Origin of the sequence: Turicimonas muris (assembly GCF_002221595.1) — a bacterium.
GTDB lineage: Bacteria > Pseudomonadota > Gammaproteobacteria > Burkholderiales > Burkholderiaceae_F > Turicimonas > Turicimonas muris.
In genome coordinates this window covers 1-57,671 of the sequence record NZ_NHMP01000006.1, presented here as the reverse complement: position 1 = coordinate 57,671, position 57,671 = coordinate 1, and the positions used below count along the sequence as shown (strand labels likewise).

Genomic DNA, 57,671 nt, shown 5'->3' with positions numbered 1-57,671 from the left:
CAAATTCTTAGGCGAATGCGAAAAGCCTCTTAAACCCGCAGATGCAAAATACCTCCAGCAAGTTGCTTGGAATGTTCTCAAAGAATTCTACGGTTGGAAAGATTAACCTCCCGTCCTCAAAACCGAAGGCACCGATTTTGCGGTGCCGTTTTCATATATTGCAGAAAATTACTGATTCAGTTCGGACGGAGAAAGTCCGTAGCGTTTGAAAGTTTCAATCAAGAAATTCTGAACGACAGCAGAGGAAACCGCAAAATTAATATTTTGCGAGCGCGCCTCAGCCCATACCATTGTATTGACGCCTAATACCTTTCCTGTCTTCAAAGAAATTAATGGACCGCCGCTGTTTCCTGGACTAATCGATGCATCCGTTTGTACCACTTTAATACCGTCAAGATTTCGCAGTCCGCTGACTATGCCCCGAGAAATCGTCCATTCAAATCCTTGCGGAGCACCCACGGTAAAGACTTCTCCTCCAATGGTCGGCTGCACATCAAAGTCGAGGAAGGATTTAGATTGATAAGGAACTTGAATCAAGGCCAAATCATTCTGAGAATCGAGAGATACCACGTTCCCCGTAAACACCTTCCCGTTTCTAAGTTTGACTTGAACTCTGGAACTGTTTCCAACCACGTGGTAGTTGGAAACTACCAGTGTCGGATGAATAAAGAAGCCTGAACCGAAGCCTCTTCCTGAGCGGATAACGACCGTAGCATTTAAATAATTCTGAAAATTAACGCCTTTTTCTGCCTTAGGCTGATCTGACGAAGCTGCTTCTGCACTCGGCTGAGCAACCGATGTGACTTGTGGAGAGAAGTAGTCGGCAATCACTTGGTTTTGACGAATCCGTCCTTCTCCTTCTTTCAGCATCTTTGTCGTTGAGTTTTGGATGGCCGCTAAAACTTCTTTTCCATCCTGCTCTTGGGACAGAAAACCGGAGAAGATGCCGGAAGACGAGCCTACTTCTCCTTCATCATTTACTTTTATGGTTGTGAGATATTGCCTATCCTTATTTAAGAATTCCAAGTCCATGCCGGAAGTCATTCTTGCTTTTTTAGCCTGACCTTCTCTCACGGTGAAACCTGCCTGATAGAGAACAAATCCTTGGCATTCCGGACACTGACTGTAGCTGTCAATCAATTTAGCTTTCTTAAAAACCGTATCTAGCGAGGCTGTCACCGCGTAACCGATGTTCTCCAGATCGATATCAATCTTGCCGCCGTTGTAGTTAACGCTTTGCGGAGGGTTAATAGGATTAGGCATCACGCCGATTACAGCATTAAAGGCCGGTTTGTCAGATGCCGGGGCATAAAAATTCTTATCCATCGCGCCATGCCAAGCACATCCTGTCATGGCGAGCACAGAGAACAAAAGAAAAAAACGAAAGAACATCTTCATGAAGATAGGAAAAAGTTTTTAGCAAGCTCAAGAATGCTAACACCGCCTCCGGAAGCTTTCCTTAAGAGGCGGTGTGCAGATAAATTCTTTTTACTTTAAAAACAATTTATAACCAATTGATTTTCAGTGGTTATGCGAAAACTTTCTCCACCTCCGGTCTGAGCTTTTCAGTAACTGCAGCACTCATTTGGCCGATTCTCAGACGTCTGAAAAGAACGTCATCCGCACAGGAGGCAAATTCATGCTCTAAGCAATATTGAGCATATTCGACTACTTGAGCTGTAACATCTTTTCCGTCTGCCAGTCCTTTATCCAGAGCTTCCGGATCGAAGTGATGGTTTCTGGCGATTGACATAAACATTGTGGAGCACGGTTTTTTATAGACAAGCCCGGCGTCAATGGCTGCCGTCATAGCTTTCTCTGCTCTTTGGCGGTAGTTCTTCCAGCCGCCTCCTACAACCGTCACCATATTTTCGAACTCGGTCAGGATCAGACTGTTGCTTCCTTCCTGTCCTCGGCCGAAATCCTTCTTCGGAGTCACAACGGTATGGGAAAAAGAAGCCGTGACATTGTTCCTGTCAATGGAAAATTCTAAAAAAGGCTTAATTTTTTCTATAAGACGAGTAACGGCGGCTCCGCTGTCCTCGCCTTCTTTCTCTTCAACAATTCCGACCTCTGCCATCCGGTTCCATGGGACACAGAAAAGACGCTGCTCGCCTTTAGCCTTTGGAGTGAGCATGCCGTACTCGCCTTCAAAATGTCTGGCTGCCATGACCATGCAGGTAAATTTCTTCACTTCAGTTAATGGAGAAGCCTCGGCATAAGCCATTTGACGAACACCATCAGCACCTTCGCCGGCAGCATTAAAAATCATTTTGCACTTTGCTTGGAAAGACTGGCCGGTAAGCTGGTCTTCCAATGAAATAGATTGAATTCTTCCACCCGCATCTCTTTCAAGCTCTTTTGCAGAAACATAATTCAGACAAACTGCACCCTGTTTCGCTGCTGTCTTGATCAAAGCAATATTCAATCTTGCGTCATCAAATTGAACAACCTTGAATTGAACGCCTCCGACTAGTCCTTTTGCTTTGACATCCGGCAATTTTCTGATGACTTCTTCAGGTCTCAGATAAAGAGGACGCCCCATTCCGTACCCGCCATAACCTGCGGCTAGGCCGGCAAGCAAAGTGAAATAATAAAAAGCCAGTGTAGAACCTTTATAGCAGGGGATAACGAAATTCTTTTCTTTAACCAGATGCGGAGCATTCGCCAAAAGATACTTTCTTTCTTCCAAATCTTCTCTGAGCTGTTTCCACTCCTTGAGTCCTTTTAAGCAGGACGGTCCGGCCATGATGAGTTTTATGGAAGAGCCGGAACTTCCGGAAGCGAAATCTCCCGAATTCACCAGCAACGTCTTAAATCCTCGTGATACAGAATCCAAAGCAATTGCAGAACCGGTTGAACCGCCGCCGATAATCACGACATCCCACACCGTTTCTTGGTTTAGCTGCTCTAAATTACGGTTTCTAATCAAACCCGATTTAAATACTTTTTCCATTCCCACTCCGGACAAAATTTGGAAATTATTGAGTTCTCAAAACGACTCTCTATTTTAGGAGGAAATTCAGAATCAAGTAGTGAAGAAGAATGCGGAATCTTGATTTTTTCTGCGGAGTAAAAAATTCAAGAAAAAACAAGTTGAGAATTCTTCTTAGAAGATAGTTCTGCTGCGGCTGGCAGTTCTCGATTTGGCTTGTAAGTGAACATACACAGAGATCTATTTTCCTGCTTAACTGCAAAAATCGCAAGGCCTAACAATTTTTCGTAATTTGTGAAACAATAGAGTCACATACAACAACAAAAAAAGGAGCATGTATGAAACTTCCGGTACAAATCAGTTTTCATGGTATCGACCGCTCGGAAGCTCTCGAAGCATTAATTTCTAAAGAAGTGGAAGGACTTCACAAATTTGATGCCGACCTCATCAGCTGCCGCGTTGCAGTAGAAAGCGAAGGCAAACATCAAAACCAAGGCCGTGAGTGCAGCGTTCGCGTTTGCCTCAACGCCCCGGGACATGAATTCATTATGAACACAAAGAATGAAGACGCACACGCCGCTGTTCGTCAAGCATTCGATTCTTTGACCCGCCAAGTTAAAGATAATGCTGCTAAGAGAAGAGGCAACTAATTAGCCGCTTCTTACGACCGCCGAAAGGCGGTTTTTTTACGCCTTATGCCAACGAAAGAATAACCTCTTGATTTTCATTTCCTTTCAAAATCAAACAGTTTCTAACAGTACTGATCCTCTCCAATACGGTTTTGTTATATATTAACGTGGCCAAATTTTCCATCTTCATTTTTGAGGTCCGGAAATAACTATATGGAACACAAAATTAATTTCGATATGCAGACACAACCAAAAACAAACGGAATTAGCGTCATCGGTGCAAAACAAAATACTTTAACAAACATCGATGTTAATTTCGAGTACAACAAATTCACCGTTGTCACAGGAGTTTCCGGCTCAGGAAAATCCTCTTTGGTGTTCGATACGCTTTATGCGGAAGGCCAAAGAAGATATGTCGAAACTTTCAGCCCTTATGTCCGCCAATTTATGGACAGAATGGATCGCCCTCAAGTCGATAAGATTGAGGGTGTCCCTCCGGCGATTGCCATTGATCAAACAAATCCGGTCAGAACCTCCCGCTCTACTGTCGGAACAATGACCGAGATCAATGATCATTTGAAAATGCTCTTTGCCCAAGCCGCCGTGCTCTACTGCGAAAAATGCGGCAAAGAAGTCAAAGAAGACACACCCGAACACATCTACGCTTCTTTAATCGAAAACTGTGCCTCCTTGCCGGAAAACACTCGTCTTTATGTTTGCTTTACGGTTGATGTCCCGAAAGATTATCCGGTTGAAGATGTTCTCGCCGGCTTAAGCGCCCAGGGTTACACTCGCGCCGCTCCTTTAAAAAATGTGACTAAAGGGCCCGCTGTTGTAGAAGTCGTCGCCGGCCGCTTCAAGATCACTTCCGACAAGTCCCGCATCATGGAGGCCATTGAAAATGCTCTGCAAACCGGCAAAGGCCACATGCATGTTCGTGCGGAAACACCTGAAGGCGAAAAACTGGCACAGTGGAAATTTTCCAGCCAATTCTCCTGCGCTGAATGCGGTATTACTTACTCTAAACCTCATGCATCCACTTTCAGCTTCAATTCCCCGTTAGGCGCCTGCGAAACCTGTAAAGGCTTCGGCCGTGTCATCGGTGTTGATTTCAACCTCGTTGTGCCCGACACTACGAAAAGTCTGAAAGAAGGAGCTATCAAGCCCTGGACAACGGCTTCTTTCGAAGATTGCCAAAAAGAATTGCTCGAATATGCAAAACTCGAAGGCATCGATATCAACAAGCCCTTCAGAGAGCTTTCTCAAAAAGAGCATAAGTTCGTCCTAGAGGGCGATCCGAAGTGGACTTCTTTCCGCTGCAAGAAATGGTACGGCGTAAAGAACTTCTTTGACTGGCTTGAAACTAAAGCCTACAAGATGCACGTGCGCGTGCTTCTGTCGCGCTACAGAGGATATTCCGAATGCCCGACATGTCGCGGCTCCCGTCTGAAATCCGCCTCTCAGCTTTGGAGAATCGGCTCTAAAGAACTTGCCGATAAGGTGTTGGGAGGGTCGGGTCAAACCTACCAGAGATTCCGTCCCGTCGGCTCTTCCTTCAGCGAAGAAATTCTTCAGAGCCTTCCGGGCCTCAACCTGCAGGACATCATGCTCTTGCCGATTGAAAGACTTAAAGTCTTCTTTGATGAATTGCGCCTGTCGCCTGAACTGGAAAAAACCTGCGACCAACTTCTTAAAGAAATCCGTACCCGCTTCTCTTATTTAGTAGAAGTCGGCTTAGGCTACTTAACTTTGGATCGACAAAGCCGTACTTTGTCCGGAGGTGAAGTCCAAAGAATCAATTTGACTACAGCGCTCGGTACTTCTTTGGTCAATACCTTGTTTGTGCTCGATGAGCCGTCCATCGGTCTTCATCCCCAAGACATGGACCGCGTCAATTCGGTCATGCGCAAGCTCAGAAAAGCCGGCAATACCTTGGTTGTTGTCGAACACGATCCTCAAGTCATGCTCGCTGCCGACAGAATCATCGACATGGGTCCCGGACCTGGGGCTGACGGCGGAAGAATCGTTTTTGACGGTACTCCTCAGGAAATTAAGAAGGCTAAAACCTTAACCGGCAAATATTTAAGCGGTGCTTTGCGCATCAATAAGAGAAAGCGCAAAAAAGTTAACGTTGTCGGCGACGCTTTGGTTCTCTTAGGAGCCAAAGAGCACAACCTGAAAAATATCGATATCCGTATTCCTTTAGGCCATCTGGTTTGCGTTGCCGGGGTCTCAGGATCAGGCAAATCCACCTTAGTGCAAGACATTTTGGTTCCTGCACTTCGTCAAGAAAAAGGCCAAACTACCGAAGCTCCGGGGAAATTTGAATCTTTGCTAGGCGTCGATAAAATCGACGATGTCATCTTTGTCGATCAGACTCCTATCGGCAAAACGACACGAAGCAATCCTGCGCTATTCGTCGGAGCATTTGACTACATCCGTGCCCTATTTGCAGCCGCTCCGTTATCTCAGAAGAGAAACTATACAGCAGGTACCTTCAGCTTTAACTCCGGCCACGGCCGCTGTCCGACCTGCGAAGGAAGCGGTTTCCAACATGAAGAAATGCAGTTCTTGTCTGACGTATACATCAAGTGCCCGGACTGCGACGGTAAGCGCTACCGCCCTTCCACGCTTGATGTGCACATCACCCGTATGGGCAAAAGCTTGAATATTGCTGACGTTCTTGACCTTACGGTTCAGGAAGCGCTGTACTACTTCTCGGAAAACAAAAATATCGTCAATGCCTTAACTCCTTTAGTTAAGGTAGGTCTCAACTATTTGAAACTCGGCCAACCCGTGCCGACCTTGTCCGGCGGTGAAGCGCAGCGTTTGAAGCTGGCAAAGTATCTTATTGAAGCAGCTAATGAAGCCGGTTCCAAGAAGCACAAGATGTTTGTCTTTGATGAGCCTACAACGGGTCTTCACTTTGACGATACCGCCAAGCTCATGAGTTCTCTTCGCGAGTTGGTTGACAACGGTCACTCCGTTCTTGTCGTCGAGCACAACCTTGACGTTATCGACGGTTCCGACTGGATTATTGAACTTGGACCGGAAGGCGGAGAAAAAGGCGGCGAAGAATTATTTGCCGGTACTCCGGATCATTTCGTTATTAAAGAAACACCGACCGGAAAGGCTCTGGCTTCCTACCGTCAGGCCCTTATCGAGAAAGATCCGACCGCGTACTTTGTGAATGCACCGACCGAAGAAACAGAGATTGCAGAACAGTATCCGAAAGATGCGATTTCTATCGTTAATGCTCGCGAGCACAATTTGAAGAATCTTTCTCTAACGATTCCGAGAAATAAATTCACGGTGGTTACCGGTGTTTCCGGCTCCGGCAAATCTACCCTTGCCTTTGATTTGGTTTTCAATGAAGGCCAAAGAAGATATTTGGACTCTTTAAACGCATTTGCGCGTTCGATGGTTGCACCTGCCAGCCGGCCCGATGTGGATGCGATTTACGGTATTCCTCCGACCGTTGCCATTGAACAGAGAACATCCCGCGGCGGCCAAAAATCCACCGTCGCTACTTTGACCGAGATTTACCATTTTCTCCGCTTGATTTACCTCAAGCTCGGAACCCAATACTGTCCGACCTGTCATGTTCCGGTTCGCCCGCAAACCAAAGATTCCATTATTGAAAAGGTCATTTCCGGTTTCTCCGGCAAGTCCGTGATGATTACCGCTCCTCTGATTAAGAACCGTAAAGGTTCGTACAGAGAAGTCTTTGAAAAAGCCCATAACAAAGGTTTCGAACGTCTTGTTGTCGATGAACAAATCGTAGGAACTTATCCGTTCCGTACGTTAGACAGATTCAAAGAGCACAACATTGATCTCGTTGTTTCCGAAACTGTCATCAGCAAGGACAGGGAGAGAGAACTGGATCATGTCATTCAATCCGCCTTGGAATTAGGTAAGGGCGTCCTTCAGGTCAGATGTGGAGGAAAAGTTGAAACATTCTCAGCTATTCGCGCGTGCCCGGTATGCGAGACCAGCTTCCCTCAGCTTGATCCTCGTCTGTTCTCTTATAACTCTGCGATTGGCTGGTGTCCGTCCTGCCAAGGTTACGGCTTGGGCGTCTTCCAAGATGCTCTTGCCAGAGAAAACATTGATGAAGAAGATACGGAAACTTTAAAACTTTCCAATAACTGTACGGAATGCTCCGGTACAAGATTAAATGAAGTTGCAAGAAATGTTCTGTTCTACGAAAAGAGCATTGCGGACATCTCCAACATGACGGTTGAAGAAGCTGAAGACTACTTCACTATGTTGGCGGATGCCGTCAAGGAAGATGAAAGGGAAAATGCGATTGCAAAAGATGCCATTGCTGAAATCTTATCTCGTCTTGCCTTCTTGAAAGAGGTCGGCTTGTCCTATCTCTCGCTCAATCGTTCTGCACCGACTTTGTCCGGCGGCGAAGCTCAGCGTATTCGTTTAGCCTCCCAACTCGGCACCAACCTTCAGGGCGTCTGCTACGTTTTGGATGAACCGACCATTGGTCTTCATCCGAGGGACAATAAGATTCTCTTATCTGCCTTAGAAAAACTCGCAGATAAGGGCAACTCTCTGTTAGTAGTGGAGCATGACGAAGATACCATCCGCAAAGCCGATCATGTCATCGACATCGGCCCGGGAGCAGGGGCACGCGGCGGCCAGCTTATCGTCAACGGGACGATTGATGATCTTATTGCCAATGCCGATAAATCCTTAACCGGCCAGTATTTGAAGAATCCTCTTCAACATAAAGGCAAAGCTTTACTGAAAACGAAATCTACTGATCCTTTTGTTGAAGTCAAAGGCGCTTTCAGAAACAACTTGAAAGTTGATTCCGTCAAGTTCCCGCTTAATAGACTGACGGTTGTGACAGGCGTTTCCGGCTCCGGAAAATCTACTTTATCTCGTGAAGTTCTTCTTCATAACTTGAGGGCTGCCGTGCAGGCTAAAGGAGAAAAAGTTAAATTTGTCGGCTGCCGAGATCTGCTTGGCTATGAAGCTGTAGACAGAGTTCTGGAAGTTGACCAAACACCAATTGGTAAGACGCCGCGTTCTTGTCCGGCAACGTACGTCGGTTTCTGGGATCAGATTCGAAAGCTTTTTGCTGCTTCGTCTGAAGCCAAGATGCGAGGCTATGGCCCAAACCGTTTTTCCTTTAATGTTGCTGTCGGCAGATGCCCTGACTGTGCGGGACAAGGCTCAAAGACGGTGGAAATGAACTTCCTTCCGGATGTTCAGGTTCCGTGCGAAACCTGCGGTTCGATGCGATTCAATGAGGAAACTCTGGCCGTAACTTGGAAAGGCAAAAATATCGGTGAAGTTCTGAAAATGGATGTAGATGAAGCTGTCGAATTTTTTGCCAGCCAAACCTCCATTGCCCATCCTCTGAAGCTGATGAAAGATGTCGGTCTAGGATATTTAACCCTAGGTCAGCCTTCTCCAACCCTTTCCGGCGGTGAAGCTCAGAGAATCAAACTGGTTTCCGAACTTACCAAAGTGAAGGATGACATCACCTTGAGAGGTAGAAAGGCTCCCCACACCTTCTACGTTCTTGATGAACCGACGGTCGGACTTCACATGGCAGACGTCGATAAGCTCATTAAAGTTCTGCAGCGTTTAGTCAAAGCCGGAAACACCGTTGTAGTTATCGAACATAACTTGGATGTGATGGCCGAAGCTGATTGGATAGTCGATTTGGGCCCGGAAGGTGGCTCTGAAGGCGGCAAAGTGGTCTTCGCAGGTCCTCCTGAAAAACTTATGAAGAAAGATACTCATACCGCCAAAGCGCTTCAAGAGTTCTTAAATCGATAGCGGCAAATCCCAAGGAGAGGTTTGCAACCTCTCCTTCATTTTCATCGAGTTAGTCACATTTTGAGTTGAAAAAAGGGAAAGAGTGGAAGCTCGCTTATATCTGTTGTAAGAAATGTAAATACTCTTCTTATTCCGACTTTTTCTATCTAGCTCGAAGATAAAAACTTCAAAATGCAAATAAAACTAATTAGTGTCCTATAGCTATCTCTCTTAATTATCCATCTGAAAACCGTACAAGGCTTGAAGACAGATTTAAACTCTTTATCAGTCAATGAGACTACCAATCCTCAGAAAAAGCCTATCAACTTAGCACACCAAGAAAAGGAAATATGCAAGAGAGCCTCAAAGAGAAAAAAGCAAAAAAGATCTTAGAAAATTTGCTCTTTGTTAGAAAATTGACGAAGAGGAAAGTCCATACTTCCATAATAGGAGAGTGGGAGATTGACCTGAACAACCCTCGTTATTTTTACCAAAAAGATAAACAAGGATATGTAGGGCCCGGATATACAGAGGAGATTAAATCATCCTGCTTCTTACAACTATTAGGAGTTTTAGCGGTTAAGTACACTGTCAGGATAAGATGCCCCTCAAGAAAGGATCTTCCACCGCCAACTCTTGGGATAGACTCCAGAACTATAAACAAAATTCTCATAAATCGAGAAGAAGTTGACCTTCAACAACTTTTTTCTTGCTGGAAGAAAGACACCTCCTTACCACTCAGTGAGGAGGAACTGATTAACATTGGCGAAAAGGCTTTAGAAATAATTGAAAAGAAGACTGCTCTTTCTTTTTTTGAAGAACTACAAAATCCACAACAAACGGACGACGAGAGTGATGAAGATGGCGAAACAACAAATCCAAAGGAGCCCCACAAAAAATTAACAAGACAGTACGAAAGGGATCCTAAGCTTCGGGCAAAAGCAATCGAAGAATACGGACTAGGTTGTGTTGTGTGTGGAACAAATTTCACTGAAATTTACGGAGAGCTCGGTGAAAATTTTATTGAGGTTCATCATTTAATTCCAATTTCTAAAACTCAAACAGAAACAAGCTATAGAAACTTACGTCCTGTTTGTTCCAACTGTCACAGGATGCTTCATCGCCTCTACCGAAGAAATGAGAAATCCATTGGCCCTCATGCCATTGAAGAATTAAGACGGCTCATGAAGAAATAAAATTTCTTGGAGCTTTCGCAGAGGACTCTAAGACTCTCTTCTGATCATTTTCTTTGTTTGATACTTTCCTAGATTAACTTTTTCTTCAAATATCAAAATATAGAAATCTTTTATGATTGGGTATCTTTTTGAGCTTAGCTCAACTTCGTTGAACTCCTTAACATTTTTCTGAAAGACGGACTTTTCTTCTTCGACAATAGAGCTTGTTGTTCGTTATGGGTTTATCCCTAGTTCACCTCTCCCCGTCTTAGGTCATAAATTTACGTGGTTCTTTGGAGGCTCCCTATAATCAGTGATGAATGAAGGGACAAGCGGTGTCTTCTTTTACGGACACCCGTGTGGAGAAAGCTGTGAATGAACATTATGAAAAAGGAACCTTAAGACTGCTACGGTACATCTATAACCAGATGGAGAGATGCAGGAATCTCGATTTTAGCCAGCTTGACATCACTTCTTCTCAAGCTAGTGTGATGCTGTTCCTCTTAAAAAATCGCAGTCGTCCTGTGACCCAGCAAAGCGTTCAATCAGCTTTAATGCTGTCTCACCCGACAATTACAGGATTAATGCAGAGATTAGAGTTCAAGGGATTTATTACTAGAGTCGCAAGTAAGGATGATAACCGCTGTAAGTTTGTTGCTCTGACTGACAAAGGACTTGAAATCGAAAAAGCTCTCAAATCCAATTCAAAAAGCATGGAGCATAAAGCTCTTAAAGGTTTGACAACCAACGAGCTCGTCATTTTGGATCATTGCCTTCGTACGATTGCGGACAATCTTAAAGATGACAATCAGCAGTTTATGGAAGACATTGCCAAGAAGGCGGTTCATGAAATGATGGCCGCAGAACACTAATTAAACTAATTAAGTTTCTCGATATAATCCGAACACCCGGCCTCCTAGGTGATAAACCTAGGAGGTTTGTGTATTCCTATAGCCTTTTTTCGTATTCTTAAAAATTTATCTTCCATAATAATCGAGTTCAATCCTCAATCTTCCTTCCAAGGAGAACTTCATGACAAGCCGTCGACAATTCCTTTCCGGCTGTGTTCTAGCTGCCGTCCCAACACTTCCTGTCTTTGCAAACTCTGGTTACGCCGGTGATTTCGACATGACTCAATACCTCAAAGAACTTAAAGAATTGATGGATATTGATTCCAAGTCTGGCCATATAGAAGGTGCAAACCAGATAGCAGATATTCTTGAAAAACGCTTCAAATCAATTGGCTGGACGGTCACCAAACGAGACTGTGAAGGCCGTGGGAGGGCTCTCGTCGCAACAAACACGCCCGATCAAACACACTATGACGTTGTTTTATCCGTTCATTCGGACACGGTCCAGGCAGTTGGAAACGCCTCCAAATATCCTTTAACGATTAAAGATAACATTGCTCACGGTGCTGGCGTGGCCGACGATAAAAGCTCATTGAATGCTGTCTGGTGGATTTGCAAGAAGATTCCGAAAAAAGCCCAAGAAAAACTCAAGATTGCAGTTATTGTGAATCCCGGTGAAGAGTCCGGATCTCCGGCCTCACGTGCCTTCATGGACGAACAAGCGAAGAAAACTGACGTAGCTCTCGTCTATGAACCGGGACGCCCCGGCAATGGCTTCGTCCGCTCAAGAAAAGGTTCAATGTTCCTCACCGTCAACTTCCACGGAAGACCGGCTCACGCCGGCAATAATCCGCAAGACGGTAGAAATGCTGTTGAAGCTATGGCCATAGCTATTCCGGAAATTAAAGCCATTGCATCTAAGTACAAAGACGTCACGTTGAATGCCGATGTAGTCAAAGGTGGCACTACTCCGAACACAATTGCAGAAGACGCAACCGTAGTCTTTGATTTCCGATTCTTCAATGATCAAACTCGAGATGCCGTTCTTGAAGATATCGAGAATCTTTGTAAACGAGGATTCGCTCCTGACGTAACATCTGAACTTAAATATGTGGCAAAAAGTTCCGCCCTGGCTCACACGGAAAAATCTCAAAAGGTCATCGAAGTTATTGATACAGCCGCCAAAGAGTTGGGTCAGCCTGCCCCGAAATGGATGGATGTAGGTGGGGCTTCTGACGGCAATCGATTCTCAGGTGCAGGAGCCGCAGTAGCATGTGCCATGGGTGTAGTCGGCGGAGACCTTCATCATCCGGAAAAAGAATGGTCCGATATGACATCCGTTAAGCCGCGAATTGAGCTTGGAAGAAAAGTCCTCGAACTTCTAGCAGAACAAAAGTAAAGAGTCAAAATCTTAGTTGTTCCTAGAGACGGAGATCAAGAAAGCTCGGAAGTTTCGAGCTTTCTTACTTACGGCTCACGAAGAACCACGATTCACTGATTAGAGAATTTCAATCAGTTCATATTGCGGATTGCCCATTTTCTTTTCCGCCATTGCGGTGAGCTGTCTTAAACCGTGTCTGGTTTGCATTCTCTCAACGAGATCATGGTTATCGGAGGTATGCGAGAAAACCAAGTCAACGCAAGCCTGATCAATAGCAAGGATATCGGTAGAAGCAAGAATGCCGATATCTGCGATTGTAGGTTTAGCAGCTGCCGTTCCCGCGCAGTCACAGTCTACCGACATATTGCGCATAACATTGATGTAGGTAATGCGTTTGCCGAAGTGGTCGATTGTCGCTTTAGCTGAATCAGCCATCAGTTCCATCAAACGTTCTTTAGCGGGCCAGTCATTCCAGTCAGCCGGCAATTCCCCCATCACATCGTGAACCTGGCGTTTTCCCACTTTGCCGGAAGCACAGCCAATGGCAATGTTCTTCATGGAGCCGCCGAAGCCGCCCATCGCGTGCCCTTTAAAGTGTGTTAACACAAGCATCGAATCGTAGTTGAGGATGTTTTTACCCATGGCGACTTCTTTCAAATGGAAGCCGTCTTTAACCGGAAGATTTGCGTCGCCGTCCTCATCCATGATATCCACCGGACAAAATGTCCACCCATTAATCTTCAGTGTCTCACGATGCTTCCCAGTAGTGACGCGATCACCCTCGTAAAGCGTATTGGTCTCCACAATACTGCTTTCCGGAATGGTAGATTGAAGCGCTTGAACCATTTCTCTGGGAATGATATTAGGACCATGTCGTTCACCGGTGTGAAGTTTAATGGCCACCTTGCCGTAGATCTCATTGTTGACAAGGTTATAAAGCTTGATTAAGTGCTCAGCATCAATTTTGCGTGTGAAATAAACCTTTGCTGCTGAACCTCTGTACTTTCCAGGTTCGACACGCTTAGAGCCGATAACGGGCGTAAGAACCGGGCTATCTACGATTGAATCTTCGCATCCGCAGCAGCAATTCCCTTTGGTTGTCATGAGCAATTTCTCCTAGAGTTTTGAGTTAGTTCTGATTTTAGTTCGGCAACACAAAATTTTCTTGCTTAATAGTGAGCATAAGTGTCCCAAAAATGTGGAGCTTTACCGGAACTAAATCCTCTCTCAGCGTTCTCAAAAATGCATTAATGTGGAAAGAAGGTCAAGACCTTCGTTCAACCCACCACATCGCAATGGAGGCAAGTATCAACATCATCAGCGACGGCATGAGCGCGGAAATAAAAGACGGCACGCTTTGCAATACGCTCATGAAGGCAAAAATATTGTTTAAGGCGTAGTACAGAATGCCTATCATGATGCCGCAGAAAATCTTGATGGCCATACCGCCGGCTCGTGCGCTTTGATAAGCAAACGGCATCGCTAGGACTAACATCACGAGAATGGCCAAGGGGTAGAACATCTTCGACCAAAATGCTGTATCAAAAATCTTATAGGTCTGGCCATTGCTCTTCAAATACTCAACATAGTGGTAGAGTTCCTGCAGAGACATGTACTCCGGTTTGACCATCAGCAATCCGAAAATATTCCCATCCAGATGTTTGCCCCAAACAAGTCTAGGTGTATGAATAACTTCCACCTTCTCGTCTGTGACTTCTCTGGATTGCTTCGGAATAATCGGCAGTTTTTCTTCTTTTGCATCCGTCAAAACCCAACCTTCGCTTTCGGAATAGCTCCCTTCTTTGGCTGTCACGATAGAAGTCATGTCGCCTTCTGGGTTAAAGACGTAAATCTTCCAGTCGTAGGCGGCTTCATTAGGACGAAGACTGGAAACATTCACAAAGCGGATGCTGGTCGGTTTGCCGTCTCCGTCTCTAACCACGTCGCGGACCCAAATACCGGAATCCAAATCCTTACCGCTGAAAGAGTCTCCTGTGATGTCAAGTTTGGCAACCTTCGAGTAGCGGTGCGCGGGAGGAGCCACATACTCCCCGAGTACGTAGGCAAATAAAACCATAACTAAGCCCGGAACCATCAGCATGGAAGCAAACTTCCATGGACTAACGCCCGAGACTCTCATCACCGTAAACTGGCTGGTAGCAGCCAATCTTGAAAGCGTAAAGATCGCTCCCAGCATAACGGCAATAGGAAGAACCTGATAACAACGCATCGGCAGCACTAAGGCTGTAAGCATAAAGGCCTGACCAATGGTGTAAGTCGTTCCGATCTTGCTTGACTGACCGATTAAATCAAAGAATGCAAAAAGAGCAACCAATGCTAAGAGCACAAATAAACTGCTCTTAATCACCTGGCTAAAAATTAATTTCCCCAAAACTTTCATGCCTACTCCTTCTTATTGCTCTTCAATTTTCTGAAAGGAGCTAAGACCCAATTGACGACAATCGTATCAATGTGGCGCGTATTCATTGTCATTAATCGGTAGAACAAGAAGATAGCCAGCACGATAAATGGCAGATTCATCACAATCGTTGCCGACCAAATATCAAAAACGCCCTTGATAATCCAAGTCTTGAAGATAGATAAACAGTTCAAATAAAGAATAAAGAACAAAACGGCGGCTGTCTGGCCGTAATATTTCAAAGCTCTCGGATTTGTATAAGAAAGAGGAATTCCTAAAAGAGCCAGAATAACTGCAACGATTGGCCAGTTAATTCTCCAGAATAATTCTGCCGCAGCTTGTTTGTTCGTAGGAACCAAAGCCAATAAAGCAGGGAGCTGCATGGAGTCAACCTTCAAATTCGCTTTCACATTACTTGGAGATGTATCCAGCCTGAGTTCGTAGGTTCCGAAATCCGTTATCTGAGCATCTTGTCCGTTTGCAGGTACTTCATAACGTTTTCCGTCGTTGAGCACAACATAACGGTCTCCGTTAGGATGCTCCTCAATTCTTCCTTTCTTAGAAGAGACAACAGTCTGTGCACCGCTTTGGCTGGGCTCAGCCATAAATACTCTTTCTACGGTTTTATTATCTTGGTCAACGGCCTCTAAAAAGAAAATCTGTTTGCCGCTCTTAGCTTCAATAAACTGGCCGGAAGAAAGTCTTGTAACATCGTCTCTTTGCGCAAATCTTTCTTTATAAGCAGCAAGTTCTGCTCTGGACCACGGAGAAATAACTAAAGAGCACAGGCCTACCAGAATCACAATAGGAATAGAAAACCTTAAAACAGGTCGGATCCAAGTTGCCAAACTACAGCCGCCGGCAGAAAACCATACAAACATTTCGCTGTCGCGCCAAGAGCGGTTCAGCGTCATAAAAACGGCTAGAAACAAGGCCAATGTGATTAAGGGAGGCAAATTCACCAAAGAGGAATAAGCAACAATCTCTAAAATAGAGTTGCTGTCGTATCTTCCCCCGGCGGTCTGATTCAGAATTTGTACGAGCCCGATAGTTACCACAATGGAGAAGAGAACGGTAAACGCCCCTCCAGCAGTATTTTGTAATTCTGATATTAAAGCACGGCGGTAAATCATCGTTTATGGTTCGACTCAACAAAGAGCAGTTAGCCCTGATGCAAACAAACTGTTAGTTTACCTCGTGAGTTCCTTCTTGAGTAGTTTAAGCTTGAAGTGAATCTCATTAAATTCACAAAGCATTACTCATTTGCGCCAGTTGCCGACCGCATGACAAGCAACTTCAACAATCGAGCCCATATTTTCTACCTTTCTCATCTCAGGCTTGACCTTTCTGCAGATGTCTTTCGCATAAGAACATCTCGGATGGAATGTGCATCCTGCAGGCGGCTCAAGAGGATTGGGCACCTCTCCTTGGATTTTCTTTCTAGGCTTGCCGACGCTTCTAATATCCGGAATCGCATCCAATAAAAGTTGGGTATACGGATGCAGAGGATAGTTAAACAAAATCTTTTTATCGGCCAGTTCTACCAAACGCCCTAAATACATCACCCCGACACGGTCGCTGATGTGATGCACCACTGAAAGATTGTGAGAGATAAATAGATAGGTCAGACCGATTTCCTTCTGAAGATTCTGCATCAAGTTCAACACTTGAGCTTGCACGGAAACGTCCAGAGCAGAAGTAGGTTCGTCACAAACAATGAACTCAGGGTGAATGGCGATTGAACGGGCAATCGAAATTCTTTGTCTTTGCCCTCCGGAGAACTGGTGCGGATATCTGGACTTGTCTTCCGGCGACATATTCACTAGCCAAAGGACGGAATCAATACGATCTTGAATTTCTTTTTTATCAGTAAGGACTTTCTGCGCGATGATAGGTTCAGCAATAATTCTTCCGACACTCCAACGGGGATTTAAGCTCGCATATGGATCTTGGAAGATCATCTGAATCTTGTTATGCAGTTCCTTGGCATCCTTTCCTTTTACGGTCGCCATATCCAAACCATTAATTTCTACACGGCCGAAAGTTGGTTTGTGCAAACCGACCAGCATTCTCGCTGTCGTGGATTTACCGCATCCACTTTCACCTACCAAGGATAAAGTCTCTCCTCTTCGGATTTCGAAGGACACTCCGTCAACCGCCTTCAGAATAGTTTTTGGTTTTCTTTCAATGAGCCTGTTTAGTAAAGGAGCGGAGACATCAAAATACTTTCCGATGTTCTGGACTTTAACTAGAACGCTCTGTTGGGTCTTAGCTTCTGCCTGCATCGGCTAGTTCCTTTCTGATGAAGTAAGGCTGAGTTCTGTATTTTGCAATTTCTTCGCTGCGAGACTTCCAGCAAGCAACCATCACATTATTTACGGATTCCATCTGGGGTCTCTCACCGATACACTTTTCATCTGCCAAAGGGCAACGCGGATGGAATGCACAGCCTTTGGGAACTTCATTAAGCCACGGCATATGTCCCGGGATCTGAGTTAAAAACTCGGTATCTTCTCCGATTTTTGGAATTGCACCCATCAAACCGGAAGTATACGGGTGTAAAGGAGAATGAATGATTGCTTTGGTTTCTCCAATCTCAACTAATCTTCCCGCGTACATAATAGCTACTCTATCTGATGCTTCTGCAATGACTCCTAAATCATGAGAAACAAGCATCACTGCAGTGCCTTTTTCTTTGCAGAGAGTTTTCAGCAAATCAATAATCTGCGCTTGAATTGAAACATCCAGTGCCGTTGTCGGCTCATCTGCAATCACTAGCTTAGGTTCTCCGGCCAAAGCCAGGGCAATGACAACACGTTGTCTCATGCCCCCTGAGAATTGATGAGGATAGTCGTCGATTCTTTTTTCCGCCGCCGGAATCCCCATCTTCTTTAAAAGCTCTATTGCTTCCTCGCGAGCTTCTTTTTCTGAAAGACTTCTATGCGTAACGATAGTTTCAACGAGCTGCTCTCCTACGGTAAACAGCGGGTTCAAACTTGTTAACGGATCTTGGAAAATTGCACCGACTATTTTTCCTCTCATCTCTGAGCGCTGTTTTTCGGACACGTTGTCCACTCGTTTACCGTCGAGCCATATTTCTCCCGCGCTGACATGAGCCGGATGATCTAACAAACCAATAATGGCATTGCCGGTCATGGATTTTCCCGCTCCGGATTCACCGACTACGCCGAGAATTTCTCCGGGATATATCTCCAGATTCACATTATCCAGAGCAATAAGAAGTTCTTTTCTTGTGGGAATCTCAACTCTGAGATTTTTCACTTCCACCAATGGATTCTTTTCTGTCATGACTGTCCTTGAAGCTTTGGATTTAAAGCATCTCTCAGCCAATCGCCGAGAAGATTAATCGTTAAAACAAACACGATCAGAGTTAAACCCGGGAAGATGGTGATCCACCATTCGCCGGAGAATAAGAACTCATTACCGATGCGGATGAGCGTTCCTAAAGACGGCGTTGTAGGAGGTACTCCAACCCCCAGGAAGGACAAGGTAGCCTCAGTAATAATTGCGGTAGCAATCTGGACCGTCACCAATACGAGAATCGGGCCTAAAACGTTAGGAAGGATATGAGTAAACATGATTCTCAAAGAACTCACACCAAAAACTTGCGCAGCCTGCACATATTCTCTCTTTTTTTCCGCCAGAGTCGAACCTCTGACAGTTCTGGCATACTTAACCCAGCCCGACAAAGAAATAGCAAAAATTAGTACGGCATAAGATGCCTCGTCATGAGTTCCTTCTGGCAAAACTACTCGAATCACTCCGTCAATCAATAAAGCTAGAAGAATTGCCGGGAAGCTGAGCATAACGTCACAGAAACGCATGATTATTGCATCAGTCACTCCTCCGACGTAGCCTGAAAGAAGGCCCAAGGAGATGCCCAGGACGACCGAAATAAACACGGAGGAAAGACCGATTTCAAGAGATACTCTCAATCCGTAAAGGATTGCTGAAAGCATATCCCTTCCCTGATCATCCGTTCCCAAAAGGAACTCTCGGGAGCCGCCCTCCTCCCAAGCAGGAGGAAGGAAAGCATTTGCCAGATCAAATGACGCCAAATCGAACGGATTGTAGGGTGCAATCCAACTTGCAAATACGGCTGACAGAATCATTCCTGCCGCGATAACAAAACTCAGGATGATGACAGGAGCATGTCTGAATCGCCAGCATAAATCGGAATCCCAAAATCTAAGGAATTTCAATTTAAGTCCGGTTAAAAGGCTGTCTGTCTGAGTATTAGGCATTCTTATCCTGCTAAGTCTTTAAATCTTTTTTCTAATGTTTTTACTAACAAGCTAGCGGCCAGCGGAATAATTTCATCGTTGAAATCGAAGTACCCGTTGTGCGCCGGAGCCCCGCCCTGTCCTACTCGAATATAGGCACCGGGAACCGCTCCTGCCATAAAGGCGAAATCTTCGCCGCCGGTTGCTCTCGGGTAATTTCTTTTCACATTTTCTTCCCCTACCAGTTCCGCTCCGACGTCGGCTATTGGCTTTGCCTGTTCCTCACTATTAATAAGCGGAGGGTACTTTCTGTCGTAGTCAAGGACAGCTGTGCAGCCAAAAGCAGCTGCCGTACTCTCAGCAACTTCTTTTAAACGTTTTTCAATCAAGTCTCTGGTTTCCGGCTTAAAGGTCCTAGTAGTTCCGACAATCTGGCAAGAATTAGGAATAACACTTTGTGCCAAAGGATCTCCCGAATGAATAGAGCCGCATGAAACTACTGCAGAATCCAAAGGACTTACGTTTCTGGAAACTAAAGTCTGAAGAGCGGTAATAATGTAAGCTGCAGCCACAATCGGATCGTTGCAGTTTTCCGGACGAGACCCATGGCCGCCTTTTCCGGTAATGGTAAGAGTAAATGCATCGGCAGCTGCCTGCATTGCTCCGTAATTCAAAGCCAATTCTCCCGGCCGAAGAGCAGATGCTGTGTGATAGGCATAAATTTCTTGCACCGGAAATCTTTCAAAAAGGCCGTCATCCATCATGACTTTTGCACCCGACCATCCTTCTTCTCCTGGCTGGAAAATCAAAACCGCTTTGCCGGCAAAGTTTCTGGTCTGAGCAAAATATTTGGCAACGGCTAAGAGAGTCGTTCCATGGCCATCATGACCGCATCCGTGCATTCTGTTTCCTAAGCAGGAAACATGATCATGGTCGCTCATTTCTTTCATCGGAAGAGCGTCAATATCTGCACGCACTCCTAATGACGGACCCTCTTTGGAAGAGCCGTACACTACGCCAACGACACCGCAGCCTCCGATATTTTCATGTACTTCATCCACACCGTAGGAACGAAGAAAACCTGCGATCTTTCCAGAAGTTCTTGGAGTGTCCAAACCAATTTCAGGATTCCGGTGAAAATCCTGTCTTATCTCTCTAAATTCATCTTTCCATGATTCGATTAGAGGGATCGAAGCTTTTTTCAGATCTACTACGGGTTCTTGAGAAACAAACATCTTAATCCTTACGCTTGTGATTTACCGTCAATCTTGAGACGTGGGTCCACGGCTACATAGAGCAGATCCACAATAAGGTTCACCACAACAAAAATAAAAGAAATGAGACATAGGTAGGCTGCCATTACGGGAATATCTGCAAATTGGACTGCTTGAATAAAAAGCAGCCCCATTCCCGGCCACTGAAACACTGTCTCCGTCACAATAGAGAAAGCAATAATTCCTCCCAATTGCAATCCAGTAATCGTGATAACGGGAAGAAGCGTATTCTTCAAAGCATGGCGGAAATAAATAGAACGCTGCGAGATTCCTCTGGCCCGGGCAAATTTAATGTAGTCCGTCCTCAGCACTTCGAGCATCTCGCCTCTGACCAATCTCATCAACAATGCAATCTGAAAAACAGCTAACGTGATCGCCGGCAAGATAATATGAAGAAGGCCATCTTTGGTAAAGAGGCCGGAAGTCCACCAACCAAGAGCTATTGTATCTCCTCTTCCATAGGACGGCAGCCATCCTAACCAGACGGAAAAAACCAAAATCAGAAGAATACCAATGAGGAAAGTCGGCAAAGAAATGCCGATCAAAGAAAGCCCCATCAGCCACTTTGCTATAAGAGAGTTTCTCTTCAAAGCAACGAAAACACCTAAAGGTATTCCTACCAACGTCGCTACAAACGCAGAGAAAAACGCTAGCTCAATAGTGGCAGGCATTTTCGCCTTCAGCAATTCTGATACCGGAGCACCTTGTCTTAAAGAAACTCCGAAATCACCTTGCGCGGCTTTTCCTACGAAAGCTGCGTATTGTTCCCAAATAGACTTATCTAAACCTAGAGAATGTCTCAAAGCTTCTCGATCAGCTTCGGTGGCTTCCTGTCCGAGCATTTGCATGACGGGATCGCCAACGAACTGAAATAGAAGAAATGCAATAAGCGTGACGATCAACATCACGAAAATCGCCTGAAACATTCGTTTTACAACGAATACAAACATCAAAAAGATCTTTCAGATTATTTATTAACTTTTACTTTATCAATTTCAAGTCTGTTATCAGAGCGAATTTCCGCATCAATGTTTTTCCCCATACCCCAAGTAATAAGCTGTGTATGCAAAGGTAGTTCATAAACCTTATCACTAATAATCTTCAAGGCCTTCGCAATATCAGCATTGCGAACTTTAGGATCCGACTCAACTTTAATTTTCTCGACGAGGACATCAATTTCAGGGTCAGAAACTCTGCCGATGTTAGAAAGGCCATTGCCTTTCTTTGTATCAAATGTAGAGACTAAAGACTGTATGCTGAACAATGCGTCCTGAGTACTGCAGCCCCAGCCCACCATTCCTGCTGAAGAATCAAAGCCCAGAACTTTAGGGAAATAATTAGCTCTTGGCATGGCGTTAACATTCACTTTAACTCCGATTTTTGCCCACATACCTGCTAGAGCTTTAGCAATAGCCTCGTCATTGACCCAGCGGTTATTCGGAGTATCTAAAGTAAATTCAAAACCATCAGGATATCCGGCCTCAGCTAAAAGCTTTTTGGCAGCAACAACGTCATAAGGATGACGAACATCCTGTTCAGGAGCCCAACCTGCGACGTTAGGAGGAATAATGGAGCCGGTTGGAATTGCCGAACCGCGCATGACCGTTCTCTTCAAAGTCTGAATGTCGATTGCCTGGTATAGTGCTTTTCTTACTCTTTCATCTTTGAAGGGGTTCTTGTCAGTCGCTTTACCGTCTACTCGAACATAAGGGGACTTATCTCTGTATTGATCAAGGGAAATCATCAAGACTCTGAGTTCAGGCCCTTCTACTAACTTAACTTTGTCATTGCGTTTTAATCTCTGAGCATCTTGAGGTGCCAAATCTAAAACAAAGTCAACCTGGCCGGAGAGCAAAGCTGCGGTACGAGTGGCAGCTGATTTAATAGGAGTGTAAATGGCCTCAGTTACGTTGCCGACCTTATTGGCTTTGTTCCACCAATCAGGATTCTCCACAAATACTGTCTTGACATCTACTTCTCGACTCTTGAGTTTGAATGGGCCAGTACCATTAACGTTACGGGCTGCGTAAGACTCTTCTTTTTCGACGTAATTTTGAGGATTTACAACGTTATGTTCTTCTGCCCACTTTTTATTAAGAATACGCAAGTGGGTGAGTTGGTTAAGAATAACAGGACTCTGAGTAGAGGTTTTAATAAACACTTGTCCGTCAGAGCGTACTTCTGCGTCAAGAATCCCGGCAGTATACGTACGGAACTGAGAAAGAGGATGAAGGGCACGCTTAATAGAAAAAACAACGTCTTCAGGAGACAATGTCTGACCATCATGGAACTTAACGTTGGGTCTAATCTTGAAAAGGAAGCCGCCCGGCTCTTTTGACCAGCTCTCTGCTAAGCAAGGAATTATTTCAGAATTTTTGCCTAAATTGACAAGGGTTTCGTATACATAAGAGTTAGCAGCGCTGTTAAGTCCTTCATTCTGTGCATGAGGATCAAAGGTAAGAATATCGCCCTGGCTTGCCCATTTAAAAGTTTCAGCAAATGCTGCCGCAGAGAAAGTTGCCGCAGCAGCGACTAAACAAACAGATGCTAACTTAACTTTAAGCATGGGTACTCCGATATTTTTATTGGTTTTAGAACGATCATTTTTCCTGTCTTTAATACTTTTTATTTAGTCTGATCCGTTTTGAACCCCGATGGGTTCTTTATTTTTGCCTAAATTTATTTTCTAATAATATGTATTAACTGTAGTATAATTAGCTTAATGATAAATCTTGGGGGTCCTATGCGTTATAGGTTGGGGTTTAGTTCTAACAAAGACAGTTCTAGTGTTTATATCGAGTGTTCTATTCGAAAGCCAGGTGTCAAACATCCCGTTCGAGAAATCATTAAACGCTTTGGAAAGAAAAAAGACCTCTTAGCTAAAGACCCTGCGGCACTACAAAAGATCCAAGAAGAGGTTGACCGGATGAACCTCAACTGTGAGGGTAGGAAACTGCTTTCCACTCCCACTTCTCTTGAGTTACTTTCTAAAGATTTATCCGAGCTTCTTCAACGACAAACTTTGGATCCTAGTGCCGTTTTTTGTACTCGTAGTGCCGGCTATCTTATCTTGCGCCGCCTCTATGATGAACTTAAATTGGATGCTAAGTTCGATTACATTGCAACGAAAGGCTCTTTCAAGTATGACTTAGCAGAAATTGCCAAGGAACTAATTTTGCTCAGAATTCTTGCCCCGTCCTCCAAGAGACGTTCCTCAATCGAAGGACCCGAGCGTTATCTTGGCATGGAGTTTGATAATCTAACTCAAATTTACAAAGCTCTGGATGTACTCTGTGCGAATAAAAGCGACATCATCCGATACTGGAATCGTCAAATCAGCAAGCTGGTTCCCGACAGGGATACTTCGATTTGTCTTTATGACATAACTACATATGCCTTTGAGAGTACCGATCAAGATGCGCTAAGAGATTTTGGCTATTCCAAGGACAAGAAATTTAATGAAGTCCAAGTAGTTATGGGATTAGCTACGGACAAACAAGGCTTGCCCCTCGACTATGGTCTCTACAGAGGCAATCAGGCTGAGGGGGCTACTATGGTGCCCTTTGTTAGTGAACTAAAGAAGAAATTTAATGTTAAAAGCTTCACGGTAGTTGCCGATAGAGGTCTGAACAGCCAAGCTAATATCGACGCTCTGATAAAACTCGGAGATAACTACGTTCTAGCCTCCAAGATAAGAGGCGCAAGCAGCGATATACAAAGAGAAGTTCTCTCTGAGGAAGGCAGAGTTCCAATACAGAAAGTCTCCGAAGACGGGGAAATCTTAGACTTCGGCTGGTACAAAGAAATTCAATTGAACGGTCCTATCAGCTACGAGTCGCCGGAATACGTCTTTGAAGACGGTGACAAAGAGAAAGAAAAGCAACTTGAGAAAAACTTAAACCATACAAAAACGAAATCTGGGAAATACGTAAAAAGCCAATTAAAACGCAGACTCATCGTTACCTGGACCGAGGCCAGAGCCAGAAAAGACAGAAAAGACCGAGAAAGGTTAATCAAGAAAGCTCAGGAGCTAGTTGGAAAACCTTCTAAGATCAAGACCTCATTCAAAAGAGGAGGAAGAAGTTTTATTCTCTTAGATATGGATTTGGAGACTGCAAGAATAAATGAATCACTAATTGCAGCACAGGAGCAATTTGATGGAATTCATGTTATCGAAACATCATTGAGTTCACCTGCTTCAGAAGTGGTAAGAATCTATAAAAACTTATGGAGAATTGAAGATAGTTTCCGCCATTTAAAAAGTACTTTTGAGGCAAGACCAGTATATTTACGGCTGCCGGATCATGTGCGCGGACACTTCCTAATCTGCTTTTTAGCTTTATGCGTCCATCGTTATTTGGAATATAAACTTCGGGCAAATAATACTCCGGCCACGACCGATGGAATTATCAGAGGACTGAACCGAGCCACGATATCATTGATTAATCCAACCTCCGGGATTGAGTTTTACGGCACCGCTGGCTTTGACTCTACAGTACGAAACATTATGAATCTAGTTGGCTTGACGCCTCCAAATACTTACGAAGACCCAAGCGCTTTGAGGAAGAAAATGCGACTCTACACTTCTGTCAAAGATTTATTCTCTTCTACTACAATAAGTTTAGAAAATTAAGAAAAAGAGAAACTAGAGCTGACGGGGCCTCACAGGCCCTTTTTTAATTCGTAGGCATAAAAGACGGGGCAAAGCTGCGGTACGAGTGGCAGCTGATTTAATAGGAGTGTAAATGGCCTCAGTTACGTTGCCGACCTTATTGGCTTTGTTCCACCAATCAGGATTCTCTACAAATACTGTCTTGACATCTACTTCTCGACTCTTGAGTTTGAATGGGCCAGTACCATTAACGTTACGGGCTGCGTAAGACTCTTCTTTTTCGACGTAATTTTGAGGATTTACAACGTTATGTTCTTCTGCCCACTTTTTATTAAGAATACGCAAGTGGGTGAGTTGGTTAAGAATAACAGGACTCTGAGTAGAGGTTTTAATAAACACTTGTCCGTCAGAGCGTACTTCTGCGTCAAGAATCCCGGCAGTATACGTACGGAACTGAGAAAGAGGATGAAGGGCACGCTTAATAGAAAAAACAACGTCTTCAGGAGACAATGTCTGACCATCATGGAACTTAACGTTGGGTCTAATCTTGAAAAGGAAGCCGCCCGGCTCTTTTGACCAGCTCTCTGCTAAGCAAGGAATTATTTCAGAATTTTTGCCTAAATTGACAAGGGTTTCGTATACATAAGAGTTAGCAGCGCTGTTAAGTCCTTCATTCTGTGCATGAGGATCAAAGGTAAGAATATCGCCCTGGCTTGCCCATTTAAAAGTTTCAGCAAATGCTGCCGCAGAGAAAGTTGCCGCAGCAGCGACTAAACAAACAGATGCTAACTTAACTTTAAGCATGGGTACTCCGATATTTTTATTGGTTTTAGAACGATCATTTTTATAACACTGAAACACTATATTTCAACAGAAACATAATATTATTTTCAAGCGAGTCTATATCGGTTTCCCAAAAGACAAAACCCTCGGAGCCGCAATGACTTCGAGGGGTCTGTTTTAAATAATTGAGCCCGGAGGCTACCTACTTTCGCAAGAAATACAACTCACTATCATCGGCGTGGAGGCGTTTCACTGTCCTGTTCGGGATGGGAAGGAGTGGTTCCACCCTGCTATGGCCTCCGGGCTTTAACTTGTTCTGCATCTTTCGATGCTCGGAAATTCTTATCAATCTTGACGAGCTCTTAAGCTCTGCTTTGTTTAACTTTACTTGCTACAACCAACGCGGGCTTTAAGCTTCACGGTTATAGGATCAAGCCTCACGAGCAATTAGTATCAGTTAGCTCAATGCCTTGCAGCACTTACACACCTGACCTATCGACGTCCTGGTCTCGAACGACTCTTTTGGGAGGTTTTACCTCCGGGAAGACTCATCTTCAGGCAAGTTTCCCGCTTAGATGCTTTCAGCGGTTATCTCTTCCGCACTTAGCTACCCGGCTATGCCACTGGCGTGACAACCGGTACACCAGAGGTGCGTCCACTCCGGTCCTCTCGTACTAGGAGCAGCCCCCGTCAATCTTCCAACGCCCACGGCAGATAGGGACCAAACTGTCTCACGACGTTTTAAACCCAGCTCACGTACCTCTTTAAATGGCGAACAGCCATACCCTTGGGACCGACTTCAGCCCCAGGATGAGATGAGCCGACATCGAGGTGCCAAACACCGCCGTCGATATGAACTCTTGGGCGGTATCAGCCTGTTATCCCCAGAGTACCTTTTATCCGTTGAGCGATGGCCCTTCCATTCAGTGCCACCGGATCACTATGACCTGCTTTCGCATCTGCTCGAGTTGTAGCTCTCGCAGTCAAGCACGCTTTTGCCATTGCACTATCAGCACGATTTCCGACCGTACCTAGCGTACCTTCGTACTCCTCCGTTACCCTTTAGGAGGAGACCGCCCCAGTCAAACTGCCTACCATGCACGGTCCCAAACAGTGTGGTCCTGTCTTGGTTAGAACCGCAAACAAATCAGGGTGGTATTTCAAGGTTGACTCCAGAGGAGCTGGCGCTCCTCTTTCTCTGTCTCCCACCTATCCTACACAAATCGGTTCACAGTTCAATGCAAAGCTGCAGTAAAGGTTCATGGGGTCTTTCCGTCTAGCCGCGGGTAGATTGCATCATCACAAACACTTCAACTTCACTGAGTCTCGGGAGGAGACAGTGTGGCCATCGTTATGCCATTCGTGCAGGTCGGAACTTACCCGACAAGGAATTTCGCTACCTTAGGACCGTTATAGTTACGGCCGCCGTTTACTGGGACTTCGATCAAGGCCTCTCAGCCCATCAATTAATCTTCCAGCACCGGGCAGGCATCACACCCTATACGTCGTCTTTCGACTTTGCAGAGTGCTGTGTTTTTAATAAACAGTCGCAGCCACCTATTCTCTGAGACCGTCTCACGCTCAAGGTGTCTCTCCTCTCACGCTACTGCGGCACACCTTCTTCCGAAGTTACGGTGTCAATTTGCCGAGTTCCTTCTCCCGAGTTCTCTCAAGCGCCTGAGCATATTCAGCTCGCCCACCAGTGTCGGTTTGCGGTACGGTCCTCTCAGACTGTAGCTTAGAGGTTTTTCCTGGAAGAGTTTCCAATCACTTCGCTCCCGTGGGAGCACCACTTCCGATCCGGACGATCCGTTGGCGGATTTGCCTGCCAACCGTCCTCGTCTAAGTACCGAGTAGTCCAACACTCGGATGACCTTAGCCTCTCCGTCACCCCTTCGCATCTGACAGCGGTCCGGGAATATTAACCCGGTTCCCATCGGCTACGCCTTTCGGCCTGACCTTAGGGGCCGACTCACCCTGCTCCGATGAACGTAGAGCAGGAAACCTTGGGCTTGCGGCGAGAGGGCTTTTCACCCTCTTTAACGTTACTCATGTCAGCATTCGCACTTCTGATATCTCCAGCAGACTTCTCAATCCGCCTTCTCAGACTTACAGAACGCTCCCCTACCACGCATGGATTTTTCCATGCATCCGCGGCTTCGGTTAGCAGCTTAGCCCCGTTACATCTTCCGCGCAGAAAGACTCGACCAGTGAGCTATTACGCTTTCTTTGAAGGATGGCTGCTTCTAAGCCAACTTCCTGGTTGTCACGGCCTTTCCACTTCGTTTTCCACTTAGCTGCTATTGGGGACCTTAGCCGGCGGTCTGGGTTGTTTCCCTTTTGAGTCCGGACGTTAGCACCCGGTGCTCTGTCTCCCGTGTATAGCTTCCAGGTATTCGGAGTTTGCCTTGGTTTGGTAAGACTACATGTCCCCCTAGCCAAAACAGTGCTCTACCCCCTGGAGCCTTCACACGAGGCACTACCTCAATAGTTTTCGGGGAGAACCAGCTATCTCCAGATTTGTTTGGCCTTTCACCCCTATCCACAGCTCATCCGCTAATTTTGCAACACTAGTCGGTTCGGTCCTCCAGTGTGTGTTACCACACCTTCAACCTGGCCATGGATAGCTCATCTGGTTTCGGGTCTACACCCTGCGACTTTTCGCTCTATTCGAACTCGCTTTCGCTTCGGCTTCCCTATTCGGTTAACCTCGCCACAGAATGTAAGTCGCTGACCCATTATGCAAAAGGTACGCAGTCACCTCAAAAAAAGGCTCCTACTGTTTGTATGCATGCGGTTTCAGGTTCTATTTCACTCCCCTCCCGGGGTTCTTTTCGCCTTTCCCTCACGGTACTGGTTCACTATCGGTCGATCACTAGTATTTAGCCTTGGAGGATGGTCCCCCCTTCTTCAGACAGGATTCCTCGTGTCCCGCCTTACTTCTCGTTTCCTTAGTACCATTCGGACAATTTTAAATACAGGGCTATCACCTTCTCTGGCTGAGCTTTCCATCTCATTCTTCTATTATCCAAACTATCAAAAACTAGGCTCCTCCGGGTTCGCTCGCCGCTACTGCCGGAATCTCGGTTGATTTCTTTTCCTGAGGATACTTAGATGTTTCAGTTCTCCTCGTTCGCCTCGCATGACTATGGATTCATCATGCGATAACCCTTATCGGGCTGGGTTCCCCCATTCAGATATCTGCGGATCTATGCTCGTTTGCCAGCTCCCCGCAGCTTTTCGCAGGCTGCCACGTCTTTCTTCGCCTGTGATCGCCAAGGCATCCACCACATGCACTTAGTCGCTTGATCCTATAACCCTGCCGCCTATTGCCCGGCAGCGTTACAAGCAACCGCTAAACGCTGTTCCCATTACGCTGTTTATGTCTTCGCTTTCAAGTTTCTCACAAAGTTTTGCTTTGTTATGACTCGCCAATCTTTTCCCGTTTACGTTTCCATAAACGTTTTCAATTGATTCAAATTTCCGGTTTTTTAAAGAACAAATTTTCAGGCTCTAAATTACCTGAAATAAATACTCATCAAGCACTTATTTCAGCAATCTGGTGGAGGTAAACGGGATCGAACCGTTGACCCCCTGCTTGCAAAGCAGGTGCTCTCCCAGCTGAGCTATACCCCCATGAAAGACTTTGGTGGGTCTTGATGGACTTGAACCATCGACCCCCGCCTTATCAAGACGGTGCTCTAACCAGCTGAGCTAAAGACCCTTAGCCTTTGGCCTATTCTCTTCTTCAATCTATCGACTGCCGATAAGAGCGGACACTCAAATCTTCAAGCAAAAACTCTTGAAAGGAGGTGATCCAGCCGCACCTTCCGGTACGGCTACCTTGTTACGACTTAACATTAGTCACGGTGCTCACCGTGGTCGCCGCCCTCCTTGCGGTTAGGCTAACGACTTCTGGTAAACACCACTCCCATTGTTTGACGGGCGGTGTGTACAAGACCCGGGAACGTATTCACCGCGGCATGCTGATCCGCGATTACTAGCGATTCCGACTTCATGCAGTCGAGTTGCAGACTGCAATCCGGACTACGATCGGTTTTCTGGGATTTGCTCCGCCTCTCGGCTTCGCTGCCCTCTGTTCCGACCATTGTATGACGTGTGAAGCCCTACCCATAAGGGCCATGAGGACTTGACGTCATCCCCACCTTCCTCCGGTTTGTCACCGGCAGTCTCACTAGAGTGCCCTTTCGTAGCAACTAGTGACAAGGGTTGCGCTCGTTGCGGGACTTAACCCAACATCTCACGACACGAGCTGACGACAGCCATGCAGCACCTGTGTGCAGATCCTCTTGCGAGCTCTCCTCATTACAAGGAGTTGTCTGCCATGTCAAGGGTAGGTAAGGTTTTTCGCGTTGCATCGAATTAATCCACATCATCCACCGCTTGTGCGGGTCCCCGTCAATTCCTTTGAGTTTTAGTCTTGCGACCGTACTTCCCAGGCGGTCAACTTCTCGCGTTAGCTGCGTTACTGAAAGTTTTACCTCCCAACAACTAGTTGACATCGTTTAGGGCGTGGACTACCAGGGTATCTAATCCTGTTTGCTCCCCACGCTTTCGTGTATGAGCGTCAGTTGCGTCCCAGGGGGCTGCCTTCGCCATCGGTGTTCTTCCAAATATCTACGCATTTCACTGCTACACTTGGAATTCCACCCCCCTCTGACGCACTCTAGTCTTGCAGTCATGTATGGCTTTCCCAGGTTAAGCCCGGGGCTTTCACATCCATCTTGCAAAACCGCCTGCACACCCTTTACGCCCAGTAATTCCGATTAACGCTCGCACCCTACGTATTACCGCGGCTGCTGGCACGTAGTTAGCCGGTGCTTATTCTTAGAGTACCGTCATCATCTATCGGTATTATCAATAGACTTTTCGTTCTCTACAAAAGTGGTTTACAACCCGAAGGCCGTCATCCCACACGCGGAATAGCTGGATCAGGCTTGCGCCCATTGTCCAAAATTCCCCACTGCTGCCTCCCGTAGGAGTCTGGGCCGTGTCTCAGTCCCAGTGTGGCTGGTCGTCCTCTCAGACCAGCTACTGATCGTCGCCTTGGTAAGCCTTTACCTTACCAACTAGCTAATCAGTCATCGGCCGCTCCGCTCGCGAGAGGCCCTCGCGGGTCCCCCTCTTTCATCCTCGGATCTCATGCGGTATTAGCTCCCCTTTCGGGAAGTTGTCCCCCACGAGCGGATACGTTCCGATGTCTTACTCACCCGTTCGCCACTCGTCGACGGAGGAAAGCAAGCTTTCCTCCTCGTTACCGTTCGACTTGCATGTGTAAAGCGTTCCGCCAGCGTTCAATCTGAGCCAGGATCAAACTCTTTTGTTTAATCTCTGTTGTCGCTCTTACTCTTCGTTTCGGTTTTGACGGAGTATTTCCTACTCCGTTTGCCTCACAAAGCGAGCTTCTTAAATTTAATCTCTTTGCTTTCACTCTTAAACTTAAGTGCCCGCTCTTATCGGTTCGTCGATAAATTTTTAAAGAACTTGCGTCGCTGATTTCGTGTTCGTCATCAACAACGAGGTGCGAACTATAAATACCTTTTTTGAGCTTGTCAAACCCCTTGAAGAAATTTTTTCTATAAATTCGGCGTAAAATATAGATTTTATATTTAATTTCAATCAGTTAAATCTGATGTAAAAATTTGTAAATTTCTTGCTTTTCCTTTTGTCAAAGCAAATTTAACTGTTTTTCTTCTGTTTTTTGCTTTGAATTTTCTTGAGGAAGCCACGAGATAGGTTTTTCTCCCTTTTCTTCAAGCCAATTATTAGCTGCTTTAAAGTGCCCGCAGCCGATAAAAGGAACTGGGCCCCTTCGTGCAGACAGCGGGGAAGGATGGTTGCTTTGTAAAATCAGATAAGAAGAGGGCTTAGAAATCTCCTCAATAATCGGACGCTTTTGTTGTGCAAAGCTTCCCCATAACAGATAAACACACGGACGCTGTCTTTTAGCCACCGCGCGGATAAGATTATCCGTGAGGATTTCCCATCCGATACGAGAATGGCTGGATGGCTGTCCCTTTTCTACTGTCAAAGACGCGTTCAACAAAAGAACACCTTGCTTAGCTAAATAAGTTAAATCACCGTTCGAAGGCATTTCTCCGGAATATTCATTGATGATTTCTTTAAAGATATTTCTCAAACTCGGAGGAAGTTTTATTCCTTCTCCTACAGAAAAAGCCAGACCATTCGCCTGATTTGGACCGTGGTAGGGATCCTGTCCAAGGATGACAACTCTGACTTCATCAAGAGACATTAAAGTTAAAGCACGAAGAGGATCCGGAGGATAAACGTTATCCTCCCCGATTTCGTCTTTCCGCTTGTTCACATATGAAATTAATCCCTGTCCTTGGGAAGAATCAAAAAAATCTTCGACTAGGTTCCCCCATCCGGGCTTCAACCGGTTTACGTCCGAAAAATTCATTGCTTTTAAGCTTTACGGGAATCAAGAATTTCTTTTGCTACTTCAGGAATATCAGCCAAAATGATTGCATCATCTCTTTCTGCAATCGTCTCCAAAGGAACTCCCTCACTCCAACCTGTCCGTACTAAGATAGATGGAACATCTGCTGCTTTGGCAGCTCCGGAGTCATTTCCTGAATCTCCGATCATCAGAGCTTCGTTTTTGGAAACATTCAGAAGATTAATAGCCATTTCAACAGGATCTTTAGCCGGTTTTGGTCTCGGCGCCGAATCTCCTCCTACCACTACGTCAAAAAAATCCTCGATGCCGCAGCTATTCAAAGTCTCTATACTCATATCGTATGGTTTGTTGGTAACAATTGCCAACTTCAGTCCTGCGTTCTTCAGGAGTTCGAGAGCCTCTTTTGTTCCGGGAAACAAAGTACCTTTGTCATAATCTCCTTTTTCAACATGCTTCCGGAGACTAGACACTGCTAAAGAGAAGATATGATCATCCAATCTGCCGTTCATTGAATCAGTCATTGAACGGTGTATTAAATTGACCATTCCTTTTCCGATATAAAGGCCCACTCTCTCCTCAGGCAGCGCTGGCTTATCAAAGTCTCTTCTAACTGCGTTGACTAATTGAGTCAGCCCCGGAAGGGTATGGACCAGAGTTCCGTCTAAGTCAAATAAAACAGCTTTGACTTTTTTAAAATTTTCCTTGTTCTTAGACACCGTCCAACTCTTTTCTAAAATTGTTAATTATCTTTTTATAGCCTTCGTAATTCTTTCCGGAAAAAACAGCGCTTCCTGCGACAAATACTTCTGCGCCTGCAGCTGCAATTTCCGCAATATTGTCAATCTTGACGCCGCCGTCAACTTCTAAAAGAATCTTTTTGCCTGTCTTTTTTTCATATTGATCAAGAATCCATCTGCACTCTTGGAGCTTATGAAGAGTCTCGGGAATAAAAGACTGACCGCCGAATCCCGGGTTGACGCTCATGAGCAGAACCATATCAATTTTGTCCATCTCATAGGTCAGCCAATCCAGTGATGTAGCAGGATTTAACACTAAACCTGCTTTGCAGCCGTTTTCTCTGATTAGTGACAAAGTACGATCTACATGCCTGCTGGCTTCAGGATGAAAAGTAATATAGTCAGCACCAGCTTTGGCAAAAGGTTCTATCAAACTATCAACTGGTTCTACCATCAAATGTACATCGATGGGAGCTTTAGTCCATGGACGGATGGCTTTACAAACCATAGGGCCGAAAGTTAAGTTAGGAACATAGTGATTGTCCATCACATCAAAATGAATCCAGTCTGCTCCGGCCTTTATGACATCTTCTACTTCAGCCCCTAAGCGGGCGAAATCGGCAGACAGGATGGACGGAGCAATCTTAAAGCGATTATCTTTCATCAGGCATCTCCTTTGTGCTTATTTTAACGATTGAATCTCCCGTAAGCACCTATCCTATTACCTACAACCTCTACAATGTAGGCTTGCTTTGAGGTAACAAAATGCACAAATTAGTATTCCGATTTTCTTTTTTCTCCGTCGTTTCTGCAGCACTTTTGCTCGCAGGCTGCTCAACTACTGATAAAACTAAACCGGAAAAAGAAATTGATGAACCGACGTCTATAGAAACCAGAACGACAATTGACGATTACTCTTCCATTAATCAGATTTCCCAGGAAGATTGGCAAGCCGGTCTGAAAGCTTTTCGAGTATCCTGCAGAAGCATCGGCAAAAAAGCGATATGGAAAGAAGTTTGTGCTAAAGCCGTCTCTACGCCTGACAGCGAGGCAGAAGATTTCTTTCGTTCTCAATTTACTCCGTGGAAAATCACAAAAATTCAACTCGGAAAGCAAACGGGAACCGTATACAGCGAAGATGAATCCGGCCTCATGACCGGTTATTACGAGCCACTTTTGAAGATCAGTAAAGAAAAAACTTCCAGGCACAAAATCCCGATTCTTTCTACGCCCGATGACTTAATTATCGTTGACCTCGCCAGCTTATATCCTTCTTTGAAAGGAATGCGCCTTCGGGGCAAACTCCAGGGAAGGAAACTAATTCCATACGATGACCGAAGCCACATTGTTCAGCGCAGAGACTTGGATAAGTATGCAATCGGCTGGAGTGATGATCCGGTTGCCGTTTTCTTCTTACAGATTCAAGGCTCCGGCAGATTGGAAACTAGCGCTGGAGAAACTATTCGCGTCGGATACGATGACCAAAACGGCCATCCGTATAAGGCCGTCGGCTCTTGGCTCGTTCAAAAAGGTTATCTGAAAAGACACGAGCTATCCATGCAGAATATTCAGAAATGGGCGGTTGAAAATCCCACTCGTGTAAATGAGCTTCTCGATCAAAATCCTAGTTTTGTCTTTTTCAAAGAGAGAGTGGTGACTGATCCATCGGAAGGTCCAATTGGCGCCCAAGGCCTTCCTCTAACTCCGAAGGCTTCTGTGGCAGTCGATAGAAAGTTCGTGCCCATGGGAACACCTCTGATTGTTCATGCTTCTCAAGACAACCCTTCTTTAGATTTCACCCGACCTGTTGTCGCACAGGACACAGGTGGAGCCATCAAAGGACCTTTAAGATTTGATTTTTTCTGGGGATTTGGAGATGAAGCTGGAAAGAATGCAGGAAAACAAAAGAGCGATGTCTCTGCATGGATACTGCTCCCCAAGGGAGCAGTTCCCGAAGATATTCGTTAGGAATGCTGGATTTTTTCACCGAGCTCCATTGCTGTCATAAAACCGAACGGACCTGCACCGTCTTCTAAAAAGATTGCAGGTACCGTTTCTATTTTGAGTTTTTCAGCCAAACGGGAGTTGTCTTCCAAGACTTTCATTTGAGAAGCCTTGAACATTCCTGTCGGTGCCTTTTCATCCATGCACCATTCATACCAAGCTTTATTCGGAGTCTTGGAGGAGAGGATAACGGCAGACTTTACAACTGAGTCTTCACCAAGCACAGGATAAAAGAACCAGTACACGGTCAGATTTTCCATCTTGCTCAACGTTTCCTGCACAAGGCGTTTGCACCAACCACAGTTAGGATCGGCGAATACTGCAATTTTTGCGCTGCCGTCTCCTAACTTAGTAGTAAATGCGTGTCCTACCGGCCAATTTTTTTCATCGAATTTCATTGACAAATCTCCAAAAAATTCTAGAAGGAACTATAGAAAAGAACCTGTGAATACAAACGCTTTACTTTCCAAAATGAGTTATGGATGCTGAGAAACTTCAGAAAGAAGGTTCTCAAGATAATCAATGCCGACTGCACCCGGAGCTCTCTTTCCGGAAGGTACAAAGACAGTCGGGGTTCCTGTGATGTTGAGTTTGGAACCAAGCTCAATATTACGCTCTAAAGCAGAAATATCACAGTTTGCAGCGCGTTTAGGAGCAGCTTTGCCTTCCAAAAGCTGCTGTTTCCATGCCAAAGCACGATCTTTAGAACACCAGATATTCGCGCTGGCCTCCTTGGATCCGGCTGTAATTACCGGGTACAAGAAAGTATATATAGTTACGTCCTTCATGCCGGCTAAGCTAGCCTCGAGCTTCTTACAAAAGGAGCAGTTTGGGTCGGAGAAAACGGCAATCTGTCTGGATCCGTTGCCGTGAACTGTCTTAATTGCGTCTGCAAGAGGCAAAGCAGAAAAATCAATTGTCAAAAGTTTATCTTTTGCTTCTTGAGTGAGATTCTTTCTGGACAGGGTATTGAAGATTTCGCCCATCAGAACATGATCTCCGGTCGGATCCATATAAATAATCTCATTATTCACAGCTAATTCGTAGAGTCCGGGAATCGGAGAGGGAAGCACATGCTTGACTTGAACTCCCAAACGTCCTTGAGCTAGTTTTCTTATTCTGTCCAACTCTTTTTCTTGTGCAGAATCATTAGTGCTTTGCACAGCTTCTTTTGCTTCGGCGGGAGCGGCTTTTTGTTCAGGTATTTGAGCCTGTCCCACACCGCAAACGGCGGCAAGGACAGCTAAACAAATAAATTTCTTGAGCATCTCTGACTTTAACCTTGTATGTAATCAATACTAAAAGCAGTAAATCTTTAGCAGGCCAATAATAACAGTTGAAGTAATTGCTCAATCTTAAAAAATTAATCTTTGGTTTCAAGATATCTCGCGGTGAATGGCATGCAGAAAAAGTAAACCTTTCTCAAAATGTAAATAAATTTAACTTTTTGTCCGGGATAGTTGCACGATTAAAATTTCTCCTGTATAGTTCGACTTCTCTTGATTGAGCTGGCTAGATAGCTCAGTTGGTAGAGCAACGGACTGAAAATCCGTGTGTCGATGGTTCGATTCCGTCTCTAGCCACCAGAATAAATATCCCGAGGATGTAAAAGTCCTTGGGATTTTTTCTTACAATTAAGATATTCCGATCATTGGGGAGTAACCGTTAGACATTCCGGTGTCTAAGACAGGGTCAACATACTTGATTAAATAAATCATGGCACTGTCGGTTTTCAGCTTGGTGAGACCAACGATAAAAGGCGGCCGCCGGTCTGTCTGTTTTATCGTTGATTTTACTTACCGGCAGAAAAGAGAAAACAATAATGGAAACCCTATTACTATCTACCGGTGTTGTCGCACTTGCAGAAATGGGCGACAAAACCCAGCTCTTAGCCTTCCTTCTAGCTTCTCGATATAAAAAACCGTTGCCTATCATCTTAGGTATTTTTGTCGCAACCATCTTTAATCACACGTTGGCAGGGCTTGCAGGATCTTGGCTTGCCGAATTCTTCAGTCCTGATGTGTTGAGGTGGGTCCTTGCCCTGTCCTTCGTTGCAATGGCTATTTGGATTCTTATTCCGGACAAAATGGACGATGATGGCATCCCTCAAAACAAATTCATGGAAAAATGGGGAGCATTTGGAATTACTTTCATTACCTTTTTCTTGGCAGAAATGGGTGATAAAACACAAATAGCTACGGTTGCTCTCGCGGCCAGCTACGGCACTCCGTTCATCATTGTTGCCGGTACGACCCTGGGCATGTTAATTGCCGATGTTCCTGCAGTTTGGATTGGCGACAAACTTTCAGAAAAAATACCGGTTAAATGGGTACGCTTAATTTCTGCGGCTCTCTTTGTAATCATCGGTATCTTCGTAGCCTTGGACTTCACGCCGAAAATCTCTTAACTTGCGTACTCTCAATCTGAGAAAGAGACTTTGAGGAACCTGGAAAGCTTTTTAGAATTGAACCATCTGTCTTAGAAACAGAGAGGATAAATATGAAGAAACTTTACCGAGGCCTTCTGCTCGTTCTATCCATCGCAGGGTTTCTTGCTCTCAATGGATGTACAGCCGTGCAGGAACAAGTCAATCCTACTCAGATAAATTCGCAATGGTTAAATCAAAGCGTTACTTTTGATCAAAAAACAATTACCGGAATTTTAGTTGTTGCGGTGTCCTCAGATCCGACTACCCAAAGGCTTTACGAAGATATTACGAGCACGACGTTTACTTTGAACGGTATTCCTTCGGAACCGGTGTACAAATATCTAAGCCCCGGATCCGGCCTTTTGCTTCAAAACGGTGGCCTGAATCTCCCTATTCTTCGACAAGCCGCCAAGAATGCCAAGGCTAGCGACATTCTCGTCATTACGTTTAACGGTGTAAAAAACCAGACGGTCTACAATCCCGGCGTGACATGGGGACCAGATCCTTTCTGGGGCGGCCCTTTCGGGCCCGGACCGTTCATGGGCCCTGGTCCGTTCATGGGCCCCGGACCGATGTGGGGAGGATGGGCAATTCCTCCCTCAGTTACTACCAATCAGTATTTAGTGAGCAATATCCAGCTTTTGCTGGCAAAGGACTATCAAACTCTATGGACAGCTTCTTTCACTACGCTCCTTGAGCAGTTTTCAAATGAAAAAACCATTGAACTTTACTCTCAGCTGTTAGTGCAGAAACTTTTGTCCAATGGCTTCATGATTCCTCTGCAGACTCCAAGCTATCAAATCAAAGCTCCGGTCTTAAATCCAGGCGTTACGCCTGCTCCTTAGATTTCGCTTGAGAAAAGAGCCGAGAAATTCTGACGCAGTCTTCGATATGTTTATTCCCGATAAACTTCATCGCGGCGAACGAAATCCCGGCTCCGGCAACTTGTCCGAGAATCGGAACAAATTTCGCAACCTGTGTCGCCGTTATCTGTACGCTTAGCTTCTTGAGCACCGCCGTCACTAACGGAGCCGTAATATATTTTCCGGCCCACGAACTGCCAACTGCCGTAATCATGGCAAATACTTGAAGCCTCTGATCCGTGGATAATCTCTCTATTTCTCGGGGAGAAAGTCCGAATTCCGAGTTGACGGAATTCAAAATCGAAGCCATCAAGGCAACATCAACGGTAATATTGACTCCGGGAATCGGCACCAATGAAGCCCCTGCGCTATACAAGGCTCTTTTGGTAACGAGTTTCTTACAGCGTTGAATTGCCGCTTCGAGATCATCGTCTTCCGTAGGAATCTGTCTGGACTCTCTGACATTTTCCTGCTCTTTACGAACTACGGGTAGTTTTGTTGTCATTACCGTTCCTCGTTTCTACCTAAAGAATTACACTTTAAGATAAGAATAATGCACTATTTCTAATATGGTAAGTCGAAGTGGGTTGGTATGTTTAGCCATAGCAACTATAATTCACGTTTTTTATTAAACACTCTCTGACGCCGCTGTTTCATGAATCTGCTTATTCTTGGTCTTAATCACAACACCGCCCCTCTCTCTTTGAGAGAGAAAGTATCCTATGGGCCGGATGAGCTGAAAGATTCTATCAATATGATTCGAGCGATGCTCTCACCCCAAGACAAGGGAGGCATCTCGGAAGCCGCAATTCTTTCTACGTGCAATCGTACCGAAATCTATTGTGCAGCTCAGGATCCTGAAAAAGCAGCTCGCAGTCTGAGAGAGTTCATTGCGGAACAAAAACAAGTTCAACTTGCCGAACTCGAAGAACACCTTTATCTCTACATCGGCGAAGAAGCAGCCAGACATGCATTCAGGGTTGCCTCGGGCTTGGACTCCATGGTCTTGGGTGAAACCCAAATCGTAGGTCAAATTAAAAAAGCCGAAAAAACAGCTCAAGAAGCCCGTTCTTTAGGCTTGCACCTTCACCATTTGTTCCAAAAAACTTTTTCAGTAGCCAAAGAAGTTCGCTCAACTACTGAAATCGGCACAAGATCTATTTCTTTAGCTGCAGCAGCTGTCAGAGTGGCCAACAGAATTTTCGGGAACATCTCTGATTCCACCATCTTATTCGTTGGAGCCGGTGAAATGATTGAACTGTGTGCAGCGCATTTCTGTGCACAAAATCCTAAAAAAGTCACTGTCGCCAACAGAACTGTCGAAAGAGCTCAGGCTCTTGCGGACCAAATTGGCGCTGATGCCATCAAACTTTCCGACATGCCGGAAGTAATGGCTGACTATGACATTGTTGTCTCTTGCACCGCCAGCTCTCTGCCGATAATCGGCCTCGGGATGGCTCAGCGAGCCATTAAAAAACGACGTCACCACCCGATGTTTATGGTGGATTTGGCAGTGCCTCGTGACATTGAAGCGGAAATCAGCAATCTCGATGACATCTACGTGTATACCGTCGATGATCTCGGCAAAGTAGTTCAAGCAGGTATAAAAGGACGCCAGGAAGCAGTGAAAGCCGCTGAAGTTCTCATCCAAGAAAGAGTCAACGAATTTCACGTTTGGATGTCCGCCCGCAATTCCGTTCCTCAAATTATTTCCCTAAAGGAAAAAGCGGAAGCTCTCCGAGAAAGAGAAATAAAAAAGGCCAGACGAGCCTTGGCCAAAGGAGAGGATCCTGAAAAAGTTCTGGAGCACATGTCAAAATCTTTGATGAATAAGTTCATCCACGATCCGCTTACTACTCTCAGAAATAATCAAAGTCTTCCTGATGAAGACTACCAGAAAGTTTTAGACCTCTTACAGAACTTTTTCTTGTATCACGGTCATTAGCGATCGCTCCTTCTCTCTCCTCTTCAACTCATTTTTGTGTTTGAAGAGACAAATCACGCCTTTACACATTAGAATTTCACAAAATTCAATTAATTAGTTGAACATGAAAGACTCGATGAGAAGCAAACTGGCTCAAATGGCCAGACGTTTAGAAGAAATTGATACCACCCTGCAAGATCCGAATGTCACCAGCGACATGAACAAATTCCGTGCTCTCTCCAAAGAAAGAGCTGAAATTGAACCTGTTGTGGTCAAGACAAAAGAATTTAAAACCGCAGAAGAGGATCTGAAAACTGCTGAAGAAATGCTCAAAGATCCGGAAATGGCTGAGTTTGCCGCTGAAGAGATCAAAGCAGCCAAAGAAACCTTGGAAAAAGCCGAGCAAGATCTTCAAATTCTTCTTCTGCCGAAAGACCCTAACGATGACAAGAATATCTTCTTAGAAATCCGAGCAGGTACAGGCGGAGACGAATCCGCCTTATTCGCAGGTGACCTCTTCAGGATGTATTCCCGATATGCAGAACGCCAAAAATGGAACATTGAGTTTGTTTCGGCCAGTGAATCCGACCTTGGCGGCTACAAAGAAATCGTTGTTCGAATCATCGGACAAGGTGCCTACTCGAAATTGAAGTTTGAAAGCGGCGGTCATCGCGTTCAGCGTGTGCCGGAAACTGAATCACAGGGACGAGTTCATACTTCCGCCTGTACGGTTGCCGTTCTTCCGGAAGAAGACGAAATCGGTGATGTCGTCATTGACCCCGGTGATATTCGTGTGGACGTTTTTCGTGCTTCCGGTGCCGGCGGTCAGCACATTCAGAAAACAGATAGTGCAGTGCGAATCACCCACATTCCGACCGGTATTGTTGTCGAATGCCAGGACGAACGAAGCCAGCACAAGAACAAAGAAAGAGCCATGGGGGTCTTAGCTGCCCGAATCAAAGCTGCTCAAGTTGCGGAACAGCAGTCTAAAGAAGCCTCCATGAGAAAATCTTTGATTGGCTCCGGTGACAGAAGTGAAAGAATCCGTACCTACAATTATCCCCAGGGACGAGTTACCGATCACAGGATCAATTTGACTCTCTATAAACTGGATTCCATTATGGACGGGGACATGGATGAAATCATCGAATCCTTAGGCGCCGAATACCAGGCAGAACAGCTGGCAAATCTCAGCAACGATGCCTAATAAGCCGATGACGCTGGGAGAGTGGTATCAAGCCACACTCCTCCCTACATCTGAAAAGAGAGGATTCCTTTGTCATTTTCTGGGCCTAACACAAATACAGACTTTAACCAGAAAAGATTTAGTTCTCTCTGAAAACGAAATTCACTATCTCTCCGAAGCGGTCAGACGCCGATTAGACGGAGAGCCCTTCCCCTATATTGTCGGTACTCAAGAATTCTTTTCTCGTCCGTTCTTCGTCAATCCCTCCGTCCTTATTCCTCGGCCGGATACGGAATGTCTTATCGAATGGCTGATTGACCATATTCCGAAAAACGCTAAAGCTGCAGACCTGGGTACAGGTTCAGGCTGTATTGCTATCACGCTTAAGCTGGAAAGACCGGACTTAGAGGTAATCGCCACCGACATCTCCGGGGATGCCTTAGCTATAGCTAAAAAGAACGCTGAGAACTTAGGAGCTGAAATTAAGTTTTATCAAGGGGATTGGCTTAAAGCCATCCCTGCCGATGAAAGCTTCGATGTAATAGTCAGCAACCCGCCTTATATTGATCAGCATGATGAGCATCTTAAACAATTAACCTTTGAACCCATATCTGCACTGACTGATCATGGAAACGGTCTCAGCTGTATTGAGGCCATTTATTCACAAGCGTCTGCTCTTCAAGAAAAACCTTCTGTCATAGCCATTGAACACGGCTGGGATCAAGGTTCTGCAGTTAGACAACTGGCTGAGAAAAACAGCTTTAAGGGTGCACAAACTTTGCGTGATTACGGCGGCAATGACAGATTTACGGTCTGGACCGAGTAGTCCCGAGCTGTAAAAATAATTCCGAAAAGTAAAAAATCACTCTCGCTTACACGGAGATAACAAAGTATTTGGATTCTTTTTGATGAGAAAGGAAGTGGTGCCCGTTGACTGATTTGAACAGACGACCTACCGCTTACAAGGCGGTTGCTCTACCACTGAGCTAAACGGGCCACTTGAGAATTAGAGCGGAGAGATACACCACGAAGATTTATGGTGCCCGTTGACTGATTTGAACAGACGACCTACCGCTTACAAGGCGGTTGCTCTACCACTGAGCTAAACGGGCTCCTCACTAACGAGGTACGCATTGTACACAAAAAATCTATTTTCGTGTTGAACAAAGCAAAAATATACATTTAAAAACATTAAAGGACAGATGAATCTGTCCTCTAACTTTTTTAAACCTCTGAAAATACTGGTTTCTTAGGCCGTGTATCTTTTTTCTTTATCCGTTTTCCCGGGAAAAGATCCATTGGCAAACCAAATTGACACTCTCTGCAGACTATCAATTTAACGTTCTCCACCGGGAAGTGGATATGATGAGCCTGGCCGCCGAATCTGGCATCAAAATCAACATACTCATTTCCGATTTCTAAATTTCCGCATGCCTCAGGGCTAATGTTGAAAACGATTTCTTTATCATTTTCAAATTTTGCAGGGACGTTGATTTCATCTTTATTGCTCTGAAGATCCACTTGAATCATCGGAGTATAGGAATTATCAACAGCCCATTCGTAATATGCTCTGAGAGCATAGGGAGTAAAAGGAGGAACGTCAGGTTTATTAAAAAACATTTTATTTACGCATTACTCTTTCAGATGGAGTCAAGGCCTCGATAAACGCAGGTCTGGAGAAAACTCTTTCAGCATATTTCTGAACAGGCATGGCGGCAGGAGGAAGCTCAATGCCGTAATAGCTCAAACGCCAAAGAAGCGGGGCTAAAGCAATGTCAAGCATAGAGAATTCATCGCCGTTGAGATATTTTCTCTTAGCAACGACAGGAGCCAAACCAACCAAGCTGTCTCTAATCTTCTGTCTTGCAGCTTCGCGCTGTTCTTCGGTAGAGTTTCTGTCTTCCAAAGTTTTTACATGCACAAAGATTTCTCTTTCAAGGTTAAAGAGAGTCAGTCTTGCACGTGCTCTTTCAACCGGATCAGGCGGCATCAGCTGGGGATGCGGAAATCTTTCGTCAATGTATTCATTAATGATGTTGGATTCGTATAAAACCAGATCTCTTTCAACCAGAATGGGAACCTCACCATAGGGGTTCATGACATTAATATCTTCAGGCTTGTGGTAAAGATCGATATCACGGATTTCAAAATCCATGCCTTTTTCGAAAAGAACAAAACGGCAACGCTGCGAGAATGGGCAAGTGTTGCCAGAATAAAGAACCATCATGAGGGTATTCCTCTCCTAATTTAATTGAGAATGTACTAAATATCCGAATTTTAAAATATTTGATTAAAAATCCCAAATTTTTGAAATCACCAATTTCGAGCTCAGCCGCTAATTTTTTCTATCTTTTCTTCTAGAATCAGCCTAAATAGTATTAACCGAAAGGTGTATTCATGGCTTCTGTACAGCAACAGGCATCGGGGTTCTTCAAAGAGTTCCAGGCCTTTATTTCCAAAGGTAATGTTATTGATTTAGCTGTAGCCGTTATCGTCGGTGCAGCATTTAACAATATTGTTAATTCTTTTGTCAAAGACATTATTAACCCAATTCTTGGCGTCATTATCGGCAAACCGGACTTTTCAAATTTGTTCTGGGTTATGAAAATGCCCGCGGATTATTCCGGCCCAATGACCTACGATGCACTCACTAAGGCCGGCGCTACTGTATTAGGTTACGGCACATTCTTAACCGCCATTATCAACTTCCTTCTTTTAGCTTTAGTGATCTTCTGCATGCTCAAGTTTTTGTCTTCAATGAGAAAGAAACTCGAAGCTCAAATTAAAGCCGAAGAAGAAAAACCTGCACCTGCTCCGGTTACTCCCGAAGATACGATTTTGCTTCGTGAAATTCTGGCTGAGTTAAAGAAGAACAAGCCGCAGCAATAACACCACATATTTGAAATGGTCGAATGAGAAAAATCTTTCGACCATTTCATCATCAAGAACTCGTCACTCTCGACACAAAAGAATTCAGGACGTCTCTAGAACCTCCAAACTCCCTTAATACCCCCTGTAACGGCAAGTCGCGTGTCTCCCGTTTGTGCAGCAACAAAAGCCGCAACTCCGAAGTTTTTAGCTTGGCCCTGAACACCAAACTCAGCGGAAGCCGACCAACGGTTAATTTCTCCCGTTACGATTTTTTGCGAGGCATTAATTCCGGGAATTGAAAGACCCGCTTTATCTTTTGTCTGTCCGACTCTCAGAGAACCTTCAAGCCCGCCATGCACTGAGAGATCAACACCTTTAACTGTTGAAATTTTTTGATTGATATTTAATTCGAGCGGAAGTTCAATAAAAGTCTGAGCTTTCGTCTTAAGGCTAAAGGCGCCTCCGTCTCCTATTTGCGTGTTCTCGGTATGCTTCGGATAGTGCCAGACTGTTGGTCGGAACCTCATGTCTCCCCACTCTTTGAGGCGCACTCCGGCTGCTGCACCTAAGCTCATATAGTTGAATTTTCCTTTCAACTTCAGGTCCTCCATCTCCATGGAAGACGGCATCACACCGGAAATGCGATTATTAGCGTGATAGAAGCCTGCATGAGACCCAAGGAACCAATTATCAAATTCTTTTTGCAGAGCGAAATTTAGGGCATAGTTCCATTGCTTATTCTTGGCTTCTATAACCGCACCCGAAGATTTCGAAGATGTTCTGACAGCACTGGCTCCAAAAGCACCCTTCAGGGAATCAGTGAATGCGTACACGGCCCCTGCTCTTACTCCTTCAGAAAAAGCTTTAAATTTATCTTCGCCTAAGTAGGAGTTAATGTGTTTAGAAAATACAGCTGATCCGATAATGCCGCCATAGAGTTCAGTCTCTCCGCTGCGAAGCAACTTCTTCTGAATTCCTTCCATTTGTCCCTTCAACGCTTCATTAGCATTTAGGTAAGCGGTAGTTTTAGCTCCCGTTAAAGCTGACAATTGCGTACCTTCTGCCAACAAACGATGCGATAGGTGAGGGCTCATATATTTTTCATTGTCTGCACGCGCAAAAAACCGGGCACCGATATTGGCGGAATTCACATTAAAGTCTTCAAAATCGTTATAGAGAACGTTCTGAATTTGAGGATAAAGAAAATTTTGTTCAACAATATCGATGCGTTCAAACTTCCACCCTTTTTCATCCTTCTCTAGTCCGAGCAGAACATTTGGGTTGGCTGACACAATTTCGCTTCCAATGAATCCCTGAACGACGTCAACCGAAGAGTCCGTGAGATAGCCTAAATTAAAAGGATCAAGCACAATGAGCTTACTGCCTTGTTCCAAAGCCAGAGATGCAGAGCCGTTTGCTGTGAAGACAGGCTCGGCAGCAACAGGATTAAAAAGTAAGGCGGAACCTTCACCGAACACAAGATTTGCACCATTAGAGCGAACCGTATCCATACCCACTACAATGCTCGATGAACTATCTAACTGCAGCGAAGAATTCACCGCTAGGACGGCATAGTCCCTCAGTCCGAAGTCTTTAACTAGCCCCTCTACGCTTTCTTTTTGAAAGCTCAGCCCCGATGAGCCGACCCCGTAAAGTAGAACAGAGTTCTCTTCAACGGATATCTCGGCGTGATTCAATGACAGCTTGTCGATAATCGCCCAGGAAGTTGCTCCGTCTTTGGCGCCTTTCAAGCTAAAACTGCTGTCTTTTGTAGTCAGCTCTTGAACCTTAAGCATCCCTCCGTCCTGAACTTCCAAAGCAGTTCCGGATAGATCTCGGCTGCTTCCTGCCAAATTCAATGAAGAGACCGCCATTAATCCACGAATTTTTATCTGTCCGGAACTATTGACAGAACTACCTAACAAAGTTCCATCAAGCGAAACCGTACCGGCATTGTTTAAATTTTTATAGAACTGTGCAGTCGAGTTGTTTTCAATCTTCAGACTGCCTGTTCCACTCTGGCTTACATCGTCCATGAAGCGAACGGAGGCATTCGACGCGATTCTCATCTTTCCCTGATTCTCGACATCGGAGCCTGCCTTCACAGCGACTTGGCCCGAAAGCGTAAATACGGCACCTTCCTTGGTAAGCACTTGGCTGTTTAAGAGAGTCGGCTCATAGTAGTTTCGAGTATGAGAATAGTTGGCTTGTCCATGGATTAATAAGGAAGAGCCGTTTTCCACAGTAAGCTTTGAGATGTTCTCGGTAACATCGCCTTTTGCACTATAAAGAACAACATTACTGTTTTCTAACTGCACATCCCCTTGGGTATCGAGCTTCAAAGCTCCAATCTTAATTTCCTTGTTCTGAAGATGGGTCTCGTCTTTAAGATTTAAAGTCACGTGAGAAAGAATCAAATTCGGATTGTCAAGAACTCCAAAGTGTTGTTCAAAACTCACCTCGCTCAACTGCCCCTCACGCACCGTTACTTCACCCGCGGCAATAACCACGGAATCTTTGTAGACTTCCTGAGCGCGCAGCAAATAATCCAACGAAACAGAGGCGTCTGTTAAAGTGATCGAATTAAAGGTGGTGCCATTATTGAAGGTGCTCTCCTGAAGACTTGTCAGTCCCCAATCAGAAGCTGAGATCTTGAGAAGGTTAGAAGATGCCGTCGTAATGTCCACATCGTTAAAGAGCCATCCGACGACATAACCTTCCGAATTTTTATTAAATTCTCCGGAAGTTTCAAAAGAGCCGCCCTTTTGAACATAATCTCCCGTGAAATCCTTTAGAGATCCGTTAAGGACAATTTTTCCTTCGTCACCGGGCGCAACCTCTATACGGCCGGTACCTTCAAAAATTTTTGCTGCATTGATTGTTAAAGAGCCGTTGACTTTTAAAACTGAGGAACCCTTGACAAACCGGATGCCTGTACCACCCTTACTAGGAGTTTCAAAAGAAAGCTCTGAGGTACCATTTAAAATCAACGAAGAACCGGCAGCAATATCAACCAAAGTATTGTTAGCCTCTGACCACTGCTGAACGTTTAGTCCGGCATTAAACGTCGCCTCCGAAGACAGATTAAGCTGCAGCATTGCCGCTGTCTCATCCTTTGATGCCAAAGAAAGAGAAACATCTTCCAAGAAGTTAGTTTTTCCGTTGACTTGAAGCAGATTGATGCCGGCAGTGTTCTCACCTCTGTTCAACCCGAATAAATTCAGTTTCAATGTTACGGAAGAATCGGATAATGTCAGAACAGGTAGATGCTGAGAGTTGAATTCATAGCCGAAATTCACGGAGACACCGGGCTTAAGAATTTCTAAGTCCGGCGCTGTCAAATCCGTAAAGAACTCCGTAAGCACAGCGCTGTCGGATACAATTTTTGCCTCAGAAGCAAATTGTTCTACTAATTCGTCATCTGAAATCTGAGCGAATCCGTTTTGTTTCCAGATCCCCAACCAGTTTTCCGAAGATTGCTCTTGAGCACCAACGGAAGATAAACACATCGCGGCATTAAAAACCGCCAAAACAAGGCACGACTTCGCCCTGCCTTTCAAAATGGAAGGCATAAATTTCCTTTATGTAAAGAGCCCTGTCGCGCTGATAGATTCCGTTAAACCGGATTATCTATATTGACGAAAGAAACTTCGAGTTCAGGAAACTGCTGTTTGAGCCACTCCGATAGAGCTCGTATGCCTAATGTTTCGCTGGCATGATGCCCAACAGAAAAGTAAGGAGTATCCAGTTCGCGGGACTCCAGCACTGTTCTCTCGCTAATTTCTCCGCTTATGTAAGCTTGAGCTCCTGCTTCATATGCGGTTTCCAAGTAGTCTTGGGCGGCTCCGGTTGACCAAGCAACAGTCGATAAAATTTTGTCGGAGTCTAAAAATATGGAGAGGGGTGGTCTATTGAGGTTAGTACTGATGAGATTAGCCAATTCCGAAACGGTCATGGGTTTTGGCAATGTTCCTATGTTTAAACATGGATAGTCTTCAAGAGGCCGTCCATCCTGAATTCCGAGCAATTTTCCGAAAAGATAATTGTTGCCGATCACGGGGTTAATATCAAGCGGAAGATGGTAAGCCAAGAGGTTAATATTTTTTGTAAGGAGCCTTGAAAGTCGTTTCTTTTTGATTCCGGTTATGCACGGACTTTCATTCTTCCAGAAGTAGCCATGATGGACAATAATTGTCTGGGCACCAATTTCTATCGCCTTATCAATGAGTTCTAAAGAAGCCGTCACTCCGCAAAGAACTTTTGTTGTGTCTTTGCAACCCTCAACTTGAAGGCCGTTTGGAGCGTAATCCTTGATTTTCTTGATGTCTAAAAACTCATTTAGTGTTTTTTCAATCACGGCTGTTTTCATAAAATAATCCTTCGTTGGAGAAGAAAGAAATTTGAATTTCTCAATGATACCGACGTGCATAAGAATGGATCTTTATGCATCGTCCCAATGCAGATCCGGCGTTATGAAGCCGATAGCATATAAAAAAAGGCAACATCTCTGCTGCCTCTTCGTTTACTAAGCCAGTTACGGCATTACGATTCCGCTTCCGGACGGTGGAGTAAATCCAGGCTGACCGGGAACTACAAGCTTGCTGGCTTCCTGTCTGCGCAGTTCCTGAAGTTTCTGGATTGTTTCCTGAACCCCGGCCTTAGCAGCTTCTTTGTACTTAGCAACTGCATCCGCTAAGTTATCTGCCTTGATTTCGAAAGAAATCGGAAGAGGTCCCATCTGAGTCATGATCTGAGCTTCACCGGTATAGATTACAGGTCTTCTGTCATCAAATTCACCGCTGACGTGAATAGGAATCAAAGCACGAATCACGCCAATTTTACGATCCGTGTAGATCTCTTCTCTATAGAGCTCTTCAGGATTCATCTGAGCATCTTCAGCCTGTTCTGGCTTTTCTTGTTGAACTGGTTCGGACATAAACACTCCTCAAATAATTTTCTTATATTCTGCCCCGTTCGCAAACAATAATGCGGCACCTCTTCCCTAAAAAGAGACTGTTGACGCATTAATTGGAACTGTCGGCCGGCTAGCAAAAAATTAACGATAGACCATTACAGGAATTTTGGAATGAGTTAAAACTTTCTGAGTCTCACTGCCAAGCAATACAGCGGCTAAACCTTGACGACCGTGAGAGGCCATAAAGATCAAATCACAGCCATACTCAGTAGCGGCATCGATAATTGCTTCCGCAGGTGAAAAAGATTTAAAGGCCACTACTTCACAGGGAACTTCTTTCTTCTCAACCAGTTCTCGAGCCCCTTCAAGTCTTTCCTGAGCCAATTCTCTGACTCGAGAATCATATTGATCAATACTTTCAGGTCTGTACTCTGAAAGATTAGAGTAACTGTAAGGCTCAATCACAGTTGCAATAACAACAGAGGAACCAAGGGCTTTTGCAAAATTGACACCGGCTTCGAGGGCTTTATCTGATAATTCTGAACCGTCTGTGGGAATTAAAATCTTTGAATACATATTTTTCCTGTTCTCTACCGATTAGCTCGTTAATCTTTAATATTACTCGCAGCCACACATTCTATGAAATATTTTTTTGCAAATCACAAATTTTGCAAAAACTTCCAATGCAAAAATAAGAATTCCTCTAAATCCGAATGATTTTATTGCCTGCCGCAACATTTCTGAGGGCCAGGGCTGATGCAGCCAAACCTACTGATGCCGTCACAACCATGCCGGATCCGTAGCCTGCACATGAAAGTCCGCCCATGGTTTGAAGCTCGCATTGCTCATTGGGCTGGAGAACCTCTTCGTCGGAAAATACTGCCGGCACCTTAAATTTCGTGACTTTTCCGGAAACACTTTTCTTTGGGAAGGCGTATTCTTTTCTGAGACGAGCTCTGACGCGGGATAAAAGCGGATCCCCTTTTGTCAAAGCTAGGTCATCGATTTTAATTCGCAGAGGATCTTTGCGTCCTCCGGCCGCTCCGCAAGTAATAATCGTCTGACCGCGTTTGAGAGCTGTATTGATCATCGCCGCTTTTGCCCTGACATTATCGATGCAATCAATGACGATGCCGTCCTTAGGCAGTATTTCCTCGACGTTGTCCGGCTCAATAAAATCTTCAATGCATTCAACCTTACAAGCAGGGTTAATCAAAGAGATTCTCTCGGCCAAAGCCTGAACTTTGGGCTTTCCGTAATTTCCGTCAAGAGCCTGAATCTGCCGGTTCGTATTGCTTTCAGCCACATTGTCTAAATCAATCAAAGTAATGTGCCCTACTTCTGTTCGGGCCAAAGACTCCGCTACCCACGATCCAACTCCTCCGAGACCGACAACAATAAAGTGAGACTCGTTAATGTTTTTTTGACCGGCAGGCGTATATAACCGTCCGACTCCCGAAAATCTTCTTTTTAGATCAGCTTGTTCTAAGTTTTTCGACAATTCAATACCTTTTAGATATTAATTTTCAACGACAATTAACCGTTACACTATTGGTTTGACCACCGCATAATAGTCTTAATGGCTGGCTTCAGTTAATGTTATACGGATTTTTGTAGTCAAAGATTTTTACAACAATTAGAATAAGTACAGCCGATACAGAGGAGGATATCTATGAAAATTTTAGTTCCTATTGATGGGAGCGAATTCAGCAAGAATTCAATTGACTTCGTAACTTCGCGTGCAACTCTTTTGGGTCACAACCCAACCGTCGAACTTCTCAGCGTCCAAGCAGCAGTTCCATCCCGTGCATCTAACTTAGTTGGTTCCGGTGCATTGAAGACCTACTATGACGAAGAAGCTCAAATCGTTTTAGAACCCGCTGTCCAAGCTTTGAAAAAAGCTAATGTCAATGCACAGTCCCGCTTCGCCGTGGGTGAGGCCGCTCCGACCATTGCTCAAGTTGCTGAAGATACAGAGGCTGATTTGATCATTATGGGCTCTCACGGCAGATCCGCTCTGAAAGGCTTATTACTCGGCTCCGTTACTAACGCGGTTCTGGCACTGAGCAACAAACCAGTTCTTATCTTAAGAAATAAACCGGCACCCGCAAATGACTCATTGAAAGTCGGCGTAGCCATTGACGGTTCTAAATATGGAGAAGCTGCTGTTCAATATATTTTGAAGAATCATGACCTCTTCGGCGATAACGCAGAATTCCATTTGATCAACGTCGTCAGCGATTACTCCGGCGTAGTAATGCCGGATATGGCCGGAATGGCTCTTCCGACATTAAATGAGTCCGAAGTGCGTTCCATGCAGAAAGAAGCCTTCGAAGAAGCTGTCGGTCCAATCCGCGGAGGCTTCGACAAAGCTGGTTATGCAACTAAAGAAATTTGCCTTGTCGGAAACCCCGGCGATGAAATTGCTGCCTATGCTAAGAAAGAAGGTTTGGATCTGATCGTGATGGGAACCCGCGGCTACGGGGCATTTAAAGCAGCCGTCCTCGGATCCACAGCAACTCGTATCGCAGCTATCAGCGAAACACCTTTGTTGGTTATTCAGGCTTAATCACAGCCCGCTCTTATGAGGACTTAATATGCTTAAAGTTATCAAACTCGTTGTAATTATGGGTTTGATGCATTGCGGCTTTACATCCTCAAGAGTGATATCTACTCTCTACGCGCTCGATCATCAAGAATCTGCTTGGGTGGTCGGCGCGATTCTTTCTGCCTACTCTCTCATCCCAGCACTTATTGCCATTCATGTCGGCAAATGGATCGATAAAGTCGGCGTCAAGCTTCCCTTCGGGATAGCCGCATCAATGGTAGGCAGTGCTTCACTGGTTCCGGTCTTTCTGCCTTACGAAAGTTTCGGGATCTGGCCGGTTTTCATCACTTGTTTATTGGCGGGAACAGGTTTTCTCTTTGCTTTAATCAGCGGACAAGGTCTCATTGGAGTTCTTTCAACCAATAAGACCAGAGCAACGGCTTTCACTTATCAATCAATTGCCTTTTCTTTGTCAGGATCGGCAGGACCCGTTATGGCCGGATACTTCATTGATTTAGGAAGTTTCAGCTATGCTTATCTTGCTGCCTTCAGCTTTGCAACAGTCGGAGGCTTAGCCTTCTTTTTGCTTAGTTCAAATTTTCCTAAGAAGATCAGCAATATTTCTAAACTAAAGCGGACTGAAAAGCACAGCGCTCTTGAGCTCTTCGCTCTCAAACCTGTTCGTAATGTTCTTATTGCCTCGGCCTTTGTTTCGATGGCTTGGGATCTTCAAGCATTTATGATTCCGGTGTACGGTACGGAAATTGGGCTAGATGCCGTACAAATCGGCTGGCTGCTGAGTGCTTTTTCCATTTCGACTTTTGCCGTCAGGACAGTTATGCCGATTATTTCCAAGGCATTTGAAGAGTGGAAGATCATTATTTTTGTCCTAACCAGCAGCGGGCTTATTTTCTTGGCATTTCCGTTTATTCATTCTCTTCCGCTTCTCTTTGTCTTTGTTTCCGTACTCGGAATGTCTATCGGATCCTCTCAGCCTAATGTCCTTTCCTTACTTCACACGGTGACACCGGACGGGAGAATTGGAGAGGCAATCGGCATCAGAACAATGCTGATGAATTTAAGTCACTGTGTATTTCCGCTTTTATTCGGAGCCGGAGGAAGTTTAGTCGGAGCAGCCGCTGCTTTCTGGTCTTTAGGAGGTACCTTATTAGCTGGAGCGGGTTACTTAAGAGCTTCTAACAAAAATTTCTCATCCCCGACTTCCACTTGATTAAAAGCCTGGTTCCAACCTTACATCACCGTCCTCAAGGACGGCGTTTTCGAACCTATCTAATAAAAAAGTATTTTGGCTTTTCAGAAATAGCAACTAAGAGTGTAACAATATCGTGCTGAATTTTTACATTCAACTTATTATTAATTGATATCGCCAAAATAACTTTTATATATCCTTAATAATTAAGGGGTTATGAATGAGTAGCTAACAAAATGTTAAGAATAGTACTTTCATTTAAGGGGTTTTCTTAATACGATATAGTACTTTACTCATGGTTATTTTTCATTCACCCCTGTAAAATAGCAGTATGAAGTAAACCCACCTTTTGTTACTTCAAATATTTCTCTAACCGTAACAAAAGTTTTTTATATTTTTTATAGAAGGAAGAGTTTTGTAGTTGTAGGAGGGTGTTTTGTTAAATCAAGAAATTTCAGTATTAATTGCCGAGTCTGATTTAGAGACACAGCGCTTGTACCGCCAACGTTTGATTCATGATCCCACAATCAAACTAGTTGGTATCTGCTCAAGCATGTCCTCAGCCAATCTATTGTTGAGTCAGACCTCCTGCGATTTGTTGATCACGGAAATAGATCTCCCTGACGGCAATGGTGCCGATTTGATATCTTTGGCTTTAACTGATTACGGCGTGAGAAATTGTGTTGTCATCAGCGCAAAAAACACCGCTTCTGACATTAAAGCCGCTATAGACAACGGCGCTACAGGCTACATTCTAAAAGGCGAACCTGAAGCAATTGATATTGCCGCATGCGTTCGTGTCGTAGCATCCGGAGGAAGCCCTATTAGTCCTCCCGTCGCACGAGTTGTCCTGGACTCCATTCAGGCAAAAAAAGGCAGAGATAACAGGAAAAAGGATGGAGCCCGCGTAGTCGCCTCCCCCAACAATCCTCTCTCTCCGCGAGAATCGCAGATTCTCGAACTTCTTGCCAAAGGAATGAGTTTCTCTGAAATCAGCAAAACATTGCAAATTTCGTGTCATACGGTCACGGCACACATTAAAAAGATTTACCGCAAGCTCCAAGTTCACTCCCGCGGAGAGGCTGTTTACGAAGCCTCCCAGCTGGGCATCTTGGAAAAATAATTCTTAGCTAAGCGGCGAACCAATCGCCACTTTTTCCTCCGTGCTTTTCTAAGAGGCGAATATCGAACATGACCATGCCTCTGTCCACGGCTTTCAGCATATCGTAAATCGTAAGCAGACCTACCTGAACAGCGGTAAGCGCTTCCATTTCAACTCCTGTTTTACCCCAAGTTTCGCATGTCACGACACAGCGGATTTTTGACTCTTCCTCGAAAATTTCAAAATCCACATTTACATGGGTCAAAGATATCGGGTGACAAAGCGGAATTAAATCCGGCGTCTTTTTGGATCCCATGATTGCAGCGATTCGGGCAACGGCAAGCACATCTCCTTTTTTGGAAGTACCTTCCTGGACTTTCTTCAATGTTTCCGGATGCATGCCGATCCAGCCTTCTGCGATCCCAATTCTTCTGGTAATGCCTTTTCCTCCGACATCAACCATGTGGGCCTCACCCGATTGGTTAAAATGAGTTAGTTCTGCCATTAGAACTCCTATATTTGGTTACAACTTAAGTTATTTCTCTCAAAAAGAGATAAGCTTTTGCTTTTAAAGTTAACTTTGTAGATCCTATAACATCTGTGCGAAGGAGTGTATGAACCTTAAACCGTTATGCTGTCTAGTTGTTTCGGTGTTTACAGCGCTAACACCGATTTCTGCAGCTTACAGCCAATCTTACAATCTTCCGGATTTAGGAGCGGCCGGCGGTTCTACTTTGTCTCCCCTGGAAGAAAGACAAATCGGCGAACACATTATGGGCGAGGTCCGAAGCGATCCGACTTATCTTCCCGATCCTGAGACCTCGGAATATCTGAACAAAATCGGATACAGATTAGTTTCGGCCGGCCCTGCCAACGGCTATTCCTACAATTTCTTTGCTGTCCGCGATCCCTCGATCAACGCCTTTGCCTTACCAGGCGGCTTTATCGCCATCCACACAGGGCTTGTTACGGCAGCTCGATCGGAAAGCGAACTTGCCTCTGTAATGGGACACGAAATTGCCCACGTCCAGCAGCGCCACATTGCACGTATGCTGGAAGGACAAAAAAATAATCTGGCATGGACTCTAGGATCTTTGCTTGTCGCTATTCTGGCAGCAAGAGCAGGCAGCGGTGATGGTGCAGCCGCGGCGGTTGTCGGAACGCAAGCCGCAATGGCACAGAACTACTTAAGTTTTTCCCGCAACGCTGAAAGAGAAGCTGACCGTGTAGGCTACGCTTCCCTTGTGCGCGCAGGATTCGATCCCAAGGGCATGGAGCAGTTCTTTGACCGTTTAGACTTTAATAATCGTGTATACGAAGGTGCGCATGCTGCCCCCGCTTATCTGCGCACTCACCCGATGACAGTTGAAAGAATGAGTGAGGCTCAAAATCGCTCCCGTCTTTCAAAGAAAGTAAACTACAAAGACTCTCTTGACTTCTTTTTGATTCAGGCACGCCTTCGTGTGCTGGAATCCAACAGATTCCAAGGCTGGGATGATGCCCTGCAGTACTTCCGAAACGACTTAAAGACAGCCAAAGGCTATCAAGCGGTTGCCGATCACTACGGATGCGCCGTTGCACTCCAGAGAATGAAGAAATATTCCGAAGCTCTGACAGAGATTGAAACCGCTAGGAAGATGGCCGGTCAAAATTCAAACATAATCAGTAAACTCCATTCCGAGTTGGTTTTCCTTTCTTCACCAAGTCAGCAAAGCCGAGGCATTCAGCTTGCGAAACAGAATTACGACCGCAATCCTTTATCTCAGTTAGCGCTTCTGAACTATGCAGAACTCTTATACAAAGGAAAACAATACAACGAGGTCATTAAGCTGATGCGAAAACAGCATGCACTTAACTCTAGGACTCCGGCGTATCAGTCGATTTTAGGAAGAACTTACGAGGCTCTTGGAAAGAAAAGCCTAAGTCACCAGGCAATCGGAGAAATGTACGCGCTTAACGGCCAGAAAGTCGCGGCTATTCAGCAATTTCAAATTGCTCAGCGAAGCAACGACGGCGATTTTTACACGATGAGTGAAATCGACGCGAGACTAAGAGAATTAAGAAAGCAGGTTGAAGACGACAAAAAGTATGAAAATTGAGGTCGTTTGAACCTTTTGATTAATGAGAAAATATCACGGTTTTAAATTTAGAGAAATAAAGTGGCAGAAACAGAAAATCAATCCAAACCAATTGAAACGGATGCAGTCATCATTGGAGCCGGCCCTGTCGGTCTGTTCCAAGTCTTTGAACTCGGTCTTCTGGAAATGAAGGCCCACGTCATCGACTCTTTACCGAGACCGGGCGGTCAATGTGTGGAACTCTACCCGGACAAGCCTATCTATGACATTCCGGCCGTTCCAGTCTGCTCTGCACAAGAACTCACAGACAACCTTCTTAAACAGATCGAGCCCTTTAATCCGACTTTCCACTACGGAGAAGAAGCCCAGGAACTCAAGAAGCTCGAAGACGGCCGTCTTTATGTTAGAACCTCTAAAGGAACGGAATTTCTGGCCCGTGCAGTATTCATCGCCGCAGGCGTAGGTTCTTTCCAGGCAAGAACACTTAAAGTACCGCACATCGACAAATTCGAAGGCACACAGCTGCACTATAAAGTTAAAAATCCTTCTATGTTCGAAGGTAAAAATATCGTTATCTGCGGAGGCGGTGACTCCGCATTAGACTGGTGCTTAAATCTTGTCGGAAAAGCAGAAAGCGTTGTTCTTATTCACAGAAGAGACGGCTTCAGAGCAGCCCCTGCTTCCGTAACTAAGATGAAAGAACTCTGCGACCAGTGGGAAATGCAGTTTGAAGTAGGTCAGGTCACCGGCTTTACAGAAGAAAACGGTGTTATGACAGAGGTCAGAGTTACAGGCGCCGACGGTGTTACACGCCGTATGCCGATGGATCATCTGCTGGTATTTTTCGGTCTTCAGCCGAAGCTCGGCCCAATCGCCGAATGGGGCCTTAAGCTCGAACGCAAACAGATTGCGGTTGATACTGCAAGATTTGAAACCAACATTCCGGGAGTTTTCGCCGTGGGCGATATCAACATCTATCCGGGCAAGAAGAAACTTATTTTGTCCGGCTTCCATGAATGTGCTCTTGCTGCTTTTGCGGCAGCTGACTACGTTTTCCCGGAAAAACGTATTCTCCTGCAGTACACCACAACAAGTCCGAAGCTGCACAAAGTTTTAGGCGTTGAAACACCTCACTTTGATTAAGCTATGAATCGAGTAGGGCCGGTTATTACCCGTCCCTCTCACACCACCTGGCATGCCGTTCGGCACCAAGGCGGTTCCAGTAAACATCCCTACGTTCCAGATGCGGTTCGCAGGGCCTTTTCTAAACTGTACC

Annotated in this window: 45 protein-coding genes, 5 tRNA genes, 3 rRNA genes and 1 riboswitch (1 of these 54 running past the window's edge); of the genes, 20 read left to right on the top strand and 33 right to left on the bottom strand. The window is 45.1% G+C overall.

What is annotated here, in order from left to right:
• On the top strand, nt 1-106 hold the final stretch of the coding sequence (locus ADH67_RS09690; protein ID WP_066593985.1) for an SGNH/GDSL hydrolase family protein. The gene continues 701 nt to the left of window position 1, outside the view; the window shows 106 of its 807 coding nt (coding positions 702-807); its start codon lies beyond the left edge, outside the window; it ends in the stop codon at nt 104-106.
• 62 nt (nt 107-168) lie between these two features.
• On the opposite strand, the gene ADH67_RS09685 is transcribed toward ADH67_RS09690, so the two are convergent.
• Both ADH67_RS09685 and ADH67_RS09680 read right to left on the bottom strand, forming a co-directional pair.
• Nucleotides 169-1,353, bottom strand: a complete 1,185-nt coding sequence (locus tag ADH67_RS09685) for a S1C family serine protease (RefSeq protein ID WP_158212638.1) — start codon at nt 1,351-1,353, stop codon at nt 169-171.
• Nucleotides 1,354-1,528: 175 nt separating this feature from the next.
• Nucleotides 1,529-2,956 carry an FAD-dependent oxidoreductase gene (locus ADH67_RS09680; RefSeq protein WP_066593987.1) on the bottom strand — a complete coding sequence of 476 codons (1,428 nt, stop codon included), beginning with the start codon at nt 2,954-2,956 and terminating at the stop codon, nt 1,529-1,531.
• A gap of 317 nt (nt 2,957-3,273) precedes the next feature.
• Between ADH67_RS09680 and ADH67_RS09675 the strand changes: the two genes are divergently transcribed.
• The 5 genes from ADH67_RS09675 (at nt 3,274) to ADH67_RS09655 (ending at nt 12,773) form a co-directional block, all read left to right on the top strand.
• On the top strand, nt 3,274-3,585 hold the full coding sequence (locus tag ADH67_RS09675) for an HPF/RaiA family ribosome-associated protein (protein WP_066593989.1): 312 nt from the start codon (nt 3,274-3,276) through the stop codon (nt 3,583-3,585).
• Between the two features lie 192 nt (nt 3,586-3,777).
• A complete protein-coding gene (uvrA, locus tag ADH67_RS09670; RefSeq protein WP_236578557.1) occupies nt 3,778-9,369 on the top strand; it encodes an excinuclease ABC subunit UvrA in 5,592 nt (1,863 codons plus the stop codon).
• Between the two features lie 329 nt (nt 9,370-9,698).
• The gene (locus ADH67_RS09665) at nt 9,699-10,544 is read left to right on the top strand and encodes an HNH endonuclease (protein ID WP_066593991.1); all 846 of its coding nucleotides are present in this window, start codon (nt 9,699-9,701) and stop codon (nt 10,542-10,544) included.
• Between the two features lie 350 nt (nt 10,545-10,894).
• On the top strand, nt 10,895-11,395 hold the full coding sequence (locus ADH67_RS09660) for a MarR family winged helix-turn-helix transcriptional regulator (RefSeq protein ID WP_066595889.1): 501 nt from the start codon (nt 10,895-10,897) through the stop codon (nt 11,393-11,395).
• A 160-nt stretch (nt 11,396-11,555) separates the two neighbouring features.
• Complete coding sequence (locus ADH67_RS09655) at nt 11,556-12,773, top strand: M20/M25/M40 family metallo-hydrolase (protein WP_066593993.1); 1,218 nt, start codon at nt 11,556-11,558, stop codon at nt 12,771-12,773.
• 99 nt (nt 12,774-12,872) lie between these two features.
• On the opposite strand, the gene ADH67_RS09650 is transcribed toward ADH67_RS09655, so the two are convergent.
• From ADH67_RS09650 to ADH67_RS09610, 9 genes are all read right to left on the bottom strand, one after another.
• Nucleotides 12,873-13,859, bottom strand: a complete 987-nt coding sequence (locus ADH67_RS09650; protein ID WP_084081516.1) for a DUF362 domain-containing protein — start codon at nt 13,857-13,859, stop codon at nt 12,873-12,875.
• Nucleotides 13,860-14,019: 160 nt separating this feature from the next.
• On the bottom strand, nt 14,020-15,156 hold the full coding sequence (gene lptG / locus ADH67_RS09645) for an LPS export ABC transporter permease LptG (protein WP_066593995.1): 1,137 nt from the start codon (nt 15,154-15,156) through the stop codon (nt 14,020-14,022).
• Nucleotides 15,157-15,158: 2 nt separating this feature from the next.
• Nucleotides 15,159-16,307 (bottom strand): LPS export ABC transporter permease LptF, encoded by a 1,149-nt coding sequence (gene lptF / locus ADH67_RS09640; RefSeq protein ID WP_066593997.1) that lies wholly within the window; start codon nt 16,305-16,307, stop codon nt 15,159-15,161.
• Nucleotides 16,308-16,433: 126 nt separating this feature from the next.
• Nucleotides 16,434-17,459 carry an ABC transporter ATP-binding protein gene (locus ADH67_RS09635; protein WP_066593999.1) on the bottom strand — a complete coding sequence of 342 codons (1,026 nt, stop codon included), beginning with the start codon at nt 17,457-17,459 and terminating at the stop codon, nt 16,434-16,436.
• Complete coding sequence (locus ADH67_RS09630; RefSeq protein ID WP_066594001.1) at nt 17,443-18,483, bottom strand: ABC transporter ATP-binding protein; 1,041 nt, start codon at nt 18,481-18,483, stop codon at nt 17,443-17,445. The genes ADH67_RS09635 and ADH67_RS09630 overlap by 17 nt, the downstream gene beginning before the upstream one ends.
• Nucleotides 18,480-19,439 carry an ABC transporter permease gene (locus ADH67_RS09625; RefSeq protein WP_066594003.1) on the bottom strand — a complete coding sequence of 320 codons (960 nt, stop codon included), beginning with the start codon at nt 19,437-19,439 and terminating at the stop codon, nt 18,480-18,482. Before ADH67_RS09625 ends, ADH67_RS09630 begins: the two co-directional genes overlap by 4 nt.
• A 2-nt stretch (nt 19,440-19,441) precedes the next feature.
• Entirely contained in the window at nt 19,442-20,653 is a 1,212-nt protein-coding gene (locus ADH67_RS09620; RefSeq protein ID WP_066594005.1) for an amidohydrolase, read from the bottom strand.
• 8 nt (nt 20,654-20,661) lie between these two features.
• Nucleotides 20,662-21,642 carry an ABC transporter permease gene (locus tag ADH67_RS09615; RefSeq protein WP_066594006.1) on the bottom strand — a complete coding sequence of 327 codons (981 nt, stop codon included), beginning with the start codon at nt 21,640-21,642 and terminating at the stop codon, nt 20,662-20,664.
• Between the two features lie 17 nt (nt 21,643-21,659).
• On the bottom strand, nt 21,660-23,258 hold the full coding sequence (locus ADH67_RS09610) for an ABC transporter substrate-binding protein (protein ID WP_066594007.1): 1,599 nt from the start codon (nt 23,256-23,258) through the stop codon (nt 21,660-21,662).
• A gap of 177 nt (nt 23,259-23,435) precedes the next feature.
• On the opposite strand from ADH67_RS09610, the gene ADH67_RS09605 reads away from it, so the two are divergent.
• On the top strand, nt 23,436-25,325 hold the full coding sequence (locus tag ADH67_RS09605) for an IS1634 family transposase (RefSeq protein ID WP_158212637.1): 1,890 nt from the start codon (nt 23,436-23,438) through the stop codon (nt 25,323-25,325).
• A 12-nt stretch (nt 25,326-25,337) separates the two neighbouring features.
• Here ADH67_RS09605 and ADH67_RS09600 read toward each other — a convergent pair whose 3' ends face one another.
• The 9 genes from ADH67_RS09600 to rpe form a co-directional block, all read right to left on the bottom strand.
• Complete coding sequence (locus ADH67_RS09600) at nt 25,338-26,108, bottom strand: ABC transporter substrate-binding protein (RefSeq protein WP_084081517.1); 771 nt, start codon at nt 26,106-26,108, stop codon at nt 25,338-25,340.
• 168 nt (nt 26,109-26,276) lie between these two features.
• Nucleotides 26,277-26,391, bottom strand: a 5S ribosomal RNA gene (gene rrf / locus ADH67_RS09595).
• Between the two features lie 122 nt (nt 26,392-26,513).
• Nucleotides 26,514-29,398, bottom strand: a 23S ribosomal RNA gene (locus tag ADH67_RS09590).
• A 249-nt stretch (nt 29,399-29,647) separates the two neighbouring features.
• Nucleotides 29,648-29,723 (bottom strand) — tRNA-Ala (locus ADH67_RS09585).
• A gap of 11 nt (nt 29,724-29,734) precedes the next feature.
• Nucleotides 29,735-29,811, bottom strand: a tRNA-Ile gene (locus tag ADH67_RS09580).
• Nucleotides 29,812-29,892: 81 nt separating this feature from the next.
• Nucleotides 29,893-31,434: ribosomal RNA gene (locus ADH67_RS09575) — 16S ribosomal RNA — on the bottom strand.
• The 16S, 23S and 5S rRNA genes sit together here with 2 tRNA genes alongside, the layout of an rRNA operon.
• 342 nt (nt 31,435-31,776) lie before the next feature.
• Complete coding sequence (locus ADH67_RS09570) at nt 31,777-32,529, bottom strand: uracil-DNA glycosylase (RefSeq protein WP_066594009.1); 753 nt, start codon at nt 32,527-32,529, stop codon at nt 31,777-31,779.
• Between the two features lie 5 nt (nt 32,530-32,534).
• Nucleotides 32,535-33,245, bottom strand: a complete 711-nt coding sequence (locus ADH67_RS09565; protein WP_066594011.1) for an HAD-IA family hydrolase — start codon at nt 33,243-33,245, stop codon at nt 32,535-32,537.
• Complete coding sequence (gene rpe / locus ADH67_RS09560; RefSeq protein WP_066594012.1) at nt 33,238-33,930, bottom strand: ribulose-phosphate 3-epimerase; 693 nt, start codon at nt 33,928-33,930, stop codon at nt 33,238-33,240. The genes ADH67_RS09565 and rpe overlap by 8 nt, the downstream gene beginning before the upstream one ends.
• Before the next feature lie 101 nt (nt 33,931-34,031).
• Between rpe and mltA the strand changes: the two genes are divergently transcribed.
• Nucleotides 34,032-35,234, top strand: a complete 1,203-nt coding sequence (mltA, locus tag ADH67_RS09555; RefSeq protein ID WP_066594014.1) for a murein transglycosylase A — start codon at nt 34,032-34,034, stop codon at nt 35,232-35,234.
• Here the strand turns inward: mltA and ADH67_RS09550 are convergent.
• Both ADH67_RS09550 and ADH67_RS09545 read right to left on the bottom strand, forming a co-directional pair.
• The gene (locus tag ADH67_RS09550) at nt 35,231-35,668 is read right to left on the bottom strand and encodes a DsbC family protein (RefSeq protein WP_089275746.1); all 438 of its coding nucleotides are present in this window, start codon (nt 35,666-35,668) and stop codon (nt 35,231-35,233) included. The genes mltA and ADH67_RS09550 overlap by 4 nt on opposite strands.
• Before the next feature lie 78 nt (nt 35,669-35,746).
• Nucleotides 35,747-36,538 (bottom strand): DsbC family protein, encoded by a 792-nt coding sequence (locus ADH67_RS09545; protein WP_066594018.1) that lies wholly within the window; start codon nt 36,536-36,538, stop codon nt 35,747-35,749.
• A gap of 242 nt (nt 36,539-36,780) precedes the next feature.
• On the opposite strand from ADH67_RS09545, the gene ADH67_RS09540 reads away from it, so the two are divergent.
• The 3 genes from ADH67_RS09540 (at nt 36,781) to ADH67_RS09530 (ending at nt 38,543) form a co-directional block, all read left to right on the top strand.
• Nucleotides 36,781-36,856 (top strand) — tRNA-Phe (locus ADH67_RS09540).
• Between the two features lie 55 nt (nt 36,857-36,911).
• Nucleotides 36,912-37,080: riboswitch (yybP-ykoY riboswitch) on the top strand.
• A 12-nt stretch (nt 37,081-37,092) separates the two neighbouring features.
• A complete protein-coding gene (locus tag ADH67_RS09535) occupies nt 37,093-37,677 on the top strand; it encodes a TMEM165/GDT1 family protein (protein WP_066594019.1) in 585 nt (194 codons plus the stop codon).
• A 92-nt stretch (nt 37,678-37,769) separates the two neighbouring features.
• Entirely contained in the window at nt 37,770-38,543 is a 774-nt protein-coding gene (locus tag ADH67_RS09530; RefSeq protein WP_084081518.1) for a hypothetical protein, read from the top strand.
• On the opposite strand, the gene ADH67_RS09525 is transcribed toward ADH67_RS09530, so the two are convergent.
• The gene (locus ADH67_RS09525; protein ID WP_066594023.1) at nt 38,527-39,066 is read right to left on the bottom strand and encodes a hypothetical protein; all 540 of its coding nucleotides are present in this window, start codon (nt 39,064-39,066) and stop codon (nt 38,527-38,529) included. The two genes, ADH67_RS09530 and ADH67_RS09525, sit on opposite strands and share 17 nt — an antisense overlap.
• A gap of 150 nt (nt 39,067-39,216) precedes the next feature.
• On the opposite strand from ADH67_RS09525, the gene hemA reads away from it, so the two are divergent.
• From hemA to prmC, 3 genes are all read left to right on the top strand, one after another.
• On the top strand, nt 39,217-40,506 hold the full coding sequence (gene hemA / locus ADH67_RS09520; RefSeq protein WP_066594025.1) for a glutamyl-tRNA reductase: 1,290 nt from the start codon (nt 39,217-39,219) through the stop codon (nt 40,504-40,506).
• Between the two features lie 103 nt (nt 40,507-40,609).
• Entirely contained in the window at nt 40,610-41,692 is a 1,083-nt protein-coding gene (gene prfA / locus ADH67_RS09515) for a peptide chain release factor 1 (protein ID WP_066594027.1), read from the top strand.
• Nucleotides 41,685-42,497, top strand: coding sequence for a peptide chain release factor N(5)-glutamine methyltransferase (prmC, locus tag ADH67_RS09510; protein WP_236578558.1), 813 nt, complete (start codon nt 41,685-41,687; stop codon nt 42,495-42,497). Before prfA ends, prmC begins: the two co-directional genes overlap by 8 nt.
• A 95-nt stretch (nt 42,498-42,592) precedes the next feature.
• Here prmC and ADH67_RS09505 read toward each other — a convergent pair.
• The 4 genes from ADH67_RS09505 to ADH67_RS09490 all read right to left on the bottom strand — a co-directional run bounded on the left by ADH67_RS09505 (nt 42,593) and on the right by ADH67_RS09490 (nt 43,898).
• Nucleotides 42,593-42,667: transfer RNA gene (locus ADH67_RS09505), tRNA-Thr, on the bottom strand.
• Nucleotides 42,668-42,708: 41 nt separating this feature from the next.
• Nucleotides 42,709-42,783 (bottom strand) — tRNA-Thr (locus tag ADH67_RS09500).
• A gap of 112 nt (nt 42,784-42,895) precedes the next feature.
• Nucleotides 42,896-43,291 (bottom strand): stringent starvation protein B, encoded by a 396-nt coding sequence (locus ADH67_RS09495; protein ID WP_066594029.1) that lies wholly within the window; start codon nt 43,289-43,291, stop codon nt 42,896-42,898.
• Between the two features lies 1 nt (nt 43,292).
• Entirely contained in the window at nt 43,293-43,898 is a 606-nt protein-coding gene (locus ADH67_RS09490) for a glutathione S-transferase N-terminal domain-containing protein (RefSeq protein WP_066594030.1), read from the bottom strand.
• 170 nt (nt 43,899-44,068) lie between these two features.
• On the opposite strand from ADH67_RS09490, the gene mscL reads away from it, so the two are divergent.
• Nucleotides 44,069-44,560, top strand: a complete 492-nt coding sequence (mscL, locus tag ADH67_RS09485; RefSeq protein ID WP_066594032.1) for a large conductance mechanosensitive channel protein MscL — start codon at nt 44,069-44,071, stop codon at nt 44,558-44,560.
• 95 nt (nt 44,561-44,655) lie between these two features.
• Here the strand turns inward: mscL and ADH67_RS09480 are convergent, their stop codons facing one another.
• From ADH67_RS09480 to ADH67_RS09460, 5 genes are all read right to left on the bottom strand, one after another.
• On the bottom strand, nt 44,656-48,114 hold the full coding sequence (locus ADH67_RS09480; RefSeq protein WP_066594034.1) for an autotransporter outer membrane beta-barrel domain-containing protein: 3,459 nt from the start codon (nt 48,112-48,114) through the stop codon (nt 44,656-44,658).
• 44 nt (nt 48,115-48,158) lie between these two features.
• Complete coding sequence (locus tag ADH67_RS09475) at nt 48,159-48,911, bottom strand: Nif3-like dinuclear metal center hexameric protein (RefSeq protein ID WP_066595903.1); 753 nt, start codon at nt 48,909-48,911, stop codon at nt 48,159-48,161.
• Between the two features lie 165 nt (nt 48,912-49,076).
• Nucleotides 49,077-49,478: a hypothetical protein gene (locus ADH67_RS09470; RefSeq protein WP_066594036.1), complete on the bottom strand. Its 402-nt coding sequence runs from the start codon at nt 49,476-49,478 to the stop codon at nt 49,077-49,079.
• 120 nt (nt 49,479-49,598) lie between these two features.
• Entirely contained in the window at nt 49,599-50,033 is a 435-nt protein-coding gene (locus ADH67_RS09465) for a universal stress protein (protein ID WP_066594038.1), read from the bottom strand.
• A gap of 127 nt (nt 50,034-50,160) precedes the next feature.
• Complete coding sequence (locus ADH67_RS09460) at nt 50,161-50,958, bottom strand: tRNA threonylcarbamoyladenosine dehydratase (RefSeq protein WP_066594039.1); 798 nt, start codon at nt 50,956-50,958, stop codon at nt 50,161-50,163.
• A 171-nt stretch (nt 50,959-51,129) separates the two neighbouring features.
• On the opposite strand from ADH67_RS09460, the gene ADH67_RS09455 reads away from it, so the two are divergent.
• The 3 genes from ADH67_RS09455 to ADH67_RS09445 all read left to right on the top strand — a co-directional run bounded on the left by ADH67_RS09455 (nt 51,130) and on the right by ADH67_RS09445 (nt 54,338).
• A complete protein-coding gene (locus ADH67_RS09455; RefSeq protein ID WP_066594040.1) occupies nt 51,130-52,026 on the top strand; it encodes a universal stress protein in 897 nt (298 codons plus the stop codon).
• A gap of 28 nt (nt 52,027-52,054) precedes the next feature.
• Nucleotides 52,055-53,236 (top strand): MFS transporter, encoded by a 1,182-nt coding sequence (locus ADH67_RS09450; protein ID WP_066594041.1) that lies wholly within the window; start codon nt 52,055-52,057, stop codon nt 53,234-53,236.
• A gap of 415 nt (nt 53,237-53,651) precedes the next feature.
• Complete coding sequence (locus ADH67_RS09445) at nt 53,652-54,338, top strand: LuxR C-terminal-related transcriptional regulator (RefSeq protein ID WP_066594042.1); 687 nt, start codon at nt 53,652-53,654, stop codon at nt 54,336-54,338.
• 7 nt (nt 54,339-54,345) lie between these two features.
• Here ADH67_RS09445 and moaC read toward each other — a convergent pair whose 3' ends face one another.
• Nucleotides 54,346-54,822 carry a cyclic pyranopterin monophosphate synthase MoaC gene (moaC, locus tag ADH67_RS09440; RefSeq protein WP_066594044.1) on the bottom strand — a complete coding sequence of 159 codons (477 nt, stop codon included), beginning with the start codon at nt 54,820-54,822 and terminating at the stop codon, nt 54,346-54,348.
• Nucleotides 54,823-54,931: 109 nt separating this feature from the next.
• On the opposite strand from moaC, the gene ADH67_RS09435 reads away from it, so the two are divergent.
• Both ADH67_RS09435 and ADH67_RS09430 read left to right on the top strand, forming a co-directional pair.
• Nucleotides 54,932-56,416, top strand: a complete 1,485-nt coding sequence (locus tag ADH67_RS09435; protein WP_066594045.1) for a beta-barrel assembly-enhancing protease — start codon at nt 54,932-54,934, stop codon at nt 56,414-56,416.
• A gap of 60 nt (nt 56,417-56,476) precedes the next feature.
• Nucleotides 56,477-57,538, top strand: a complete 1,062-nt coding sequence (locus ADH67_RS09430) for an NAD(P)/FAD-dependent oxidoreductase (RefSeq protein ID WP_066594046.1) — start codon at nt 56,477-56,479, stop codon at nt 57,536-57,538.
• The last annotated feature ends 133 nt before the right edge of the window (nt 57,539-57,671 follow it).

Bases quoted from the DNA above. Each gene is read 5' to 3' on its own strand.
- ADH67_RS09685 (WP_158212638.1), bottom strand. From the start codon at position 1,353: ATGACAGGATGTGCTTGGCATGGCGCGATGGATAAGAATTTTTATGCC.
- ADH67_RS09680 (WP_066593987.1), bottom strand. From the start codon at position 2,956: ATGGAAAAAGTATTTAAATCGGGTTTGATTAGAAACCGTAATTTAGAG.
- ADH67_RS09675 (WP_066593989.1), top strand. From the start codon at position 3,274: ATGAAACTTCCGGTACAAATCAGTTTTCATGGTATCGACCGCTCGGAA.
- uvrA (WP_236578557.1), top strand. From the start codon at position 3,778: ATGGAACACAAAATTAATTTCGATATGCAGACACAACCAAAAACAAAC.
- ADH67_RS09665 (WP_066593991.1), top strand. From the start codon at position 9,699: ATGCAAGAGAGCCTCAAAGAGAAAAAAGCAAAAAAGATCTTAGAAAAT.
- ADH67_RS09655 (WP_066593993.1), top strand. From the start codon at position 11,556: ATGACAAGCCGTCGACAATTCCTTTCCGGCTGTGTTCTAGCTGCCGTC.
- ADH67_RS09650 (WP_084081516.1), bottom strand. From the start codon at position 13,859: ATGACAACCAAAGGGAATTGCTGCTGCGGATGCGAAGATTCAATCGTA.
- lptG (WP_066593995.1), bottom strand. From the start codon at position 15,156: ATGAAAGTTTTGGGGAAATTAATTTTTAGCCAGGTGATTAAGAGCAGT.
- lptF (WP_066593997.1), bottom strand. From the start codon at position 16,307: ATGATTTACCGCCGTGCTTTAATATCAGAATTACAAAATACTGCTGGA.
- ADH67_RS09635 (WP_066593999.1), bottom strand. From the start codon at position 17,459: ATGCAGGCAGAAGCTAAGACCCAACAGAGCGTTCTAGTTAAAGTCCAG.
- ADH67_RS09630 (WP_066594001.1), bottom strand. From the start codon at position 18,483: ATGACAGAAAAGAATCCATTGGTGGAAGTGAAAAATCTCAGAGTTGAG.
- ADH67_RS09625 (WP_066594003.1), bottom strand. From the start codon at position 19,439: ATGCCTAATACTCAGACAGACAGCCTTTTAACCGGACTTAAATTGAAA.
- ADH67_RS09620 (WP_066594005.1), bottom strand. From the start codon at position 20,653: ATGTTTGTTTCTCAAGAACCCGTAGTAGATCTGAAAAAAGCTTCGATC.
- ADH67_RS09615 (WP_066594006.1), bottom strand. From the start codon at position 21,642: ATGTTTGTATTCGTTGTAAAACGAATGTTTCAGGCGATTTTCGTGATG.
- ADH67_RS09610 (WP_066594007.1), bottom strand. From the start codon at position 23,258: ATGCTTAAAGTTAAGTTAGCATCTGTTTGTTTAGTCGCTGCTGCGGCA.
- ADH67_RS09605 (WP_158212637.1), top strand. From the start codon at position 23,436: ATGCGTTATAGGTTGGGGTTTAGTTCTAACAAAGACAGTTCTAGTGTT.
- ADH67_RS09600 (WP_084081517.1), bottom strand. From the start codon at position 26,108: ATGCTTAAAGTTAAGTTAGCATCTGTTTGTTTAGTCGCTGCTGCGGCA.
- ADH67_RS09570 (WP_066594009.1), bottom strand. From the start codon at position 32,529: ATGAATTTTTCGGACGTAAACCGGTTGAAGCCCGGATGGGGGAACCTA.
- rpe (WP_066594012.1), bottom strand. From the start codon at position 33,930: ATGAAAGATAATCGCTTTAAGATTGCTCCGTCCATCCTGTCTGCCGAT.
- mltA (WP_066594014.1), top strand. From the start codon at position 34,032: ATGCACAAATTAGTATTCCGATTTTCTTTTTTCTCCGTCGTTTCTGCA.
- ADH67_RS09550 (WP_089275746.1), bottom strand. From the start codon at position 35,668: ATGAAATTCGATGAAAAAAATTGGCCGGTAGGACACGCATTTACTACT.
- ADH67_RS09545 (WP_066594018.1), bottom strand. From the start codon at position 36,538: ATGCTCAAGAAATTTATTTGTTTAGCTGTCCTTGCCGCCGTTTGCGGT.
- ADH67_RS09535 (WP_066594019.1), top strand. From the start codon at position 37,093: ATGGAAACCCTATTACTATCTACCGGTGTTGTCGCACTTGCAGAAATG.
- ADH67_RS09530 (WP_084081518.1), top strand. From the start codon at position 37,770: ATGAAGAAACTTTACCGAGGCCTTCTGCTCGTTCTATCCATCGCAGGG.
- ADH67_RS09525 (WP_066594023.1), bottom strand. From the start codon at position 39,066: ATGACAACAAAACTACCCGTAGTTCGTAAAGAGCAGGAAAATGTCAGA.
- hemA (WP_066594025.1), top strand. From the start codon at position 39,217: ATGAATCTGCTTATTCTTGGTCTTAATCACAACACCGCCCCTCTCTCT.
- prfA (WP_066594027.1), top strand. From the start codon at position 40,610: ATGAAAGACTCGATGAGAAGCAAACTGGCTCAAATGGCCAGACGTTTA.
- prmC (WP_236578558.1), top strand. From the start codon at position 41,685: ATGCCTAATAAGCCGATGACGCTGGGAGAGTGGTATCAAGCCACACTC.
- ADH67_RS09495 (WP_066594029.1), bottom strand. From the start codon at position 43,291: ATGTTTTTTAATAAACCTGACGTTCCTCCTTTTACTCCCTATGCTCTC.
- ADH67_RS09490 (WP_066594030.1), bottom strand. From the start codon at position 43,898: ATGATGGTTCTTTATTCTGGCAACACTTGCCCATTCTCGCAGCGTTGC.
- mscL (WP_066594032.1), top strand. From the start codon at position 44,069: ATGGCTTCTGTACAGCAACAGGCATCGGGGTTCTTCAAAGAGTTCCAG.
- ADH67_RS09480 (WP_066594034.1), bottom strand. From the start codon at position 48,114: ATGCCTTCCATTTTGAAAGGCAGGGCGAAGTCGTGCCTTGTTTTGGCG.
- ADH67_RS09475 (WP_066595903.1), bottom strand. From the start codon at position 48,911: ATGAAAACAGCCGTGATTGAAAAAACACTAAATGAGTTTTTAGACATC.
- ADH67_RS09470 (WP_066594036.1), bottom strand. From the start codon at position 49,478: ATGTCCGAACCAGTTCAACAAGAAAAGCCAGAACAGGCTGAAGATGCT.
- ADH67_RS09465 (WP_066594038.1), bottom strand. From the start codon at position 50,033: ATGTATTCAAAGATTTTAATTCCCACAGACGGTTCAGAATTATCAGAT.
- ADH67_RS09455 (WP_066594040.1), top strand. From the start codon at position 51,130: ATGAAAATTTTAGTTCCTATTGATGGGAGCGAATTCAGCAAGAATTCA.
- ADH67_RS09450 (WP_066594041.1), top strand. From the start codon at position 52,055: ATGCTTAAAGTTATCAAACTCGTTGTAATTATGGGTTTGATGCATTGC.
- moaC (WP_066594044.1), bottom strand. From the start codon at position 54,822: ATGGCAGAACTAACTCATTTTAACCAATCGGGTGAGGCCCACATGGTT.
- ADH67_RS09435 (WP_066594045.1), top strand. From the start codon at position 54,932: ATGAACCTTAAACCGTTATGCTGTCTAGTTGTTTCGGTGTTTACAGCG.